The following is a 57,671-nucleotide window of genomic DNA, read 5'->3' on the forward strand; positions in this document are numbered from 1 at the left end:
CGATATTGCGTTTCGTTCGACCAGCCAGCGCATCGTGCTGTTCGGCCCGTCGGGCGCAGGCAAAAGCCTGACGCTGCAAACCATCGCGGGCCTGATCACGCCGGACGAGGGCGAGATTATGCTGAATGGAACCACGCTGCTGGATACAGCCACCGCTGTTGACCTGAGTCCGCAAGCACGCCGGATCGCGTACCTGTTCCAGGACTACGCTCTGTTCCCGCACCTGAACGTGCGCCAGAACATTGCCTTCGGCCTGAAGCGCGGCTGGTGGAATCCGTCGAGGCACGTTGCTCACGCCGATGTGGACTACTGGCTGAAGGCGTTCGATCTGACCCAGGTCGCGCGGCAATTTCCGGCGCAATTATCGGGTGGGCAAAAGCAACGGGTTGCGTTGGCGCGCGCGCTGGTTCCGCATCCGAAATTGCTGTTGCTCGACGAGCCTTTTTCAGCGCTCGACATGGCCCTGCGCCAGCGCATGCGCCAGGAACTGGCCGACCTTCAAAGCCGCCTGGACATTCCAATGGTGCTCATCACGCACGATCCCGACGACGTCGCCATGTTCGGCGATCAGGTCGTGAGTTTGCGAGAGGGCCTCGTGCAACCGGACGAGGCGCTCGACGCCCTTAGTCCGTCACGCCGAGAATCACGCTCGACGCCTTGAACGCCGCGATAGCCGCCTGACCCTCCACCAAGCCGAGCGTTGCGACGCTCTCGTTGGTAATGATGGCCGTCACGGTGGTGGCGTCGTCCAGCGCCAGCGATACCTCCGCGTTCACCGCGCCCGGCGTCACGCTGGACACCTTGCCGCGCAACTGGTTTCGCGCCGAGATCCGCACGGGTGCGGCGGACTCCTTGCCTTCGTCGACCATGAGCATCACCCACGACGCCTTCACGAGCGCGAACGCCTCGACGCCCTCCTTGAGACCGAGCGACCCGGTGCTTTCATGCGTGACCACGGCGACTATCGACTGACCGCCGGGCAACGCGAGTTCAACTTCGTCGTTGACGGAACCGCGCGTGATTTTGCTGACCGTGCCGAACAGCTGGTTGCGTGCGCTTGTCTTCACTCCGATTCGTCCAATAAGTCGCCAGTCCTGCGCGAAACCCTCAATAGCCGCGCCCGCCCGTTCGAGAAAGGCCTGGTGCTCCCGTTCGATAACCCGATAGGTATCGATCAGTCTCAGCGCCTTCGCCGTCAACGTGGTCCCGCCGCCGCCCTTGCCGCCCGTGGCACGCACGACGAGCGTGGTGCCGGCGAGGTTGTTCATGGTGTCGATAGCGTCCCAAGCCGCCTTGTAACTCATACCGACGGCCTTCGCCGCGCCCGTGATCGAACCGGTCTGCTGGATGGCCGCGAGCAACGCGATGCGCGCCGCGCCGCCGAGCGTAGCCTCCCCGCTGCGAAGCCAGACTGAACCGGCCACTTCGATGGTATCGTGCGGTGTACTACGGGATTCGTCGGTCATGGGGCGAGCGCGGAGCAGTGCGATAAGAGAGTGCGACGATTATATCGATGCATTCGCTCACTTGATCCGCGGCGGTTTTATCTTGCGCAGGATGCGCTCGCCTTCCACCGCGCTCATCCGTTGCGCGTTGACGGCAAAGCCCTTCGCCAAACCCTTCTGGAAATCACCGGCTTCGTCCAGATCGGCCAGGCGCTGAGCGGCGACGGCCGCGTCGTTGCCTTCACCCAGCACGCTTTGCAAATTTCCCAATGCCTCTTCCACTTCCTTATGGGTCTTCCTGGTGAGCAGCGAGGCGAAGAATTCGAGCGCGTAACGCAAGCGCTTGGCGTGAATCCGCACCTTGTGCCGCGTGGCCGCATCAAGCGTGGTGAGATCCGGTGCGCGCTCGATCTTCCGATAATGCTTCGTGATGCACTTCTGCGCATACGTGGCGAGCGTCTGGTCCGCCTGGTCCGGCGGCGCCTCCACCGTGCTGAACCACTCGACAAACGACAGTGCGAGCCGAGCGTAGCGCGGGGAATTCATCGCGTCCTGCAGACGCTGTCGGGCGGCGTCACGGTTGGTATCGGCGGCGCTTTGCGTCGGTGTCCACGCGTCCTTGTGCTGCGGGTCATCGGATGCCGCGTAGGCGGCAAGCGTGGTGTCGGTGAAGACGTCCCAGTCGCGGGCATCGCCCAGCAAGTCGCCGAACCATTTCAGGTCGGGCGCGATCCGGGTGGTCCAGGTGTCATCGACCCATTCAGGGAAAAGCTTGAGCGCCGTCTTCAAGCGGCGCTGGGCCACCCGCAACTGATGCACGTGTTCCACCTCGAGCCCGCCGCGCGACGCGGCGTCGTTGCCGAACCATTGCGCCGCAACGGACTTGCCGATCTCGACGAAGGCATCAGTCGGACTGGCGTCTTTCGGCAACTTCAGCTTGCGGGCCTTGACCGGCTCGCGCAGGATGTTGTCGAAAGCGATCGGCACAATCAGGAACGGCAGCGTCTCCACAATCTCATGCGCGGTCGCGAACAGCGCCTCGCGCGCATCGGGAACGGCCATCAGCGTCAGCATTGCCGGGCGACCCGTATCAAGCCGCAGCGTGGCACGCACGTGCACACCGGTATCCATCTCGCCGGGCGTATCCCACTCGACGATCGCCGTCTCGGTGGCCTCGCTCAAGTTGAAGCCGGCATCGTCGAGCAGGGTCTTCAGATCAGTCAGCGCTGCTTCCGACTTGATCCACGCATGCAGCGTGTCAAAAGGCCCTGCCTCGGTTTCAATCCGCTGGACCAGCGGCCAGTCACGCTGCAACGCGACGAAAACCCGATGGTCGTCGTGCACCTCGATCCTGACTTCCCACTCCGCCAGATTTATCCCGGCTTTTCGCGTTCGCTGCACGAAATCCGTCCGGCGCGCCGTGGCGAAACGGCTTAGTCGCGCCAGCGCCTCGTCCGGCAGACCATTCGGTGCATCAAGGGAAACCATCCTCAACTCGACGAGTTGCAACATAACCTCTCCATCATGAGCGGCGCCCCTGGCCTGGCAGCAAGCCGCAAACCACTACTTCAGTTCAGACAAATTTCAATCCTTTCAAATGTCATCAAAACGCCATAAAGCCTGTGCAAACATGGCCAACGCCGTAACCAGAAGCAACGCCTTGCCTGCGTCTCGTCTGTGTCTCGTCTGTGTCTATTTACGCCTGAATCCCCTTTCCGTACACGCGCAGCCTCTAGCTCAAAGGACGTTCCATGCCTGACTTGACTCTACCCGACAGTAACGACAGCAACGGACCCCCATCGCTCGGACGCCGGCTGAGCATGCCGATATTCCTGGTCGTGATTGGCATTGGCATTGTCTATTGCGTGACGCATCTGGTGCAGGACCTGGAGTCGGTCCGACAGTCTTCAATACTGCCTTACGTCCTGCTCGGCGTCGCATTGATGATCGCGCTTGGGTTCGAATTCGTAAATGGTTTCCACGATACGGCAAACGCCGTCGCCACCGTCATCTACACGCATTCGCTCGCGCCGAACCTCGCCGTCGTCTGGTCGGGCATATGGAATTTCGCCGGCGTGCTGGTATCGAGCGGCGCAGTGGCGTTCGGCATCCTGCAACTGCTGCCGGTCGAACTGATCCTTGGCGTGGGCACGTCGCAGGGTTTCGCAATGGTCTTCGCGCTGCTGATCGCCGCGATCATCTGGAATCTCGGCACCTGGGCTCTCGGCATTCCGTCATCGAGCTCCCATACGCTGATCGGCTCGGTGATCGGCGTCGGGTTGATGAACCAGATGATGCACGGTCCGTCGGGAACCTCGGGCGTCGACTGGGGCCAGGCGCTTGCGGTGGGCAAATCGCTGCTGTTCTCGCCGGTGGTCGGTTTCATCCTGGCGGGTTTGCTGCTGTACGTGATGAAGCTCGTGGTGCGCGTACCCGCGCTGTATAAAGAGCCGAAGAAAAACACGCCGCCGCCGTTCTGGATCCGCTGCCTGCTGATCCTGACCTGCACCGGCGTGTCGTTCGCGCACGGTTCCAACGACGGCCAGAAAGGCATGGGCCTCATCATGCTGATCCTGATCGGCACGGTGCCGACCGCCTATGCGCTGAACAAGGCCGTCACACCCGCCGAGACGCAGACCTTCCTGTCGGTCGGCCATCACGCGTCCGAAGTGCTCGGCAAGTACACCAACGGCGCCGCGCCCGTTGCCGACCCGCGTGCAATCGTGCAGCGCTACGTGCAGACCAAGACAGTCGAGCCGGACACCGTGGTCGCGCTCAAGCAGCTCACCGATATCATCGACACACAGGTCGGGCCTTCGTCGTCGATGGCGACCGTGCCGCAAAACATCGTGAACAACGTGCGCAACAACATGTACGTGGCCTCTGAAGCGCTGCGCCTGATGGGCAAGCAAAAGGCGCCCGCTTTCGCCGCCGACGACGCCGCCGTGCTCAAGAACTTCGAGGGCCAGCTCGACCATTCGACCAAGTTCATTCCGACCTGGGTGAAAGTGGCGGTGGCCGTGGCGCTTGGCCTTGGCACGATGGTGGGCTGGAAGCGGATCGTGGTGACGGTTGGCGAACGTATCGGCAAGACCCATTTGACGTATGGACAAGGGGCGTCGGCGGAACTGGTTGCGATGCTGACCATTGGCGCCGCGGACGTCTACGGCCTGCCGGTCAGTACGACCCACGTGCTGTCCTCGGGCGTGGCGGGGACCATGGCGGCGAACGGTTCAGGGCTCCAATGGCGTACCGTGCGCAGCCTCGCGCTTGCATGGATCCTCACATTGCCGGTTTCGATCGCACTCGCTGCGGGCTTGTTCTGGGTGTTCCGCGGGCTCTTCTAAGCGAGTCCTGAACAGCACTATGGGCGGGCTTTGCCAAACGCGGTTATAAGCCCGTTGCACGTCAGCACGTGAGCGGTTTTTTCAAACCGCTCACGCACTCGCAGAATTTACCGACTGGTGAGCTGACCCAGTCGGCTTTTTGTTATTCCCTCGGCCACCTTCCCCGCCCCACATGCTTTGCCGCGATAGGCACAGCGCTTGCTAAACGAAAGCGGTAATCGCGAGGGTATTGGCACTGCGGACATGAAAGGAAGCAAACGCCGATACTCACGCCGCACCGCACGCGGCATCGCCATTCACTCGTCAGCAGACTTTAATAAATCAGGGGGACTGAAATGATCGGAACAATCTTGCTTGTCGTGTTGATCCTGCTGCTACTCGGCGCTTTTCCTTCATGGCCGCACAGCCGTAGCTGGGGGTATGGCCCAAGCGGGATCCTGGGCGTGGTGGTAATCATTGTGATCGTGCTGGTGCTCATGGGGCGACTGTAGAGTCATAAGTCGATCAGGGGTACGTCAGCCGCCTGCCGGAAGGAGAGCATCCCTTGTGGCAGGCGGTTTTCATTGGCTGCTGGCAGCTCACCAATATCCGCTAATCAAGGAGTACGCATTTCATGGATCTCCACCTGGAAGGCAAACTCGCGCTCGTCTCGGGATCGACCAAAGGCATTGGTCTTGCCATTGCCACCGGACTGGCGCGTGAAGGTGCGCGCGTGATCGTGAACGGGCGCAAGCAGGCATCCGTCGATGAGGCCCTTGCGAAGGTTCGCACCGACGTGCCCGGCGCGAACGTGGAAGGCTTCGCCGGCGATCTCTCTGACGCCAGCCAGATTGACGCGCTGGTTGCGCGCTATCCGGCCGTCGATGTACTGGTGAATAACCTCGGCATCTTCGATCTAAAGCCGTTCGAGGAAATTCCGGACGACGAATGGCTGCGTTTCTTCAATACCAACGTGATGTCGGGCGTGCGGCTGACACGCGCGTATCTGCCGAAGATGAAAGCGAAGAACCGGGGCCGCGTGGTGTTCATCAGCAGCGAGAGCGGTATCCAGATTCCCGTCGAGATGATTCACTACGGCGTGACGAAGACGGCGCAACTGGGGTTGTCGCGCGGACTTGCTGAACACTGCGCGGGCACGGGCGTGACGGTGAACGCGGTATTGCCTGGGCCGACGCATTCCGACGGTCTCGACGAAATGGCCGCGAAGGGCCTGGGCGGCAAGTCGTTCGCGGAGTTCGAGAAAGGCTTCTTCGAAACGGCGCGGCCGAGTTCGCTGCTCAAGCGTTTTGCCACGACGGAAGAAGTGGCAAATATGGTGGTGTATGTGTGCTCGGAAGCGGCGTCGGCCACGAATGGCGCTGCGCTGCGAGTGGACGGTGGGGTCGTGCGGGCGGCTTTCTAGAATGATGGCCGCTGTGCAGGCAATATCAACGCACTAGACTCGCGGAATCACACGCGCAAGACACGTCCGTCCGGTCCGATCAGCGGTGGCAGGCGCGGCGTTGAGTCCGTCCCTCTGGGCGCCGTTTTCGCGTGTCCCGGATTCGCCGGAGCAGGCGTGAGCGCCGGTGGCGCGATGTTGGTTTTATCGGCGACCTGCTTGACGGCCGGGCCGCTCTTGCGCTTTTTCTTTACCTGCGCAGACTGCACACCGCGCGGTTTCACCTTCGATTTATGCATCTGCGCTTCGGGCGGATTCCAGACTTCGACGTATCGCTCTGCCGCCGCAGCCGCAAACGAGCTCAAACCCATGAATCCGGCCAGAACCGCCAGCACGATGTTCGAAGAGAGTGTGGATAAAACAGGTCTCACAGCAAGTGCTCCAGATTGTTCAGTGCCCACCAGCGCGCGAAAGTATAGCGTCCAGTGAACGCTGCGATGTGTCGAGTTCAAGCAGCGCGCTATCCAGCCGTTGCAGCGCCAACGCGACTGTGCGGCCGTCCGCGTCCAGTTCCGGTTCGTGGCGCGTGGCGTCAAATGCGGCCGAAACCGCGCGGGTGGCCTGCACGTAACGCGCGAGCGCGGCCGCTTCAGCAGAAGAATGACTGTTCATGTTTCGTGTCCATGCAAAAGCACTCACCTGTATGAATATACAGTAATGCCACGCGACGGAAAAGCATTCGTGCGGCAATGTCCAGTGTGCACGTAAACCCGTCTGGTTTTAAGTTGCACTTAATTGTCTGAGGGCACATTACAAACGCGAGCTTTTATCGCCGCCGCCAATGGCGGCTTTTAGTCAGGGCTTTCACCGCGAGGACACGTCATGGCCGCCAGCGCATCGTTTCAGAACATCAAGTCCACGATGAAAACCGAACACGCCCTGCCACTGCATGAATGCCGGCTATCCGAGGCAGTGGAAAGACCGTGGGGCAAACCGTATCGAATGGTTGAATGGGCGCGCAAAAGCGATCCATGCAGTCAATTGAGCGTCGTGCCGGCAGAGTTCACTACATCCGAGATTGCGGAAGTATTGCGCGCTCACGTGTCGGGACGTCGTTACGGCCCTACGGATTCCGACGCGACCGTGCAGGAATGACGCTTCCCGGAGCGAATTAAATACCGGCCGCGGCAGTTTTCAACTCCGCCCCCAAGCAGGCACAGACGCAAGCACGGACACATCGCCGAGTCTCGATTAAAACTTGATATAGTCCACAAATGGACTAATATATGAATCAAGTTCTTAACGAGACTTTTCGTATGTCACGTGTTCAACGCGTCCCGCGCTCCATCCCTACGCCACAGCCTTCCATCGCTGACATGTCCGCGGCGGGCTTGCGGGCGTTTTTCAATATCGCGCGCGACTGGGCGCTGTCAGCCGATGAGCAGATCATCCTGCTCGGTTCCCCCGGGCGGTCCACGTTCTTCAAGTGGAAAGCCACGCCGCAAACAGCGCGTCTCGGGCGAGACACGCTCGAGCGGCTTTCACTGATTCTCGGCATTTACAAGGCGTTGCAGATCCTGTTGCCGCAAGCCGAAGCCGCGGATGGCTGGATCAAACGCACGAATACCGCGCCGCCATTTGGCGGACGGCGCGCGCTTGACCGCATGCTCGCGGGCAACGTGAGCGATCTCGTGGCGGTTCGCCAATATCTTGATGCGATGCGAGGCGGTTGGGCGTGAGCGATCTATCCAATCTGCCGCAAGCTGAAAACGACTGGCACGCCGACTGGCCACACGCCGCCCTCAATTGGTCGCCGGCTTACCGGGTGATTCCCACGCGTTTTCCCGCCGTCAATCTGTTCGACCGGGTTGCGTCGCCCCAGGATTTCGATGCTCTTTACGCGCTCGAGGCCATGACAAATGACCGCTTGCGCACGGAAGTGGGTGACCTGGATCTGGTGCCGGTCGCCGAGCGTCAGTTCGGCGCCGGTTACGGGCCGATCATGGCAGCCTTCACCCATCTGAACCCGAACGGCAGCCGTTTCTCCGATGGCAGCTACGGCGTGTTTTATTGCGCGCGCGACCGGCGCACCGCGATTGAGGAAACGCGGTATCACTCGGCGCTGTTTCTGGCGGACACCAAACAAGCGCCGCTGCGTCAGCAGATGCGGCTCTACACGGTGGTGGCGCAAGGTGATGTCGTCGATCTATGCAAGGGTCGGCTGGAACAAGCCGCGCTCGATCCGGCGATTCTTTCACCATCCAGTTACGTCGCGGGCCAAGCGTTGGGGCGGGCTGCGCGGGAAGCGGGCGCACCGGGGATCGCGTATCCGTCGGTGCGGGATGACGGCGGCGAATGCCTCGCCGCTTTCCGCACCACCCTGTTGCGCGATTGCCATCACGCCGCGTATCTGGAATACGAGTGGAATGGCGAGGCGGTGACCAACGTCTTCGAGATGAGCAAGGTCGGCTAGCCACACTAGCCGATAGCCACCGCCGTCGCTGACCGCACGCGCGCGATCCTCTTGGTCGCGGGGCGTGCGGCTGTCGATGCTGCTGTCGATGCGTTTTTCGCTGCAGCGCCCTTCGATACCGCCGCCAGCGCCTCCATCCCGACGTCCTCCGACGAGTTCTTGAGCGCCGCCGTTTTCGCCTTTTGACTGGACCTGGCGAGCAACCGGGCGAGCCGAGGATCGGCCCCGTTCGCTTGTCCCTTACGGCTGCGCGCTGCTTCCCGAGCGCGGCGCTTCGCGTCTTTCTGCAGAAAAATGGCAAGCATCGCTTCGTCGGACTTCAGGCCGGAGCGGCGCGACGACGGCATTGCATCGGCGAGTTCACCCGCCTCGAACGCTTCGATCACCGCTGGATGGACATAGCATTTGCGGCACACGGCAGGCGTGTTGCGCAATATCTTCGATACTTCCTTGATCGTGCCGACCACATGCTTGCGCGCTTCCGTCACGGTTTCCCACGCCAGCTTGCGCAGCGCAGCCAGCGCGAACACGCTGCCAGCCCAGGTCCGGTAGTCCTTCGCGGTGAAGTCGGCGCCGGTGATGTCGTGGAGGTAGTCGTTGATATCCGAGGAATTGATGCTGTGGCGTTCGCCGTTTGCATCGAGGTACTGGAACAGGTCGTGACCGGGCAGGTCCATGCAGCGCTTCACGATCCTGGCAACGCGCGGGTCGCTCACCGAGACATCGTGTTCAATCCCGCTTTTGCCGCGGAACTGAAAACGCAGCGTGCCGGATTTGACGCTCAGGTGTTTCTTGCGCAGGGTGGTGAGTCCGTACGATTTATTGTCGCGCGCGTATTCTTCGCTGCCAACGCGAATCAGCGTGGTGTCCAGAAGCCTGACCACGGTGGCCAGGACCTTGTCGCGAGGCATGCCTTCAAGTTCGAGGTCGCGGGCAACGCGTGCGCGTAATTTCGGCAATACAGCGCTGAACGCCAGCATCCGTTCATATTTGGTCGCGTCGCGGGTTTCGCGCCAGTGCGGGTGATATCGATATTGCTTGCGGCCACGGGCATCGCGGCCGGTGGCTTGCAGGTGGCCACGTGAGTCAGGGCAGATCCAGACGTTGGTGTAAGCGGGCGGAATGGCGAGTGCGTTGATGCGCTTGACGTCGGCGTCATCGCAGAGAGGATTGCCCTGGGTGTTGAAATAGACGAAGGCGCCGTTTTTCCACTCGCGCGTGTAGCCGGGGCGGGAGTCATCGACGTAGCGAAGACCTGGCGGCAGGTCTTCGGGGCAGCCCTTGATATCGCTCTGCGGTTGTTGGTCCTGGGATGCTGTCACTGCGCGCCTCGCTTGAGATCTCGCTCGATTCGAGGGGATCCCAGCAAAGCCCATTCCTACGGCAATGCCAACTCCCGCGCGCCCTCGGCACTTGCCCAACCCTGCTTGACCGACCAGCGCCGCTCCGTGCCGGCCTCGACAATGGTGAGCCGCCCGTCGTCGGTATAAGCGCCCGTGTCGATAAAAATCTGCGACCCGATCTGCTTGATCGCCTTCATGGGCGTGTGGCCGCAATAAGTGGGCGATAACCCCCGCTGCCACGCAGCCTTCCCCGTCCCGAGCGCAAGCGACCTGCCCCACAACATCTGCTGGCGGACATCGTCGGGGAAATACGCCACTTCCAGATCGGCGTCGCTGCCGAAAAACTCCGCGTGCAGCACGTTGAACCGCGTCGGACCATCGCCGACAATTCGCACCAACGGAACACTCGCCAGCTTCGCGGCGATTGCCTTCAGTTGTTCATCGGGCAGGTTCGCCGCCCACGCCCCGCCAATCGAGTACCACATGTGGCGTTGCATCTTGCCTGCAGCAACCGCGCACAGCGCATCTTCGTGATTGCCAAGCACGGGGTAAAACCACGGTTTATCGAGCAGATCAATTGCTGCCAGCGAATCGCTGCCGCGATCGACCAGATCACCCACGGAGAAAAGGCGATCACGCGAACCATCGAAAGCAATTTCGCTAAGCAGATAACGCAGCGCGTCGACACAGCCGTGCAAATCGCCAACCACGAGGTCACGGCCAACTTTGTTCGCCGGATGCCAGCAAACGACGGGGGAAGTAGAAGCAGTCATGGCAGCAATCTTAATCTTACGAAACGCACAGTTATGCGCGCCAACTCGCTTTCCAACAGATTATCCACCCACATTCTGGAACGGCCACTGCCGATGCGCAACACGATCAGCCTGGCACGGCAATAATTGCCGTGCCAGCCGTGCCAGGCTCGATCACACTGTATTTATTGCGGTGTTGAGCGGAGTTTGGCGACCTGATCGGCGGAGGTCGTCGACTGCGGATTGCCAAACGTCTTCGTCACATAATTGCTGATGGCGGCAATCTGCTCATCACTGAGTTCATTCGCGAACGCGGGCATGAACACATTGGCGTCCTTCGTCTGACGGCTCACGCCGTGCAGCATGACCATGGTCAGGTTATTAGCTGCCGATGCCCCGACCACGCTGTTATGAATCAGCGACGGATACGCGCCCGGCGCATTGCCGCCTCGCCCCTCGCCCGTCCAGCTATGACACGTTGCACAGTTGGCGATAAACAATTGCGCGCCATTCACGCCGCTGATCGCCGTGCCACGCATCGCGGTGATGTCGGCATTGGTGGGCTTGCCGAAGGAATCGCGCGGACGGATGTCGCCGCCGCTCTGCGCCGGCACTGAACGCAGGTACACCACCATTGAACGCAAATCCTCAGGCGTCATGTATTGCGTGCTGTTCTGCACCACATCCGCCATCGGGCCGGCCGCATTCGCCCGGCCATGGGCCACCCCGGTCGCGAGATATTGCGTCAGCTGCTCGTCAGTCCATCCGCCAATGCCCGCGTTCTTGTCCGGCGTGATGTTGAACGCGTGCCAGCCGGATAGTTCGGCGCCGCTGAAGCGCTCGCTGGTCTTCAGGCCCTGTGTCAGGTTGCGCGGCGTATGGCATTCCTCGCAATGCGCCAGCCCCCCAACCAGATAAGCACCGCGATTCCATTCCGCACTCTGCTGCGGGTCGGGCACAAAGCGGCCTTCCTTGAAATTGAACATGTTCCAGAACACCATCAGCCAGCGCTGGTTGAACGGAAACGACAGCTCGTTGCGCGGCGGTGTGTAGCGGATCGGCGTAAGCGTATTCAGATAAGCACGGATCGCGAGCACGTCAGAGTCCGTGACCTTCGTGTATTCGGCGTAGGGGAAAGCCGGATACAAACGCTCACCGCCCTTGCCAATACCCTCATGCATCGCGCGCAGGAAGTCGGCGTCGCTCCAGCGGCCAATGCCGGTATCCGGATCGCTGGTGATATTCGGCGTATAGATGGTCCCGAACGGCGTGCTGATCGGCAGACCGCCCGCGAACGGACGGCCTTTGTCGGCGGTATGGCACGCCACGCAGTCGCCCGCGCGCGCAAGGTATTCGCCCCGCTTGATCAGCTCCGCGCCGGCCAGCGTGTCGCGCTGCACGACCATGGGCTCAGTCGCGGCAGTCTGCGCGTGCGCCGACTGAACCAGCGTGTTGAAACTCACGCCCGTCATGGCGAGCGCAAGAGCGGCGAGCGCGCCGCCCAGGCGCTTGTCAAGCTTGTTAAGTTTCTTAAGGGTCTTCGCGTCGTGAGGTTTGGGGTTCTTCATCGTGGATCTCCGTCGGCGCGCAATCAAAGTTCTTTCTTCAGCTTGTCGGCAAGACGCAGCGACAACGCAGACAGCGTCAGCGTGCAATTCACCGACGCCGCCGTCGGCATCACCGCACTGCCCGCAATGAAGAGGTTCGCGTGGTCGTGCGTGCGGCATTCGGAATCGACGACGGAATCCTTCGGGTCCGCGCCCATGATGGTCGTCCCCATGATGTGGTTGTTCGGCGCGAATGTGTCGTCGAAGCTGATCTCCGTGCCGCCGAACAATTCCGCAATCCGCGCGTACTGCGCATGCGTGTCCACCGCGCTTTTCTTCACGTAGTCGTTGATCGAGTAATAGATCTCGGGCTGCGGAATGCCGAGCGAATCCTTGTGATCCGACGATGGAATCACGCGGTTCTGCGGTTCGGCCAGATGCTCGTGGAAGCTGTTGATGTTCATCGTGCGCGCCGCGCGGTCGCGGATCTGCCGGTCGAGTTCCGCCCCGGTCACACCCTTGGCGATCAGGTCCGCCGTGACCGACATGGTGGGCACGCCATTCGACAAATGCAGCTTCTTCGCCGCGTATTCGGAGCGGAACGCACCGTCGCGGAAGTTCACCACGGAGGTCATTTCCATCGGCCCTCGCCCGGGCCAGATGGGCTCGTTGGCGAGGAAGGTCACGCCGGTGCCGGGGTGATCCATCAGGTTGCGGCCGACCTGGTCCGAACTGTTGCCTATGCCGCTCTTGAACTTGTCGGAGACCGACTGGAGCATCAGCTTGGGTGTTTCGATACCGTTGGCTGCAAGCACGAAAAGCTTGCCCGTGACACGCGTGCTGTTGCCGTTCGGGTCCTTGTAATGGACGGCGGTGATCAGGCCTTTGTCGTCGCTTTCGATCTTGTAGACGACCGCTTGCGCGATCAGCTTCGCACCTGCACGCTCGCCTTTCTCCGCGTGCGTGATGCCGTTGTACATGGCCGCGATCGGACAGATCGGCATGCAGTTGTTGTTGCCGCAGCAAGTCGGGCGGCCATCGTACGGACGGCTGTTGCGCGCGACCGGTTCCGGCACGACGTGGAAGGACTGGGCGTTCAGGACATCGGAGAAACGCTGGTCCATGTAGGACAGCGGCAGCATGTCCATGGGGTACGGCTTGGAGCGCGGCGAACCGAGATCGACGTTGCTCCCCGGACCCGACACACCAAGCTGAACCTCTGCAGCGAAGTACCAGGGCTCGAGGGTTTCATAGGGAATCGGCCAGTCGCGACCTACGCCGTAAAGCGTCTTCAGCTTGAAATCGGCAGGCAGCAAGCGCCATGCGGCAGCGGCCCAGTGCCAGGTGGTCCCGCCTACCAGCCGCAAGTATTGCGACGCGTACGGGTACTCGCCTTTCTGGACCAGATAGTGATTCTCGGGCGAATACTCGGGATGCGGGGCGTAAGGCGTTGACGGATACGGTGTAGCGAAATCGGATTTCGCCGGCGAGTTGCGAAAGTTTTCGACGATCTGCCAGCGCGGAATACGCGGCCCGGCTTCGAGCAGGATCACGGATGCACCCGCGGTCGCGAGCTGATGCGCGACGAGTCCGCCCGCAACCCCCGATCCGACAACCACCACATCGGCCGAATTCGAATTTGCCATTTGTTGTCCTGTGAGGGTAGGTTTTTATTTGCTTCGGTCGCGCTGTCAATCTTGCTTCAATCGAGCTTTCAGGCAGCGCGCCGGCTTGATGCTGTTCCTGCTGCTGCAATCTCGATGCGTTGATTCAAGCCGCGCCAGGCGGCTTCTGCGTCCAGTAGAACGGCACGTCGCGGCAATACGACGGAATGGTCAGCACGTCGTTGACGGGATCGAACATCAGCGCGCGCTCGTAAGCAACCACGCTCACGCTTGGGGCATCGCCGACAAGGCCGAGGTACCACGCCCGCATGATCGCGGTGACCGTGACGGCGAGCTTGGGCGTATCCGCCTTGAGCGCCTGCGTCACCGTATCCGAGGGCACGCCGCCATGCGCCGCGAGCCATGCGTTCAGGGCGCTCACGTTGCCCGCAAAGTCGCTGTCCGACTTCGACAGCGCGTCATACACGCGCTGCGCCAGCGCAGGATCGAAGGTTGTTCGGCCAGTCAGTTTGCGTGAGAGCAACAGGAAGCCGTCGAGACCCGCAGGCGGGGTATCGGCGAAAGCCTGGGTGAATAATGTTGGGAAACCGAAACCCGCGGAAGCAAACGCGAGCGCGACTGCTGATGCACACGCGCCAAGAACAAAGCGCCGGCGGGTAGCCGACTGTGCGCGCGCCATGGGGTGGTCGAGTGGTGTCATGTGGTGAGATCCCAATTCGCGTTGTTCAGAGAGGCAATGATTGATTGCACCTGTCGATATCCCCCGAATAGGGTTAAGGCGCACCTTGAGGCGGCCGAAGCATGCACGATGAAGCCGTCAATGACCAGTCCTTGGCCTGCTGGCAATTGAACGGCACACGGGCAATAATCGCGGCACCTGAAGCACCTGAAGCACGTGAGGCACCCGAAGCACCTGAGACACCAGCATCTTGCGATGGCTTGCACGATACCGTGCCGCGCCAGCTTAACGCCATAACCAGAGCGCTATAAAAATGAATCTCCTTCCCCAAGTACTTCGCTATCGCCCGCGGGCAGTCATTGCCCTCGTGGTTGGTGTAATCGTGACACTTTTGGTTCCACATGACCACACGCCGATCGTGCGCGGCCTCATAGGATGGGACAGTACCGTATGGCTGTATCTTGTGCTTATATGGATTCAGATGGCGCGGGCGCATCAGGACAAAGTCCAGAAGCTTGCCGAACGCGAGGACGAGAACGCGGGCATGGTGTTGCTCATCATCAGCCTGGCCGCCATAGCAAGCCTCATCGCCATTGTGTTCGAGCTGGCCGCGGCGAAGAACCTCGGCTTGCGCGGTCAGTTGCTCCACTATCTGCTGACCGGGTTCACCATGCTGGGCGCATGGTTCCTCATCCCGACCATCTTCACGCTGCACTACGCGCGTCATTACTATCAGTCCGAGGGCGACGAGACATCGCTGAGATTTCCCGATGCACACCTCAAGCCGGACTATTGGGACTTCCTCTATTTCTCGTTCACGATCGCGGTCGCATCGCAGACGTCGGATGTCGTGCTCTGCTCCAATGAAGTCCGGCGAGCCGCGCTCGCGCAATCCGTCCTGTCATTCTTCTTTAATGCCGCGGTGATCGGTTTATGTGTCAACACGGCGGCCAGTTTGCTTGGACCTTGAGCAGACTTGCGAAGCAAATATTGCCGCCATGGCTGACCAGCTTCGGGCGTAATTGCCGCATCGAATGAAGTCATCGAATAAATTAGTCTGGATGGCTGACAATTTCTTTGCGTTGATGCGTTAGCGCATTGGCAGTCCCGTCTTTCGTATAACGATTCCTGGATAACCCGTGTAAAAACGCCGCCGGCAACGCGTGCTTTTTTACACGGCTCCCCATAGCCGTCCGACGTCAATCCCGGCGCTTGTCAGGGCTCCTCGCCTTCCTTCGATTTCTGCAGATTCCTAAGAACTTGGCACACGCCTTGCTCTAGCTATCCGGCATCCCTTCTTCCTTCCGATAAAAGCACCGGGTGTATGCGCACCGACCCTTCCGGTCCGAGCGCATCCCATCGCTTTTCATCCATCAAACGTCAGGAGTCACCCTTGTCCTTGAACGTCTTGCTTGTCGCTTCCGAGGCGGTACCGCTAGCAAAAACCGGCGGACTGGGTGACATGGTCAGCGCATACGCCGCTGCCTTGCGTGAAGCCGGAGTCGACGCCGTGATCCTCATTCCGGCTTATCCGAAAGCGCTGCAGATGGTGGAGGGATTGCAGAAGGTTGCTTCAGTGACGGGGCTTCCCGGCGGAGACGGCGCGCTGTATCGCGGCCGCATGCCGGACACAGGCGTGCCCGTGATCCTGCTGCGCATGGATCGTTTGTATGCACGCGAAGGCCTATATCAGGACGCGAAAGGACGCGACTACGAAGACAATGCGATTCGTTTCGCGTCGTTATCGGCGGCGGCGGTGAAGATCGCCGAAGGCGTTCGAGGGTTCAAGAAGCCGGACATCGTGCACGCGCACGACTGGCATTCAGGACTCACGCCGCTCTTGATGAAGCAGGCCGGCGTGCACGCAAAAAGCGTTTTCACGATCCATAATCTGGCGTTCCAGGGCAACTATTCGCTCTCGCTTGGTGCAGCGCTCGGCGTGCCTGCCAAATGGCTCGTGCCGGCGTTGACCGAACCGGCGAGCATCGAGTTTTATGGTGCATTGAGTCTGATGAAAGCGGGCATTGTCCACGCCGACCACGTCGCGACCGTCAGCGAAACGTATGCTCGCGAAATCCTCACGCCGCGCTTCGGCCACCTGATGGAAGGCCTGCTGCAAAGTTGCGCCGGCAAGCTGTCGGGAATCATCAATGGTATCGATGTGGATACCTGGGACCCGAAGACGGATCCAATGATCGCCCGCCGTTTTTGTTTCGACGATATGCGCGGCAAGCACGCCTGCAAGCGCGAGCTGCAGCAGATATTCGGCCTGCCGCCCGCTCCCTTCGCGCCGGTGATTGCGCTCGGCAGCCGGATGACATCGCAGAAAATGGCCGATGTCGCCGTGGAAGCCATCCCCGCGCTGCTGAAACGCTATCCGCGTTTGCAGATTGCAGTGCTCGGCAAAGGCGAAGCGCATATAGAAGCCGCGTTCCAGCGGCTGGCGCAGACCTGGCCGGATCGGGTGGGCGTCTATATAGGTTACGACGAGCGCCGCGCGCACGTGCTGCATGCCGGCGCGGACATCCTGCTGCACGGCAGCCGTTTCGAGCCTTGCGGTCTCACGCAAATCTACGCCATGCGTTATGGCACGTTGCCGGTGGCGTCGCGCGTGGGCGGCCTGGCGGATACGATCGTGGACGCGGCCGAAGCAGTTGACACTTCGGGGCGTCACAAGGCTTTCCAGGCATCGCCCGTCGGCGGCTTCGAGGGCGCAACGTCCTCGCGCCCGGCGACCGGCTTCCTCTTCGACGGCGACCGTGTCCACGACATGACCACCGCGGCCACGCGCGCCATCGACGCCTTCATGCGTCCGCAACAATGGCGCACGCTTCAACGCAACGCAATGGCGCGCGACTACGGATGGAACCATGCGATAGCGAAATATGTCCAGCTATACGCGGGTCTCACCGATGCACGTCCTGCCAAAGCACCGTTGCGCACGCGCCGCTTGCCGGTCAAGGTTCGGGCCGTACCGGTCATGGCGGTGGCCGGGGCCGAGCGCCGCGAAGCGGAACACGCGCAATTCGTCGCACGCAGCGCCTGACGTTCCACACTGCCCCGTTCGATGGTACGGTTACACGGTTGGCCGCTAACGGTGCACTGGATTGCAGTGCACCGTTAGCGGATGTCGTCTGACCTGAACCCGCATGCGGGTCGCGAACCACTAGCTACGCTCAGGCTTCGACATGCGCCGGGAACCGTGAAGAGGTGCGGCACGCTACGTGCTGTGTCCCTTGAGCGACCCTGGCGCCGCACCGAACGGCGTATCGTCTGATGACTCGAGGTCTGATGTCGTCTGATGCCGATACCTACCGCATTCGTCACCCCGGAACTGGTGCTTTGAAGACTGTCTGAGGCTCGTCTGCCGTAGCCGTTCTTGCGGTTTGGTTTATTGCCTGGTTGAGCGCGATCGCGTTTTCCCGCATCCACGCCATAGCAGGACGAACTGGAAAAGACGACCGATGGAACACCATCAGATGCTTCAAGCGTATGCCCCAAGAATCTATTTCATCGACCCGCTTCTCGTCGGACCGTTGCCTGAGTGGTCCGCACAATTCGAACATGCCGCCGCGCTGGGCTTCGATCATGTCCTGATCGGATCACCGTTCCAGCCTGGCAGCAATGGCCACCGACAGGCCATAGCCGACCATCACAAACTTAACGCGGTATTTGAATCGGACGCCTCCGCGAGTGAGGGGTTGCGCCTGCTGGCCAGCCAGGCGAACCGGCACGGCCTGAGCGTGCTGGTGGACATCACGCTCGACCAAGTCAGCGCCGAAGGCGGTTTGTTCCGTGACAACCGCCATTGGTTTCATCCGTTCGAAGCGGCTGAAGCCCGGCTCGACCCGCGTCACGCGCCGCATGAAGAAAGCGTGGCGCACGCGAATTTCGGCGATGGCGAAGCGGCCCGGGCGCTCACCGAATGGTGGGCGCGCGAATTGATGCTGCTCGCCGATGCCGGTATTGGCGGCTTTCGCTTCGAGGCGCCGCACAAGGTGCCGGCGCACGTATGGCGCAGGCTGGGTGCGGCCGTCCGCGAACGTCATCCGCAGACAAAATGGCTCGCATGGACCGTCGGTATCAGCCGCCAGGACCTCGCCGCTCTCGCCGATGCCGGTTTCGACTCGGTGTTTTCATCGTCGCGATGGTGGGATTTCCAGAGCAACTGGCTCTTCGATGAACACGCCGCGCTGTTTCGCATCGCGCCGCCCATTGCATTCCCCGAAGAGCCCTACGGTTCGCGCCTGCTGCACGATCTGCCTGACACCAGCGACTCGTCGCTGGTCGAACGCGCCTACCGGCGCGCGTTGTACACGGCGGCGGGCATAGGCACCGGCCTGCTCGTGCCCATGGGGTTCGAATACGGCTTCACGCAGCCGCTCACCTACAACCACGGCAGCGCGGAAGAATTCCGGCGCGCGAGGGAAGGAGCACGCTTCAATGTGTCGACGGAAGTGGCGCATGCCAACGCGTTGCAACGCAACTCAGCGGCGCTGGCGAGCACCGGCGAACTGCGCGCGCTGACTGGCGCGGGCACGCCTTACGCGGCCATCCTGCGCGGCAGCGGGCCGGACCTGCGGATCGCGGCCGAAGCGGCGCTGATCGTGCTCAACCCGGATCTCACCACGCCGGTTTATGTCGATACACGCCATCTGCTGGACGGCGCGCCGGGCAACTTCACGCGCTTCCGGCCAATTGACGAGGACACGGCGGAAACGCCGCTGCCGCTCGCGCCGTTCCTGCTGCAAGCGGGCGAAGTGCGCCTGCTGCGCGGCGCGGCCGAGCCGCCCATCCTGCTCGCGCAACCGCAGGTCAAGCGCGGCTCGAAAGCGGCCGACAAGAAGTCGGTGAACGACGCGCTGCTCGCGCCGCGGGTGGCGATCGAAAGCGTGACGCCATCGGTCGATCACGGGCGCTTTCCGGCGAAGCGGATCGTGGGCGAAGCGGCTGAAATCACCGCCGCGATTTTTGGCGAAGGCCACGACAAGATCGCGGCCGCCGTGCAATGGCGCGGCGCCGATGAAACCGACTGGCACGAAGTGCCCATGGTCCCTGTCATTCCGCTGGGCAACGACCTGTGGACCACGCACATTCCGCTCGATCGTCTAGGCCGCCATGAATTTACGGTGATCGCGTGGCGCGACGACTTCGCTTCGCTGATCGATCACATGCAGAAGAAGCTGAAGGCCGGGCAAACGGTTGAACTCGAACTCGAGGAAGCGCGGCATTTGTTCGCGCTGATCCTGGCCGAGGTAAAAACCACGGAAAGCGCGCAGACGGAGCCGCTGGAAGGGATCGTCAAGCAGTTCGCCAAAGCCGATGCGGACACGCGCCTCGCGTTGGTGCTCGCACCGGAAACGGCGCAGGCGATCGAGGCGGCGCGGCACCGGCCGTTCCTTTCACGCGATCCGGTGACGTATCGCATCGACGCTGAACGCGCCGCCGCGCGCTTTGCAAGCTGGTACGAAATCTTCCCGCGCTCGATGAGCGACGACGAAAACCGCCACGGCACTTTTGTCGATGTAATCAGCAAAATGCCGCGCATCCGCCAGATGGGTTTCGACGTGCTTTACTTCCCGCCGATCAACCCCATTGGCGTGGCGAACCGCAAGGGCAAGAACAATACGCTGACGGCTCTACCCGGCGATGTGGGCAGCCCGTACGCTATTGGCGGCAAGGAAGGGGGCCACGACGCCCTGCACCCGGAACTCGGCAACCTGGACGACTTCAAGCAGATGCTGGAAGCCGCGCGTGCGCACGGCCTGGAAATCGCACTCGATTTCGCCGTGCAGTGCTCGCCGGATCATCCCTGGCTGAAGGAGCATCCCACGTGGTTCGCGTGGCGCCCCGACGGCACGCTGCGTTATGCGGAAAATCCGCCGAAGAAGTATCAGGACATCGTGAATCCCGATTTCTACGCGCAGGACGCGAAGCCGGAACTCTGGCTCGCATTGCGCGACGTATTCCTGTTCTGGATCGCGGCGGGTGTGAAGATTTTCCGCGTCGACAATCCGCACACGAAACCCATGCCGTTCTGGGAATGGGTGATTGGCGACGTACGCTCGCGTCATCCCGACGCCATGTTCCTGGCTGAAGCGTTCACGCGTCCGCGCGTGATGAACCGCCTCGCCAAGCTTGGATTCTCGCAGTCGTACACGTACTTCACCTGGCGCGAGTCGAAGCGCGATTTCCTGGAATACATGCACGACCTGACGCAGACGGACGCGAGGGATTATTTCCGCCCGAACTTCTTCGTCAATACACCCGATATCAACCCCCGCTTCCTGCAACGCTCGGGCCGCGCCGGTTTTGTAATCCGCGCCGCGCTCGCGGCCACATTGTCAGGACTATGGGGGGTGTATAGCGGCTTCGAACTCTGCGAAGCTGCCGCGCTGCCGAACAGCGAAGAATATCTCGATTCGGAGAAGTATCAGATCCGGGCCTGGGACTGGAACCGGCCGGGAAATATCGTCGGGGAAATTACCGCGCTGAACCGGATCAGGAAGGCAAACCCGGCGCTGCATTCGCATCTCGGCGTCAACTTCCTTCCTGCTCATAATGACAACATCCTGTTCTTCGAGAAGGCAAATGCGGCGCGCGACAACGTCGTGCTGGTCGCGATCAATCTCGATCCGTTCAACGAACAAGGCGCGGACGTGGAACTGCCCTGGCAGACGTTGAATAATTGGGGCGTGCAGGAATGGGACGCGCTGGCCGTGGAGGACCAGATGACCGGAGAACGTTTCGAGTGGCGCGGCAGACGGCAGCATATTCGCCTCGACCCGAACACGCGACCGTTCGCGATCTGGCGAATCGCGCCGACGTGGGGACTGCCGCGAGCGCAGACGACCCTCTGAGCACCACATGGGCGTCACCTGAAAGTCATTATCACGACGGCACTCGCCGACGTGGCACAGAACAACTCATACAGCCGGGACAAGACACCGTCGCGGCTCAAGGAGCGACACGTGAAGCGTAACAAGAACTCGACTCTCAGCGACGATCCGCTCTGGTACAAAGACGCGATCATCTACCAGATCCACATCAAGTCATTCTTCGATGCGAACAACGACGGCATCGGCGATTTCCCCGGCCTGCTCGCGAAGCTCGATTACATCTCCGAACTCGGCGTGGACACGATCTGGCTGTTGCCGTTCTATCCATCGCCACGGCGTGACGACGGTTACGACATTGCCGATTACCGCAACGTGCACCCGGATTACGGCACGCTCGCCGATGTGAAGCGGTTTATCCAGGAAGCGCACGCGCGCGGCATTCGCGTGATCACCGAACTGGTCATCAACCACACGTCCGACCAGCACCCGTGGTTCCAGCGCGCGCGTTTAGCCAAGCCCGGCTCGAATCATCGCAACTACTACGTCTGGTCGGATACCGACAAGAAGTATGAAGACACGCGGATTATTTTCATCGATTCGGAGCCGTCCAACTGGACGCATGATCCGGTCGCGGGACAGTACTACTGGCACCGGTTCTTCAACCACCAGCCTGACCTGAACTTCGATAACCCCGCCGTGCTGAAGGAAGTGCTGCAGGTGATGCGCTTCTGGCTGGACATGGGCATTGACGGGTTGCGGCTGGACGCGGTGCCGTACCTGGTCGAACGCGAAGGCACGAACAACGAGAACCTGCCGGAGACGCACGAGATTCTCAAGAAGATTCGCGCGACGATCGACGCGGAATATCCGAACCGCATGTTGCTGGCCGAAGCGAACCAATGGCCGGAAGACGTGAAGGAGTATTTCGGCGACGAAGACGAATGCCACATGGCTTTCCACTTCCCGCTGATGCCGCGCATCTACATGTCGATTGCTAGCGAGGACCGCTTCCCGATCACGGACATCATGCGGCAAACGCCGGACCTCGCGCCGACCAACCAGTGGGCCATTTTCCTGCGCAATCACGACGAACTCACGCTGGAAATGGTCACGGATTCCGAGCGCGATTATTTGTGGAACACGTACGCGAGCGATCGTCGCGCACGGCTGAATCTTGGCATTCGCCGGCGTCTCGCGCCGCTGATGGAACGGGACCGCCGCCGGATCGAACTGATCAATTCGCTGCTGCTTTCCATGCCCGGCACGCCCGTGATTTATTACGGCGATGAACTCGGCATGGGCGACAACATCCACTTGGGCGACCGTGACGGCGTGCGTACGCCGATGCAGTGGTCATCGGATAGAAACGGCGGGTTTTCGCGCGCCGATCCGGAGCAGCTCGTGCTGCCGCCCGTCATGGGTTCGCTCTACGGGTATGACGCCGTGAACGTGGAATCGCAAAGCCGCGATCCGCACTCATTGCTCAACTGGACGCGCAAGATGCTCACGGTGCGTCGCGGGAAGCAGGCGTTCGGTCGGGGCGCGATACGTTTTCTGCGCCCGAACAACCGCAAGATCCTTGCGTATCTGCGTGAAGTCGAAGGTGAACCGCCAATCTTGTGCGTCGCCAATTTGTCGCGGGCGCCGCAGGCCGTGGAACTCGACCTGTCCGAATACGCCGGCTCGGTGCCGCTGGAAATGACCGCCGATTCCGCGTTCCCGCCGATCGGCCAGCTCACTTATTTGCTGACCTTTCCGCCGTACGGTTTCCTATGGTTCCAGCTGTGTCCGGGCAATCAGCGTCCGGCATGGAGCCAGGCGCCGTCCGAGCAATTGCCCGAATTCGTGACCATGGTGATCCGCGCCGGCCAGACCGGGCCGACACCGGAAAACGTGCGCTTGCTGGAGTCGGAAGTGCTGCCGTCTTATTTGAGCAAGCGGCGCTGGTTTGCATCGAAGGACAAGAAGCTGATCGGCGTGCGTCTCGCGGCATTGACGACCATTCCGGAAGCGGGTTTTGCGTTTACGGAGATCGAAGCCGATGTCGGCGATCACGTCGAACGCTACGTGCTGCCGCTCACGATTGCATGGGGCACTGAAACGACTTCGCCGCTCTATATGCAGCTCGCGCTCGCCCGTGTGCGCCAGGTTCGTAATATCGGCCATATCACCGACGCCTTCGCCGTCCCGAACTTCACCTACGGCGTGCTGAAGAAGCTCTTGCAGCGGGCGGTCATTCCCACAGTGCAGAAAAGTGAGATCCGCTTTATTCCCACCGAACGGCTCGACGCGCTTGCCGCCAATTTCAGGCCTGGTGAACCGCCGCCGGAAATTCGCTGGCTGGCGGCGGAGCAAAGCAATAGCTCGCTCGTGATCGGCGATCAGATCGTGCTGAAACTGGTGCGTCGCCTGGTTGGCGGGATTCATCCGGAAGCCGAAATGAGCCGGCACCTGACGAAGCTCGGTTACCAGAATACGGCGCCGCTGTTCGGCGAAGTGGTGCGGGTGGACCCGGAAGGCGTGCCGCACATGCTGTGCATCTTGCAAGGATTCATCGACAACCAGGGCGATGCGTGGAACTACGCGCTCGATTACCTGCGCCGCACCGTGGATGAACTTGCGCTGGCCGTGGATACCGACGACCACTCCATGGACCGCGAGAAGGAAATGCTCGGAATCGAGGGCTACAGGAAGGTCACGGGGATCATCGGGCAGCGGCTGGGCGAACTGCACGTCGCGCTCGCCCTACCTTCGGACGACCCGGCGTTTACGCCTGAAAAGGCATCGAAGAAGGACGTGCGCGGCTGGAACGACGGCACCCACGCGCTGCTCGTCACGGCGCTCGACATCCTCGCGGCCAAGCTGCTGGAGTTCGGCGAGCATGACCGGGCCATGGCGCAGAGCTTGCTTGATCGCCGCGACCTGCTGCTTGCCGCGGTGCAAAAGCTCGTACCGGAAAACGCCAATGCACTGCGCATCCGTATTCACGGCGACTTCCACCTCGGTCAGGTGCTGATGGCACAGGGCGACGCATTCCTGATCGACTTCGAAGGTGAACCGGCGCGGCCGCTGGACGAGCGGCGCAAGAAATCGAGCCCATTGCGGGACGTGGCCGGCTTATTGCGTTCCTTGTCGTATGCCAGCGCGGCCGCGCAGCCGACGACCGGAAACGCACCGCAGGCAACCGCCGATCGCAAGCGCGCGTTGTTCGAGCGCCTGCGCGGTCATGGGGAGGAAGCGTTCCTGCTGGAATACCGCGCGGCGGTGGCAGCTTCTGCGCAACCCATTGCCGGCGATGAAGCCACGCAAGCCGCTCTGCTCGATCTTTTCATGATCGAGAAGGCAGCCTACGAAATCCGCTATGAAGCGGCCAACCGTCCGGCGTGGATTGGTTTGCCGTTGCGTGGCCTCGCGTCGCTGGCGAGCCGCCTGCTTGGCGATACGGGCGCCCCGCCCGCTCCCGGCTCGCGACCCGTGGACGCATTCAAGGACACCTCTGATGGAAACGAACATGAATAAGCGCACAGACGACAGGCTGCTGACCGAAGGTCTGCATCCGCTCGATATCGACGCGCTCGTCGAAGCCCGCCATCCCGATCCGTTTTCGAAGCTCGGGCTGCATCAGACCGACGCCGGCCCTGTGATTCGCGTGCTGTTGCCGGGTGCCGCCGGGGTGCAGGTGCTCGCGCGCGACAGCAGCAAGCCGCTTGGCGCGCTGACGCAGGTTCATCCGGCGGGGTTGTTTATCGGGTTTATCGACGAGATGCAGGCGTACCGGCTGAATATCGATTGGCACGGCACGCCGCAGGAAGTTGCCGATACCTATTCGTTCGGCCCCGTATTAAGCGATGAAGCGTTGAACCGCGTGTCTGGCGGCGATCCTTATGCGGTGATGGAGTGTCTCGGCTCGCGGCCGATCGTGCATGGTGGCGTAGCCGGCGTACGGTTTGCGGTATGGGCGCCGAATGCGCGACGTGTTTCCGTGGTGGGCGATTTCAACTCGTGGGACGGCCGCCGTCATCCCATGCGGTTGCGCCACAACGCTGGCGTGTGGGAACTGTTCGTGCCGGGCGTTGGCGCGGGCACGCGCTACAAATACGAGATTGTGACGCGGCAGGGCCACACGTTGCCGTTGAAGGCTGATCCGTGCGCGATGCAGAGCGAGCGGCCGCCGTCGACGGCTTCGGTCGTGGCGGATGCTGAGGCTATCGATGGATACGCCTGGACCGACGCCGAGTGGATGAGTACGCGCGGACCGAGGCAGACCGTGGACGCACCGATCTCCGTGTATGAGGTTCATGCGGAGTCGTGGCTGCGAGTGCCGGAGGAAGGCAACCGCGGCATGAACTGGCATGAGCTTGCCGAGCGCCTGATTCCGTATGCGAAGAGCATGGGGTTCACGCATCTGGAGTTCATGCCGATTGCGGAGCATCCGTTTGGCGGCTCGTGGGGTTATCAGCCGTTGGGGCAATTTGCGCCATCGGCGCGATTTGGGACGCCTGAGCAATTTGCCGAGTTCGTGAACCGCGCGCATGAAGCGGAGTTGGGGATCATTCTCGACTGGGTTCCGGCGCATTTTCCTAACGATACCCATGGTCTTGTCGAGTTTGACGGCACGCCGCTTTACGAGCATGCGGACCCGCGGGAGGGGTATCACCAGGACTGGAACACGATGATCTACAACCTTGGACGTAACGAGGTCAGTGCGTTCCTCGTGGCGTCGGGGCTGGCCTGGTTAAAGCGTTATCACGTTGATGGATTGCGTGTGGACGCGGTGGCTTCCATGTTGTACCGCGACTATTCGCGCAAGGAGGGCGAGTGGGTGCCGAACATGTATGGGGGCCGTGAGAATCTGGAATCGATAGCATTCCTCAAGCGGCTGAATCATGAGGTGCGTCAGATCCCTGGTGCGATTACGATTGCTGAGGAGTCGACTGCGTGGCCGGGTGTGACGGCTTCGCTTGAGCACGGTGGGCTTGGTTTTGATTTCAAGTGGAACATGGGCTGGATGCATGACACGTTGCACTACATGGAAGAGGATCCGGTCAATCGGAAGTATCACCACAACATGTTCACGTTCGGGATGGTGTACGCGTATTCCGAGCGATTTATTTTGCCGCTTTCACATGATGAGGTGGTTCATGGGAAGGGTTCGTTGATTGGGAAGATGCCGGGGGATCACTGGCAGAAGTTTGCGAATTTGCGGGCGTATCTGGGTTTTATGTGGACGCATCCGGGCAAGAAGTTGTTGTTCATGGGCGGTGAGTTTGGTCAGTTTGGCGAGTTTGATCACGATGCATCGCCGCATTGGCATTTGCTTGACGATGTGTTTCATGGTGGTTTGCAGAAGCTGGTTCGCGATTTGAACCGGGTGTATGGGGAGGAGCCGGCGCTGTACAAGCTTGATAGTGATCCTCGGGGGTTTGACTGGCTGATTGGCGATGACACGGCCAATAGTGTTTTTGCGTTCCGTCGCTCGGATGGTGAGGGGCGTGAGTGCGTGGTGATTTCGAATATGACGCCGGTGCCGCGGCTGGGATATCGGGTGGGGTTACCGCGCGGTGGGCGCTGGAGCGAGATCGTGAATTCGGATGCGTCGGTGTATGGCGGATCGAATATGGGGAATGGGGGCGTGATCCACGCCGAGAATATTTCGAGTCATGGGCGGGAGTGGTCGGCCGTGCTGACTTTACCGCCGTTGGCGACGATTGTGCTGAGGGCCGATTAATCAGGGGGTTTTCGTTCGCACTCGGTTATTTTTCGTTCGCACTCGGGGGTTGGGGTTTGGTCGGGTGGTTGGTCGTTCGGGTCGGGGTGAGGGGGTCGGGGTGGTGGTCGGGGGTCAGTGCCGGGTTGCCAGGTTCCATGGTTAGCGGTCGGGGTTGCTGCCGGGTTGCTGCTGCTTAGCTTAGCGGTCTGCTTGAGTGAGCTGTTTTCTTTATCACTGTTAGCCACTGTGCGTGGCGGCACGTCATTTCTTGGTCCTTAGCGACAAAGAAACGAAGCAAAGAAAACGCTTTTAACCGCACTACCCTAAGTGTCCACAGCGTGCAGTTTCTATTCATAGGTGCCCCAAAAGCACAGTGCTCGCCAGAGCAGAGGATGTTTGAACCCCTCCCTCTCGCGAATCCTGACATGAACACGCTTCGCCACCAGTGCTCTCGGGCAAGCACCAGCACCCCACGGTCAGCACGGCCTCACGCGTTTTTGCAACCTCATTTCCTGGTGGGTTGGCGATATGGTTCGTGGTCCGTACAAATTTGATGGATGGTTTTACGCGGATAGCGCGGGGTGTTCCTTGGGCAGGTTCAATCACTGGTGGCGAAGCGTGTGGGTATCCGTGTTCGGAGAAAGAGGGGTTCACACATCCGTGGCTCTGGCGAGCACCGTGCTTTTGGGGCCCCTATGAATAGAAACTGCACGCTGTGGACACTTAGGGTAGCGCGTTTTGAAAGCGTTTTCTTTGCTTCGTTTCTTTGTCGCTTTGGACAAAGAAATGACGCGCCGCCACGCGCAGTGGCTAATAGTGATAAAGAAAATAGCTCACTCAGGCAGACCGCTAACACTGAAAGCAGCAACCCGGCACTGACTCAGACCGCTAACCCTGGAACCTGGCACCCCGGCACTAACCCTGACCGCTAACCCCAAAACCAGCCCCACCCTCAAGCAACCAAAACCCCAAAAACCGAGTGCGAACGGAAACCCCATGGCTAATTCATTTCCCGACAAGTTACTCCCGGGCGCGGCTTACCCGCTCGGAGCCAACTGGGACGGTTTAGGCGTCAACTTTGCAGTGTTCTCAGCGAACGCACAAAAAATCGAAGTCTGTCTCTTCGATACCACCGGCCGCAAGGAGCTCGCCCGCTTCGAACTGCCGGAATGCACCGATGAAATCTGGCACGGCTACCTCCCCGGCGCACACCCCGGCACGGTCTACGGCCTGCGCGCCCACGGCCCCTATCAGCCGCACCACGGACATCGCTTCAATCCCCACAAACTGCTCCTCGACCCCTACGCGAAAAAACTCGTCGGCCAATGGCGCTGGTCCGACGCACTGTTCGGCTATCGCGTACATTCAAACCGCCTCGACCTGTCAATGGACCGGCGCGATTCAGCCCCCGCCACCCCCAAATGCGTCGTCACCGACGACGCATTCGACTGGTCCCGCGACACCCGCCCGAATGTCCCCTGGGGCGAAACCGTCATCTACGAAACCCACGTACGCGGCACCTCCATGCTCCGCAACGACATCCGCCAGCACGAACGTGGATCGTTCGCAGCACTGTCGTCCCCATGGTTCATCGAACACCTGCAGAAACTGGGTATCACCGCCGTCGAATTCCTGCCCGTGCACGCGTTCCTCAACGACCGCTTCCTCGTCGAACGCGGTCTCCGGAATTACTGGGGCTACAACACCGCAGCGTTCTTCGCACCAGAACCGTCGTACCTGTCGACCAACCGGCTCAACGAGATGCGCATCGCCGTACGCCGGCTCCACGCAGCGGGTATTGAAGTGATTCTCGACGTGGTCTACAACCACACCTGCGAAGGCAACGAGCTCGGGCCGACCGTGTCATGGCGCGGCCTCGACAACGCCAGCTACTACCGCCTGATCCCCGGCGACGAACGCAGCTATATCAACGAAACCGGTTGCGGCAATACCGTGAACCTGTCGCATCCACGCGTGCTGCAAATGGTCATGGACTCCCTGCGCTACTGGGCCACGGCCTTCAACATAGATGGCTTCCGGTTCGATCTCGGCGTCACGCTAGGCCGCGAAGGCCACGGTTTCGATCCCGGTTCCGGTTTCTTCGACGCCATCCGCCAGGACCCGATCCTCAACACCCGCAAGATGATTTCCGAACCCTGGGATATCGGCCCGGACGGTTATCAGGTCGGCAACCACCCGCCGGGATTCGCCGAATGGAACGATAAATTCCGCGACGGCGTACGCCGCTTCTGGCGCGGCGACGCCGGCGTGCGGCCGGATCTCGCCGCGCGGCTGACCGGCTCCGCCGAGTTGTTTCACCGGCGCATGCGCAAGCCCTGGGCATCGGTTAATTTTGTCGCCTCGCACGACGGTTTCACCCTCGCGGACGTGACGTCCTACGAGCACAAACACAACGAGGTAAACCAGGAAGGCAACAATGACGGCCACAACGAAAACTGCAGCGCCAACTGGGGCGTGGAAGGCCCGACCGACGACCCCGCCATCCTCGAAACCCGTGGCCGCGTGGCACGCGCGCTGATCGCGACGAACCTGCTGTCGCTCGGCACGCCCATGTTGCTCGGCGGCGATGAATTCGGACGCACGCAACACGGCAACAACAACGCGTATTGCCAGGACAACGAGATTTCGTGGATGGACTGGGCGCAAGCAGAGTCGCCCGAAGGCCGCACGATGACCGACTTCGTCGCCCACGTGATCGCGCTGCGCAAAAACTACCCGCTGTTGCGGGAAATGCGCTTTCTTCACGGCGATCGCGAAGTGCTGCCGGGTCTCTACGACATCAGCTGGTTCGACGAACGCGGCGCGGCGCTGACTATCGACGCGTGGCAGGACCCCGAAGGACGCGCGCTGACACTGCGCCGCGCAGGGCTCGGCGTGAACGGGGAAGTCGATGTCATCCTGATCATGATGAACGGGTCGGCGCAAGCGCTGAGCTTCTGCCCGCCAGCCCCGCACTTGGAATGGAATGTGCTCATGGATAGCGCTGTGCCCGACGCGCTGCAGTACCCGCTGATCGGCGCGGAACTGGACGTGCAGGCGCACAGCGTGGTCGTGCTGCTGGCCCAGCCCACGGGGGACGCCGACTGGCAGGCCGTCTGGATGGCCGGCGCCCACGAGGGACCGCGGCTCCTGACAGCGCTGCCGCCGGACCCGGGCACGATCGGACCGCGACGGACAGCGGAACCCTGGAAAGTGCCCGAGGCCACACCGCGCCCAAAGGAGGAAAATTGAACGGCTCAAGGACGGTTTGAAGACGTCACGCAAGAACGCCGGGCAGGCTCACGAAAAGTATCTGACAAGCGCACTGAAGGCACACACATCATGTCCGAAACCCCGATCGATCCGCACAAGCATCACCACGCCTATTGCCTGCCCTTCGGCGCCCATGTCACCGATGCCGGCCACGCGCGTTATCGCTTCTGGGCGCCTTCGCAGAAGACGGTGCAACTGGAGCTTTACCCCAATGGAGCGCACGCGGCCGCAACCCTCATCGACATGACCCCGAGCGGTGACGGCTGGTTCGAAGTGCTCGCCGAAGGCGGCGCAGGCACGCGCTACCGGTACCGGATCAGTGCGGATCTCGCGGTGCCCGATCCGGCCTCCCGTTTCCAGCCCGACGACGTCCACGCCCCGAGCGAAGTGATCGACCCGCGTGCGTATCGCTGGGAAAACACGAACTGGCATGGCCGGCCGTGGGAAGAGACCGTGCTTTACGAAGTGCACGTCGGCGCAATGGGCGGTTATGCCGGCGTGACGCGCCGCCTGAAGGAATTCGCGCACCTCGGCGTGACGGCTATCGAACTGATGCCGCTCAATGACTTCAGCGGCAGCAGGAACTGGGGTTACGACGGCGTGCTGCCCTACGCACCCGACTCGGCATACGGCACGCCCGGCGAACTGAAGGAGCTCATCGATACCGCGCATGGGCTCGGCCTCATGGTCTTCCTCGATGTGGTCTATAACCACTTCGGGCCGGACGGCAACTATCTGAACGCTTACGCCAAGCCGTTCTTCCGCGAAGGCGTGAATACGCCGTGGGGCCCGGCGATCGATTTCGAACGTCCGCAAGTGCGCGACTTCTTCTTCGACAACGCGCTGTACTGGCTGATGGAATATCGCTTCGATGGCCTGCGCCTCGACGCCGTCCACGCGATCAACGACGACCCGTGGCTGCGCGAACTGTCGGATCGCGTGCGTTCGTCGGTGGAAGCGGGCCGGCATGTGCATCTGGTGCTGGAGAACGAGCACAACACATCGAATCTGCTTGAATCGCATTTCAACGCGCAATGGAGCGACGACTCGCACAACACGCTGCACGTCCTGCTGACTGGAGAGGACGAGAGTTATTACAGCGCCTACAGCGACCAGCCGATCCAGAAGCTGGCGCGCGTGCTCGGCGAGGGTTTTGTGTACCAAGGCGAACCCTCGCCCATCCACGATGGCAAACCACGCGGCGAACCAAGCGCGCACTTGCCGCCCACCGCTTTCGTGATGTTTTTACAGAACCACGATCAGGTCGGCAACCGGGCAATGGGCGAACGCCTGCGCTCGCTGTGCAGCGAAGATGCGCTCTACGCCGCAACGGGTCTGATGCTCCTCACGCCGCAGATCCCGATGCTGTTCATGGAAGAGCAGTACGGTTCCACGCAGCCGTTCCTGTTCTTCACCGACTATCACGACGAACTCGCCGACGCCGTGCGCGAAGGCCGTCGCAAGGAATTTGCAAAGTTCTCCGCGTTCACCGACGAGAAACGCCGCGCGCAGATTCCCGATCCCAACGCCGTCGAGACGTTCAGGATGTCGTCGCCCGATGAAAGCAGGCGAACCACCGATCACAACGACTGGCTGCACTTCTATCGCTCGGCGCTGGCTGTGCGCACGAAGCTCGTGATGCCGCATCTGAGGGGCGCGAAGGCGCTCGGCGCCAAGGTCATCGGAGAGAAAGCGGTGCTGGCAAACTGGCGGCTCGGCGACGGCAGCACCTATTCCGTTGCGCTCAATCTGGGCAAGCAAGCCGTTGCGCTCACCGGTCATCCGCCGGGCAAGGTTGTATTCGAAACGCCCGCCCGTGCCCGTGATCCAGCGGATCGCGGCGAGCTGGGCGCCGAGACTTTTATCGCGTGGCTGACAGGCGATTTCGCCGACGCCGCGTTCAATCATGACGCCCACCGCGTCAAAGCGTCGGGGAAAACCTCGTGAGCACGACCATCAACACCCCGGCTACGCCGGATAAAACCCCCAGCGCCATCGAGGCGCTCGCTGCCAAGGCCGGTTTCGAGGTCGAGTGGCAGGACGCGCACAAGCAGATCCGGCGCGTGCCGGAAGAGACGCTGAAAGTGCTGCTGGAACGCCTCGGCCTGCCCTGCGGCAATGCCACGCAACTCAGGCAGAGCGCGGCGACGCTCGACGCCGAATTGTCCGGGCGCAAGCTGCCGCCGCTGATGACCGCGGAAATCGATCGTGGGATTTCCCTGCCGATGGCAGCCGTGAAAACAGGTGCTCGATACCGCATCGAACTGGAAAGCGGCGCGGTGATCGACGGGCGGTTCACCTCGCCGAAAGGAGCAACCGCGTTGCTCTCGCCGATCTCCGAGCCGGGTTATCACACGCTCGTGATCAACGAACAGCACACGACGCTCGCGGTGGCGCCGGCGCGCTGCTACACCATCGACGACGCCTGGCGCGAGCTCGAACCCGGCGGTGGTGCGACCCCGCCGATGTGGGGCGTGGCCGCGCAGGTGTACGGCCTGCGGCGCGTAGGCGACGGCGGTGCGGGCGACTTCTCCGCGCTCGCGACGCTGGCCGCCGAGAGCGCCCAGCGCGGCGGCCACGCAATCGCGATCAGCCCGATGCACGCCATGTTCAGCGCCGAGCCGCATAAATTCAGCCCGTATTCGCCTTCGTCGCGCTTGTTCCTGAACATCGCGCACATCGATCCCGCGGCGGTGCTGGGCGTGGAAGCGGCGCAAGCGGCCATAAAAACAGCCGGTGTCGCCGATGAATTCGCCCAACTCGAAGCACTTCAGCTAATCGACTGGCCACGCGTGATGACGGCGAAACTGGCCGTGCTGCGCGCGTTGTTCGCGCAGTTCAACGAGCAACATAGCGATACGTTGCACAAGGACTTCGCCCGTTTCGTGAAGCGCGGCGGACGCGCGCTGGAAGATCACGCTCGCTTCGAGGCGCTGCAGGCAGCGCAATTGAAAGAAGCCAACGAAGGCCACTGGCGCAACTGGGCCGGAGAACTGCGCGATCCGCGCAGCGCGGCCGTCGCGGAATTCGCCGCTGCGCACCAGGACGAAGTCCAGTTTTTCCTGTTTGCACAATGGCTCGCGGCCAAGGGTTTGTCACATGCCCAGCACGTCGCACGCGACTCTGGCATGGCGATAGGCCTGATTGCAGATTTGGCCGTGGGTTGCGACAGCGCAGGCAGCCACGCGTGGTCGTATCGCGACGAAATGCTGCAGGGTGTGTCGGTCGGTGCGCCGCCTGATCTCTTCAACCAGGCCGGACAGTCGTGGGGTCTCACGACCTTCTCCCCTCGCGCGATGCGCACGCAGGGTTTTTCGGCGTTTATCGATATGCTGCGTGCCGCGTTCACGCTCGCGGGCGGTATCCGTATTGATCACATCCTCGGCTTGCGGCGTCTCTGGCTCGTACCCGACGGCGAAAGCGCGAAGAACGGCGCGTACCTGCGTTATCCGCTCGACGACCTGCTGCGGCTGATCGCGCTCGAGTCGTGGCGGCATAAAGCCATCGTGATCGGCGAGGACCTGGGCACGGTTCCGCCGGGCTTTCGCGAACGCTTGCAGGAACACGGCCTGCTCGGCATCCGCGTGCTCTGGTTCGAACGCGCGGAAAAAGGCCCGGGCTTCAAGGCGCCGGCCGACTGGGATCACGACGTGGCCGCGACCACCACCACGCACGACCTGCCGACGGTCACCGGCTGGTGGATTGGCGAGGACATTGTGTGGCGCTCGAAGATCGGCCAGACAGCCGCGCGGGCGGACGGACAGGATCCTGTCGAATTGGCCCAGACAGAGCGTGGCGAGGACCGTAAATTGCTATGGTCTGCCTTTCAGGAAGCGGGTGTCGCCGCGCCCGATGTCTCCGTGCCCGCCGATATCTCCCCGCAGAACGCACCGGTAGACGAAGCGCTCGCGTTCGTGGCCTCCACGCCCGCGCCGCTCGCGATCTACCCGCTGGAAGATTTGCTCGCGCTCGCCGAGATGCCGAACCTGCCCGGTTCCATCGACGAGCATCCGAACTGGCGCCGGCGGCTGGCGGTACCCGTATCCGAACTCTTCGACGACGATTCGTTCGTCGACCGCCTGCTTGCTGTCGACCAGGCCCGGCAGAAATCCGCCCGGACGAAGGCGGCCACGAGGCATAACGTTTCACCCACCGACTGACACCATGACCGTTCCACGCTCCACGCTCCGGCTGCAGCTACACAAGGATTTCACCTTCGACGACGCAGCGCGGCAGGTCGACTACATGGCCGCGCTCGGGATCAGTCACGCGTATTTATCGCCGATCACGACAGCGACCAGCGGCTCGACGCATGGCTACGACACCGTGGACTACAACCGCGTCAATCCGGAACTTGGCGGTGAAGAAGGCCTGAGGCGCCTGGTCGAGAAACTGCGTGCGTACCAGATGGGTCTGATCGTGGACGTGGTGCCGAATCACATGGGCGTGGGCGGATCGGAAAACCTCTGGTGGATGGACATCCTCGAATGGGGGCGGCACGCGGCCCATGCGCGCTATTTCGACATCGACTGGCATTCGCCCGATCCCGCGTTACGCGGCAAAGTGCTCGCCCCGTTCCTGGGTGCCGCGTATGGCGAGGAATTGCAGGGCGGCAAGATCAAGCTCGTATTCGACGCCGACGCAGGCCGCTTCAAGATCGAGTGCTACACGCATACGTTTCCGGTGAGTCCGCTCGACTACACGTCGGTGTTGCAGGACCACGCGCCCGACATGGCGCAGCGCTTCACAGGGCTGTCCACGCAACCCGGCGACCAGCCACGCGCAGACGAAGCGCGGGCCGCTTTGAAGGAATACGCGGCCGCGGCCGAAGGCAAGCAAGCCATTGACGCCGCCGTGCAGGCGCATTCCGGCGATAACCCCGTCGGCCGCGACCGCTTGCATCGGTTGCTGGAACGGCAGCACTACCGGCTCGCCTGGTGGCGCACCGCCGCGGATGAAGTGAACTGGCGCCGTTTCTTCGACGTCAGCACGCTCGGCGGCATGCGCGTCGAGCGCCCTGAAGTGTTCGAGGCATCGCATGCGCTGATTTTCAAGCTGTTCACCGAAGGGCTGATCGACGGCGTGAGAATCGATCACGTCGATGGCCTCGCCGAACCGCGTGAATATTGCCAGCGTTTGCGTGGCCGGCTTGAAGAGCTCGCAGAGCATCGGCCGGAGAATCTCAAGGAGGGCCGCACGTATTTCGTCGTCGAAAAAATCCTGGCGCGCGGCGAACCCGTGCGTGACGACTGGCGCATCGACGGCACCACCGGCTACGACTTCATGAACGACGTCGGCGCGTTGCTGCACGATCCGCGCGGCGCCGAACCGCTGGCAAAAAGCTGGGCCGAATTGTCTGGACGCCCGGCGGACTTTGCCGTCGAAGCGGAAGCTGCGCGGCGCAAGATCCTGTCCGAGAACTTGTCCGCCGAACTCGACCGCGCCGCCCGGGCGCTGCATCGGATCGCGCGTGATACGCCCGTTACGCGCGACTTCGCGTATTCATCGCTGCGCCGGGTTGTGGCTGAACTCGTGGTGCACTTTCCGGTGTACCGGATCTACCCCGTGGGCGGTCAGCGCAGCGAAGACGATGAACGCTTTTTCTCGCAAGCTTATAAAAGCGCGAAGGCCGCGCTGTCACTCGCCGATCTGGTCATCCTTGATCAAGTCGCACAGTGGCTCGGCGGACCGGGCGGCGACGAAGCCGTCGAAGAGAAACCGCGTGAACGCGAGCGCCTGCTCGATCGCGGACGGGATCGGGATCGCGATCGTCAGTCCGCTGGCGTCCCTAACCAGAATTTGCAAGCGAACAGCGCAGGCTCGAATTCGAGCGGTTCACATCGACGCAACGCACAAACTCTGTTCTCCCAACTAACTTCGCCGGTCGCAGCCAAGGCGATTGAAGACACCGCGTGTTACCGATACGGCCGGCTGATCTCGCGCAACGAAGTGGGCGCCGATCCGGGCGAGTTCTCGCTGTCGGTCGATGCGTTCCACGCGGGTAATCTTGAACGCGCCAAACGCTTCCCGAACGCGATGCTCAACACCGCGACGCACGATCACAAACGCGGCGAAGACGTGCGCGCGCGGATCGCGGGTTTGAGCCAGATTCCCGATGAGTGGGCTGCAACGTTGCGAAGCTGGTCGACGTTGAACGCGCCGCATCGGCGTGTGTTGAACGGCGATAAAAACGACTGGGCGCCGGGTGCTGCAGCCGAAGCCATGCTGTACCAGACGCTGGTCGGCTGCTGGCCGCCGACGCTCTCCCCCGACAACCAGGCGGGCGTGAAAGAATTCGCCGACCGCGTGAGCGCGTGGCAGTTGAAGGCGCTGCGTGAAGCCAAGTTACGCACGAGCTGGTTCGCGCCCGATGAAGCGTACGAAAATGCATGCCGCGATTTTCTCTTCGATATCCTCGCGCCACAGCGTCGCGATGGTTTCCTGGGCGAATTGCCGGCGTTCGTGGAACGTGTCGCGCGGACCGGCGCGATCAATAGTTTCCAGCAGACGTTGTTGCGGCTGACATCGCCCGGTGTGCCGGATCTTTATCAGGGAACCGAACTATGGGACTTCAGTCTCGTCGATCCCGATAACCGGCGGCCGGTCGACTTCGATCAGCGGCGAGCATGGTTGAGTGAAGGGGAGGCGGAGGGTGCGCCATCGGAGCAATTAAAAAACTGGCGCGATGGCCGGGTGAAGCTGGGTATTGTGCGGCGAGCACTGGCGTTGCGCACGCACGCGCACTCGCTATTCGAACAGGGTGCTTATATCCCGCTGAAGGTGGAAGGCGCACATGCGGACAGCGTGATTGCATTTGCACGGCATGCAGGCAGCGCGTACGCGGTGGTGATCGCGACACGGCTGGCCGATTCGTTGCTGGCTGGAAGCAATACCGGCCTGCCGTTGGTGGATGCCGCTCATTGGGGCGATACGGCAGTCCTTTTGCCGGAGGCGCTGGCGTCAAGAGCGTTGTTCGACTGGCTGAGCCCGAACGCGCCGACGTCGGATGGCCAGCGCTTGTTCATGCGCGACGCGCTGGCGTCGATGCCGGTCGCGTTGCTGATGGAGGAAGGGGTACCGCGAGTATGAATGGGCTCAGGGCTCCCAAGCGGGGTGAAAATCACTCCGCTTCCTGCGCCACCTCTTCATGCGGGTACACGCGTACCAGCACGATGCGCGGTCCGTTCATCTTCTTCACCACGATATCGAAACGATCAAAACCGACCCTTTGCCCTTCGCTCGGCAGGTCGCCCAGCGCATTGATCACGAGTCCGCCGACCGACTCCGCCTGGCCCTCGTCAATGTCAATCCCCAACGCCCGTTCAAGAGACACCACCGGCAAGCTGCCCTTGCCCATCAGCGTGCCGTCGTCCATGCGCGACCAGTCTGCGTCGCCTTGACGGAACTCGTCGTGAATCTGGCCGACCAGCGCGCCCAGCAGGTTATCGAGCGTCAGGAAGCCGATCGGCTTTTGCCCCTTGCGGCCGACCAGCGCAAAGTGCGGCGCGCCCTTGCGAAAGCGGCGGAACAATTCAAGCGCCGACAGATTGCCCGCCACGTATTGCACCGGCCGCACATGCTGGGCCAGCGCGTCCGGCTTCGTGTCCTGGCGGTTCAGGCCCAGCAGGCCGCGCCCGGCGCCATTGCGTGCAAGCAGCAGGTCTTTCAGGTGAATCATGCCGAGGACATGCTCACCGGAGGCATCGGCGAACAGGGGATAGCGGCTGAAGCGGTGGCGCGCAATCACCTGCATGTTGTCGCGCATGGGCACGTCGTTGCGCAGGCCGACCATTTCGTGATTCGGGCGCATCAGGTCTGAGACCGTCATGCGGCTGAAATCGAGCGAATGGGCGATGGTGTTCCATTCATCAGCGTTATAGGCAGACCCGGCAGACCCGGCTAAACCCGCCATGCCGGTTGCGTCCGGCAAGGGAGCGGTCGACGCCCCGCTCAAGCGACGGCCGCGCAGGATCAGCTTGAGTTCATCGGTGGAATAGTGAGCGTCGCCGCCATGTTCCCCTCCGAGCCCGAACAACCGCAACACGAAATTCGCGCTCGAATTCAGCACCCAGATGAACGGGTACATTGCCCAGTAAAAACCGTAGAGCGGCATGGCGACCCACAGGCCGACCTGTTCCGCGCGCCGGATCGCCCACGATTTCGGCGCGAGTTCACCCACCACGATGTGCAGGAACGAAATACAGGAGAACGCGAAGAACAGCGAGACGGCGTCGATCAGCTTGGCCGATTCGATACCCGCGAGCGCGAACAACGGATGCAGCAATTGAGCGAACGCCGGTTCGCCCAGCCAGCCAAGCCCGAGCGACGCCAGCGTGATGCCAAGCTGACACGCGGACAGGTACGCGTCGAGCTTGCCATGGACCTTGGCCAGCAAACGGCCAGGCAAACCGTTCGACCGTGCGATTGCCTGAACGCGCGTGGCGCGCAATTTGACGAGTCCGAACTCGGCCGCGACGAAAAAACCGTTCAACGCGACGAGCAACAAGGCACCAATTAGCGCGACAACCTGATTCAAAGCAACTTGCTCCGCAAAATGAAAGCACCAGTATAGAGGCGCAAGTTGATCGAAAGTTAAATCAGGCGGCGCTCAACGGCACGCGAAACCTGAGCGCAACGGGGGCGCCATCGGTGAAATCGTCGTGTTCGAACGTACCGCCGTGCGCTTCCGCCACGCGTTTGCACAGCGCGAGCACCCACGCAATTCGCGCGGCTTCCCGAGGCAACATTGCCTGGGTGCGCGCAAATGTCTCAAGCACATGGGGGAGTTCGGGATCCAAAAGTGCTTTCTGCGATACGGTGAACGTGACGACCGCGCTGAACGCACCGCCGTCCGCGAGGCCGCTCAACATCACCTTCGAATCCGCCGCGCTCGCCTCGGTGGCGAACGCAAGCATCAGCCAGAGCGCCTGGGCGAGACGTTCGCCGTCGGCGCTGATTTGCTCTTCCACCAACGCTGATTCGACATGCAGCATGACATGCCGCGCGCTCGCCAGACTCGCGCGAGCTTGGCGAACGCTCTCTTCCATCAGGCGCCGCAGCGCGAGCGGCGCGCGGTCGAGCGGGAGCGTCCTGGTCTCGGCGCGGGTGGTATCGATAAGTTGCTCGATCAGCTTCACTTGCTGTTCCACGCCCGAGCGAATGCCGCCGAGCGCGCGTTGGGCGGCGGTGTCGGTGGTATCGACTTTGCGCTCCAGCACGTAACCCCAGCTATGGATCGCGTTCAGCGGACCGCGCAGATCATGCGATACAACGCCGAGCACATGATCACGCATGAACAGCGCCGCTTCCGCGCGCAGATGCGCAGTGCGGTCATCGGCTTGCGCCGCCTGGCCTTCCGCCGAAGCCGATGCCAATCCTGCAGGGCTATACGGCGAGACGATCAGCGACACGGTGTCGGCCCCGCCGGTGCCGCCAGGCAACGCGAGGATGGTGAACGAACGCGATCTCGACCGCGCACCTTCGCCCTCGTCAATGGATACCCGCGCGCGACGCACGCTGCCGGCGGCAATGGCGGCGTCGGCGGCTTCGGCGAGCACGGCGATCAGGGGTTTGGGTAAGGCGGTATCGGCGAGAGCACGGCCTTGCAACGCATTAGCGTCGAGATCGAACAAATGCGCGAGAACGGTATCGGCTGACAGACAGCGTTGCGCGAGATCCAGCACGAGCACGCCGTCCGTGCCCGCTACCGGCGCTTCAGGACGGGGAACGCACCCCGTTTCGACCGTGCCGGAAAAAGACGTTGTCACGATAGGAGGTCCTTGAGCGTTGATGAGTGCGAGTATCTTGCCCGGTGTTATCGAGATGACTGGCCATTATAGAAGATGGCTTCCGGGCTTTCTGCCTGGGGCTGGCCGGTCCTTCCTCCCCATTTTGGAGATATGGCCAGAGCGAGCAGCAAACCGCGTGCACGCTTCGCCGGGTGTAACGATGCCACCCGAAAGCCCTACAATACCGGTTTTAGATCCAGCCGGCGGTGCCGGCTTTCACAAGGAGTGTTACATGGCGATCGTGACGACCGACTCAGGGCTCAAGTATGAAGATTTGACGGTGGGCGAAGGTGCTGAAGCCGTTGCCGGCAAGTCGGTGAGCGTGCATTACACGGGCTGGCTCACGGACGGCCAGAAGTTCGACTCCAGTCACGACCGTAATGATCCGTTCGCTTTTGTGCTCGGCGGCGGCATGGTCATCAAGGGCTGGGACGAAGGTGTGCAGGGTATGAAGGTAGGCGGCAAGCGCAAGCTGACCATTCCGCCGCAACTCGGTTATGGCGTGCGCGGCGCCGGTGGCGTGATTCCGCCGAATGCGACGCTGGTGTTTGAAGTGGAATTGCTGGAAGTTTAAGGTTCGTTCGCGCCGACGGGTTTTGAATGGACCGTCGGTGCGACTGGGCGGGAGTGCCGGGTTGGGTGTTCGCTAAGCCCAAACCCGGTCCCCGCCCCGCGCAACCGGAATTACCCGTTCAATCCCCGCTCCAGATCCCCGCGAATATCTCCGGCATTTTCCAGTCCCACCGCCAGCCGGATCAACCCTTCGCGAATCCCCGACGCTTCCCGCACCTCAGGCGTCAACCGTCCGTGCGTTGTCGTCGACGGATGGGTGATGGTCGTACGCGTATCTCCAAGATTGCCGGTGATCGAACAAATTTTCGTTGCATCTATCACGCGCCACGCATTCGCGCGCTGCTCTTCACGCGTCTGACCCTTCAACTCGAACGACACGATCGCCCCGCCCGCCTTCTGCTGCTTCTTCGCAATCGCGTATTGCGGATGTGACTCGAGCCCTGGATAAAACACGCGTTCAATTGCCGGATGCGTTTCCAGCCATCGCGCGATTTCCAGCGCATTCGCCGACTGCTTTTCCACCCGCAACGACAGCGTTTCCATCCCCTTCAACAACACCCACGCGTTGAACGCAGACAACGTCGGTCCCGCACTGCGCACGAACGGAAACACCTTTTCCATGATGAACTGCTTCGACCCGACCAACGCGCCGCCCAGCACGCGTCCCTGACCGTCGAGGAACTTGGTGGCCGAGTGCATCACGACATCCGCACCAAGCTTCAGCGGCTGCTGCAAAGCCGGGCTACAGAAGCAGTTATCGACGACAAACAACGCGCCCACTTCCTTCGAAATCTTCCCGATCGCCTCAATATCCGCAATCTCGGTCAGCGGATTCGACGGCGTCTCCAGAAAAAACATCTTCGTCTCGGGACGCACGGCGGCTCGCCATTCATCCAGATTGGTAGGATCGACGAACGTGGTCGTGATGCCGAACTTCGTGAAGATCTGCGAGAACATGCCCACCGTCGACCCGAACAAGCTCTTCGAGCTGACCAGGTGGTCGCCCTGCTGCATGGAGCACATCACCACCGACATGATCGCGGCCATGCCCGACGCCGTCGCCATACACGCCTCCCCGCCTTCAAGAGCCGCCAGGCGGTTCTGGAACATCGCGACCGTCGGGTTCGTAAAGCGCGAGTACGTGTAAGCCTCTTCGGCGTTCTTGAAGCTCTCCGCGGCATGCGCGGCGCTCTCGAACACAAAGCTCGATGTCAGGAAAATCGCTTCCGAGTGCTCGTTGAAGTCACTGCGCAGCGTTCCGGCGCGAACGGCGAGCGTATCGAAGTTGAGGTTTTCGTCCATGTTCGTGTTTTCCATTCCCATCTATTCATTAGCCCGGCCAGAAAACCGGGACGCAAAAAAGCCCGCTTCTGCGTCAGCATGAGCGGGCTCGGTGCGGAAAAGCCTGTAGCGTCGCCGGTGCGTGGTCCTGATTCGCCACCGGTTCGCTTTAGCTGTTTCGGGTTCCGACTCAGGCTAAACAACTAGCCCGTTCATCAAAACCCGCGTCCGCAAGCTGATCTCAAATCGACGCAAACACAATCCTATCACGCGTTTCCTTGCCCGGTCACTCCACCGACAACTGCAAGTGCAGCTGCGAACGCGATACACCACCTTCCATTGCCTCACTCGCGGCGTCGCGATCCGACTGCGCTTGCGGTGCAAGACGCGACGTTTCCAGACGATCCAGATAAGCCGAGTCGATGTCGCCGGTGATGTAGTTGCCATCGAAACACGATGCATCGAATTCACGCAGCGCCGGATTGATGTCGCGAATGGCCTGCTTCAGATCGGCCACATCCTGATACACCAGATGATCCGCGCCGATCATGCGCGCCACTTCCTCGTCCGACCGGCCATGCGCGACCAGTTCACCGCGCGTGGGCATGTCGATGCCATACACGTTCGGGAACTTCACCGGCGGCGCCGCGGACGCGAAGATCACCTTGGCAGCGCCTGCATCGCGCGCCATCTGCACGATTTCATGCGATGTCGTGCCGCGCACGATGGAGTCATCGACGATCAGCACGTTCTTGCCCTTGAACTCGATCGCCATCGCATTCAGTTTCTGGCGCACCGACTTCTTGCGCACAGCCTGGCCCGGCATGATGAAGGTGCGGCCAACATAGCGATTCTTGAAGAAACCTTCGCGATACTCCACGCCCAGTTTCGCGGCCACTTGCATGGCGGCGGGACGCGATGAATCCGGAATCGGCATGACCACGTCAATAGGCACGTCCGGCAGAACGCGCTTGATCTTCTCGGCGAGGTAATCGCCCATGCGCAGGCGCGCGTTGTAGACCGGCACGCCGTCGAGGCACGAATCCGGACGCGCGAGATACACGAGTTCGAAGATGCAGGGGTTAAGGCTCGGGTTCTTGGCGCATTGCTGGCTGTGCAGATTGCCGTCGTTATCGATGAAAATGGCTTCGCCCGGCTCCACGTCACGCACGAACTCGAAGCCGATACCTTCAACGGCCACCGATTCCGACGCCACCATCCACTCCACGCCCGTCGCGGTTTCCTGCTTGCCGAGGACCAGCGGACGGATGCCGAACGGATCGCGGAAAGCGACGAGGCCGTAACCCGCGATCAGCGAGACGATGGCGTACGAACCCTTCACTCGCCGATGCACACCGCTCACCGCCTTGAACAGCGCAGCCGGATCGAGTTCCAGGCCGGAGCTGGACAACTGCAGTTCGTGGGCGAATACGTTGAGCAGGACTTCCGTGTCCGACGCGGTGTTGATGTGCCGGCGATCGATCCGGAACATCTCTTCCTTCAATTGCGGCCAGTTCGTCAGGTTGCCGTTGTGGGCGAGGATGATGCCGAACGGCGCGTTCACGTAGAACGGCTGCGCTTCTTCCTCGCTCGATGCATTTCCGGCCGTCGGATAACGCACCTGGCCAATGCCGACATTGCCCGGCAGGCTGCGCATGTTGCGCGTGCGGAACACGTCGCGCACCATGCCGTTGGCCTTATGCATGTGGAAGTTATTGCCGTCAGCCGTTGCAATGCCAGCCGCGTCCTGCCCGCGATGCTGCAGGAGCAGCAAGCTGTCATAAATCAACTGGTTAACGGGAGTCTGGGAAACTACGCCTACGATGCCGCACATGGCATGGTCCTTCAAAGAGTCGAAACGGGTCCAAAAGGCGTATCGGTGCAACGAATGCAGGACGCCCCTGACGGGGTGATCAGACTGCAAGGGTGTTGCGCCGAGCCGTCGCGGGATTCTCGGGTAGCGGGCCAGGACGTCATTGCGCAGGGGTGGCGGGCGGATCTTGCGGACCGTCCGGCGGTGTGCGCAGGTACGCGGCGAGCGTATCGGGAAGCAGCGGTTTCAGTTCTCGCACGCCTTGTTCAGCCGCAGGCCGGAACAACGCGTTACGCCAGAAATCGTGTTGCGGCAGCTCGGTCAAGCCCGCGAGGGCGACCAGGATCACTACCAGGATGGCCCCTCTCACGAGGCCGAACAACAGTCCAAGCGACCGGTCAATGCCGCGCAGCCCGACCACTTCGGTCACGCGCGTCAACAACGCGCCAGCCACGCTCGACACCACCAGCACACCCGCGAGAATCAGCAAAAATGCAATCAGCCATTGGGTCAGCGCCCCGCCCGGCCAGTGCGCCGGAATGTAAGGCACGACCAGACCGACAAACCGGCCTGCAATCAGCAGTGCCGCGATCCAGCCGATCAGGCCGAACACTTCGGCCAGCAGGCCGCGCCACATGCCGCGCAGCGCGGAGAGGCCGATCACGGCCATCACCGCGTAGTCGAAACTCGTAAACATCTACAACTAGTTCGCCGACGCGTTATTGCTGCTGCCGCCGCCGAGTCCGGCTTGCCGCACCTTGACCAGCGCCGCCGATGCAGCCGCCCGGTCAGCAAACGGTCCGGCACGCAACAGCGTGCGAGTGCTTCCGTCAGCCTGTTTCCGATGTTCGATATATGCGGGCACTCCCGCCGCCTTCAACTTGGTCACCCAGCCCTGGGCCGCAGCGTCTTCATCGAAGGTACCGATCTGGACCACAAAACGGCTGCCCGCCGGGGAGGACGGCGTGTTCGGTTTCGGAGTGGCTGCAGTAGCCTGCTGCGCTGGTGCTTCCACCGGCGGCTTGGCGGCTGTTGCCGCGGGCGGCGGGGCCACCGGCTTCGCTTCAGGTTGCGGCGCGGCGGCCTTGGCTTGTGCTTGCGCTTGTACGGGTTTAGAAGCTTGCTTCGAATTGACCGCAGAGGCGGACTTTGAAGTCGCCGCCGCTGCATTGTCCGGAGCCGCTGTTGCGGGACCATCCGGCGCTACCCCGGCTTGCGTATCCGCTGACGAATCAATTGCACCGGCATCCGTCGAGTTGTTGTGACTCGTCTTGGGCAAAGGCGCCGCCGGGCGTGCCGGGATATCGATCGAGATGTCGTCGGTGACGGGCTTCGGATGCGAATCCAGCACCATTGGCAGGACAATCACCGCCGCCGCGACCAGCGCGAGCGCGCCGACCAGACGCCGCCGCGCACGCTGCTTTTCGGGCAGGGTGGGGTCGAGCATCATTGCGTCGGTTTCAGGACGGTCGCTGCGGCGCGTCCGGCGTTCGGTACGCACGGTCTGACGCGAGCCGCGCGGGGAGTCGGAGTATGCTTCGCGACCCGAGGGCGCGTCGTCTTTCTTGCCGAACGAGAAAAAGGACATGGTTGGCTTGTGCGAGAGGCTGGCCGGCCGTCCGTTCAATGATGCTGCGATTTACGGTAAGCCATTACGCCGGCCACCGTATGGAAACTGCCGAAAACCAAAATTCTATCATTTTCGGACGCTCGCTTTAACGCATCTTGGAAAGCGTCGGCCGGATTGTTGAATTGTGTAACGCTGCTGTCACTACTGTCGTTGACGCCGGCATTGCGTAAAACGCTTTCCAGCATGGCTGAAGACGCGGCGCGCGGGGTCGGCAAGGCAGTCACGTTCCAGTGGTCGATCTCGCCCTTCAGATGCTCGACGACACCGGCAATGTCCTTGTCGCCCATCGCGCCGAAGACTGCGTAGGTGTACGGGAAAAAGCCCATGTTGCCCAGATTCTGAGCCAAAACGGCGGCGGCGTGGGGGTTGTGAGCGACATCGAGGATCACTTGCGGCTTGCCCGGCACGACCTGGAAACGCCCCGGCAACTCGACGTTCGCTAGTCCCAGGCGAATGTCCTGCGCGGACACCGGAATGCGCTCACGCAGCGCTTCAAGCGCGGCCAGCGCCGCCGACGTATTGATCAGTTGGTTCGCGCCCCGCAAAGCCGGGTAAGCGAGCGCCGAGCGCCGCTGGGTCCGGCCGATGTAACTCCACTGCTGGCGCTCATTGCCGCTTTGCGCTTCGTAGCGGAAATCGCGGCCGACCAGCCACAGATCCGCGCCAATCGCCTTTGCATGGTCGATCAACGACTGCGGCGGCGAAGGATCGCCGCAAATGGCGGGCGTATCCGGGCGGAAAATGCCCGCTTTCTCGAAGCCGATTTTCTCGCGCGTGTCGCCCAGATATTCCGTATGGTCAATATCGATACTGGTGACGATCGCGCAATCGGTATCGATGATATTGACGGCGTCCAGACGTCCGCCCAACCCTACTTCGAGAATCACGGCGTCCAGGTCACGCGTTGCGAACAGCCGCATGATCGCCAGCGTGGTGAATTCGAAGTACGTCAGCGTGACCGGCTCGGCCAGGCTCACGCGCGCCTGCTCGACGGCTTCGAAATGCTCGAGCAACTCGTCGTCCGTGGCGTCGACGCCGTTTAGCCGCGCGCGCTCATTGAAGTCGAGCAAGTGCGGCGACGTATGACAGCCCACGCGATACCCCGCACGCACCAGGATGGTTTCGATGATCGCGCAGGTCGAACCCTTGCCGTTCGTCCCGCCGACCGTAATCACGGGGCACGTGAACTTCAGCCCAAGCGCGTCGCGCACTTTGCTGATGCGCGTCAAACCCATGTCGATGCCGACCGGATGCGCCGATTCCAGGTGGGTAAGCCACGCGTCCAGGGTGGGGAAAGTGAACGATGAGGAGGTCGATGAAGTCGCCATGAAGTGATCGTGCTCGCCGGCCAAAGCCCGCAAAATAGTGAAAGAAGCGAAGCGCCCAAACAAAAACGCCGCGCACGACCCTGGGCGGGTTCGCGCGCGGCGCCTGGGCCGTCATCGTTTAACGCCTGCGGCTCGACGCGCTCTCAGCGGTCGACGCGCAACAGGCGCTTGAAAACCGTGCCTCAGGCGACCGCATCGGCCGGTTGCAGCGTCAGCAATGCAATCAGGCGCGCAATTTCTTCGCGCATCTTGCGGCGATCCACAATCATGTCGATCGCGCCCTTCTGGATCAGGAATTCCGAACGCTGGAACCCTTCCGGCAGCTTCTCGCGCACCGTTTGTTCGATCACGCGCGGCCCCGCAAAGCCAATCAGCGCCTTCGGTTCAGCAATCACCACGTCGCCCAGGAACGCGAAACTGGCGGACACGCCGCCCATGGTCGGATCGGTGAGAACGGAGATGAACGGCAGCTTGGCTTCAGCCAGCTTCGTGAGCATGGCCGTGGTCTTGGCCATCTGCATCAGCGACAGCAGGCTTTCCTGCATCCGCGCGCCGCCCGACGCCGTGAAGCAGATGAACGGTGTGCGCTGCTCCAGCGCGTTACGCGCGCCGCGGGCAAAACGTTCGCCGACTACCGAACCCATCGAGCCGCCCATGAACGAGAACTCGAAGCATGCGGTCACGACGGGAATAGTGTGGATCGCGCCGCCCATGACAACCATGGCGTCGGTTTCGTCCGTATCTTCCATCGCCTCTTTCAGGCGGTCCGGGTACTTGCGGCTGTCCTTGAACTTGAGGGCATCGACCGGCAGGATTTCCTGGCCGATTTCGTAACGGCCTTCCGGGTCGAGCAACCCGTCTAGCCGTTCGCGCGCGCCGATCCGCATGTGATGGCTGCATTTCGGGCAGACATGCAGATTCGCCTCGACGTCATTGCGGTACAGCACCGCTTCGCACGAGGGGCACTTGATCCACAGCCCTTCCGGAATCCCCTTGCGGCTTTTCGGATCGGTTTGCTTGATCTTCGGCGGTAACAGTTTGTCGAGCCAGCTCATCGTATGTCCTTCCTGTTTTCGCGTGTTTTGCGGCCCGTTTGCCGAGGTTTGAACCCTCCGGGCCGCAATAACGGGTTATTTTGCAGAATCGAGCGCAGAGCGAATGTCGGCGATAAAGCTCGTCAGCATCTGCGCCGCCTTCTCCGGCGGCGCTTCTTCGAGCAATTGCACGAGACGGCTGCCAATCACCACGGCATCCGACACATCGGCCACCAGCTTGGCCGACGCGGCGTCGCGGATACCGAAACCCACCCCCACCGGCAACGCGACATGCGCCTTGATGGCCGGGATTTTACTCGCGATGCTGGCCACGTCCAGATTTGCCGAACCGGTCACGCCTTTCAGCGACACGTAATAGACATACCCGCTCGCCACTTTGCCGACCGCCGCAATGCGTTCATCGGTCGAGGTTGGGGCGAGCAGGAAGATCGGGTCGATGCCTGCGGTGCGCATTGATTCGCTGAATTCGACCGACTCTTCCGGCGGGTAATCGACGACCAGGACGCCATCCACGCCCGCGTCCTTCGCCGCTTTGGCGAAGATTTCGGTGCCCATCCGTTCGATCGGATTCGCATAGCCCATCAGGACCACCGGCGTGGTGGTGTTAGTCTCGCGGAAGCGCTTTACGTCGGCGAGCACGTGTTTCAGCGAGACGCCCTTCGTCAGCGCGCGCTCGGACGAGCGCTGGATCACGGGACCATCGGCCATTGGGTCGGAAAACGGCACGCCCAGTTCGATGACGTCCGCTCCGCCCTTGGCGAGCGCGTGCATGAATTCAACGGTTTGTTCGGGGTTCGGATCGCCGGCCGTGATGAACGGGATCAGACCTTTCTTGCCCTGCTCGGCCAACGCCGCAAATGTGCTTTTGATTCGGGACATGAGTTAATCTCTTTGCGCGAAATCCGCGCCTTTTAGCGTTTTTTAGCAGCGACTTGGCAGATTTTTAAGCGGCGTTCGCCTGATCAACGGCAGCGTCCGTGGTTTCGGCCTTTGGTTCGACCCGGACCCCGACGGAGCGGGTCTCCGCGACCCGCTTTTCGGCAATCGCGTGATAGTCGGCGTTGATCTCGTAGCCAATGAACTCGCGCCCATGACGCGCACAGGCAACCGCGGTCGTGCCGCTGCCCATGAACGGATCAAGCACGCGCCCACCGCGCGGACAACTCGCCAGCACCATGCGCTCGACAATCTCAAGCGGCTTTTGCGTCGGATGGTCGACACGCTCGGCGTGTTGCCTGTGCAGCCGCGACACCGACCATACGTCTTTCGGGTTGTAACCCAGCTCCAGCCACTTGCTGCCTTCGAACAATTTGCGCGAACGCGCTTTCTTCGTCACTGCGTCGTAGGGAATGCGGATGGGATCGAGATCGAAGAAATAATCCTTCGATACCGCGAAATAACCGATGTTGTCGTGCACTGACGTATATCTGCGTACCGTCCCCCCCATGCTCGGCACGCGCCGGTCCCACACGATCTCGTTGACCATGGTGAGGCGGCGCTTGAGGAACACGAAGATCTCCGGCGCATATTGCCACGTGCAAAAAATGTAAAGCGAACCGCTTGGCTTGAGCTTCGGAATGGCCAGTTCAAGCCAGCCGTAGGTCCAGTCGAGGAAGGCATCGCCCGAACGCATGTCCGAGTCGTTGCCGTAATCCTTGCCCAGGCCGTACGGCGGATCGGCCACGATCAAATCGATCGAGCCGTCCGGGAGGTTCGCTGCATCGGTCAAGAAATCGCGGTGATGCAAGTGGATGCCGCGCTCTACGTCGCCGTGGACATCTCCAGCGGCGGCGCCGTGCGCACTTGCATGATCGATTTCATCGCGCATCGGTTGCGGGCTCAGAGCGTGATGCCGGTGCGCTCGGCGACCGTATGCATGTCCTTGTCGCCACGGCCCGACAGATTGACCAGCAGCAGCTTGTCCTTGGGCAATGTGGGCGCGAGCTTCGCGGCGTACGCGAGTGCGTGGCTCGATTCCAGCGCGGGAATGATCCCTTCGATCCGGCAGCAATCGTGGAAACCCTTCAGCGCTTCTTCGTCGGTGATACCCACGTACTCGGCACGGCCCGCATCCTTCAGCCACGCGTGTTCCGGGCCGACGCCGGGATAATCCAGCCCGGCCGACACCGAATGCGTCTCGATGATCTGGCCGTTTTCGTCTTGCAGCAGATACGTACGGTTGCCATGCAGAACACCCGGGCTTCCGCCGATCAGCGACGCCGCGTGACGCCCGGTGCTGATGCCATCGCCGGCCGCTTCCACGCCGATCAGCTTCACATCCTTATTTTCGATATACGGATAAAAGATGCCCATCGCATTCGATCCGCCGCCCACGCACGCAATCACTGCATCCGGCTGACGCCCGGTCATTTCGGGCATCTGGACCTTGCATTCATCGCCGATCACGCGCTGGAAGTCGCGAACCATCATGGGATAAGGATGCGGCCCCGCCACCGTGCCGATGATGTAGAACGTGTTCTCCACGTTCGTCACCCAGTCGCGCATGGCTTCGTTGAGCGCGTCTTTCAGCGTCTTGGAGCCGGATTCGACCGGCACGACGGTCGCGCCGAGCAGCTTCATGCGGTACACGTTCGCCGCCTGGCGCCGCACGTCTTCCGAGCCCATGTAGACCACGCATTCCATGCCGAAACGCGCGGCAATGGTCGCCGTGGCAACGCCGTGCTGTCCCGCGCCGGTTTCCGCGATCACGCGCGGCTTGCCCATCCTGCGCGCGAGCAGTGCCTGGCCAATCACGTTATTAACTTTGTGCGCGCCGGTATGGTTCAGGTCTTCGCGCTTGAGGAAGATTTGCGCGCCGCCGAGCATGTCGCTCCAGCGCTTTGCGTGATAGATCGGCGACGGACGGCCGACGTAGTGCTTCAGCTCGTATTCATATTCCGCGATAAACGCCGGATCCTTGCTGCATTCCGCGTAGGCGTCGCGGAGTTCATCGAGTGCGTGAATGAGCGTTTCAGATACGAATGTGCCGCCATATGGGCCGAAATGACCCCGATCGTCTGGTAAGTTGTACATGTGTCACTCTCTCGATACGTGGAAGCGTTGCGCTTGCCCACGTTAATCATCCAGCGTCTGCTTCGCGCACCGCGCGTACAAACGCCGCCATTCGGGCGTGATCTTTCACGCCCTTCGCCCCCGCTACTTCGATGCCGCTGGAGACATCGACTGCGTAAGGGCGCACGCGCCGGATGGCGTCAAGGACGTTTTGCGCGTTCAACCCACCACTCAAAACGGCCCGATGCCCGAGATCTGCTGGGATAAGTGACCAATCGAATACCTTTCCACCGCCACCGTAGCCGTCGACGAGGGTGTCGAGGAGCAAACCGCTGGCTGCTGAATAATTAAGAGATGATTCTACCAAATCGCGTGCAGTGGCATCAGGCCCTACCCGCACAGCGCGCCACCACGGCAAGCCGGCCACTTCAGCGAGCGCCGCGCACTGCGCCGGGGTTTCATCGCCGTGGAATTGCAGCAGGGACAAGCGCACGTTCGACGTCACCTCGCGAATCCATTCCGGCGTGGCGTTGACGAACAAACCGACCGCCGAGACGAGCGGCGGCACGTGCTCCGCCAGCTCAACTGCCTGCCCCACGCTGACCGAACGGGGACTTGGCGGATAGAACACAAAACCCACGGCGTCCGCGCCGAGTGCAACAGCAGTATCGACATCTTCCGTCTTCGACAAACCGCACAGCTTGATTCTCGTCCGGCGCAAATCGCTGTTCATACCGTCACTCATGCCTTGTCTCGTTTTTGTTGTCCTTCCAGACCGCGCTCCAGGGGTAGCTCCCCAATCGCGGCGCGGGAACTGCAAAGTCCTCAGGATAGCCGACCTCAGCCAAATACAGGCCGTCGGGCATGAACGTGGGCGCCGCGCGTTTGCGGTCGCGCGCTTCCAGTAATTCCGCCATCCACGACGCAGGATGCTTGCCGCGGCCAATCGCGACGAAACACCCCATCAGGTTGCGCACCATGTGGTGCAAAAACGCGTTCGCCCGGAAGCGAAAGTGGATGAAATCGCCCTGTTCGACAATATCGATCTGATGCAGGTATTTCACCGGCGTCTTCGCCTGGCATTCGGACGAGCGGAACGCGGTGAAATCGTGCTTGCCGATCAGGCAGGCAGCGGCTTCGCGCATTGCATTGGCATCGAGCGGCGCGTAGCACCAGCCGGCGTGGCCGGTGATCATCGGCGAGCGGACCGGGTGGACGTACAGCGCGTAGTAATAGGTGCGCTCATAAGCGCCGAAACGGGCATGGAAGTCGTCGGGCATCGAACGCGCCCACTGGACCGCGACGCTCTGCGGCAAGAATGCGTTCGTGCCGCGCACCCAGGCGAAGTCGGTGCGCTCGAGTTCGGTATCGAAATGCACGACCTGGCCGAGCGCATGCACGCCGGTGTCCGTACGCCCTGCCACAACCGTCTGCACGCGCGTCTGCGTGAATTTCCCCAACGCGCGTTCGAGGACGTCCTGCACCGTCGGCACGTCCGATTGAGTCTGCCAGCCGCTGAACGCCGAACCGTCGTACTGGATGCCTAATGCAATGCGTTTCACAGGCATCTCAGGACAGCGGCGCCAATGTCGATAACAGCGCGGCGGCGGATTGGCGCGTGGCCGGATCGTTCGATTCGATCACTTCCTGCAGCAACGTGCGCGCGCCGGATAAATCGCCGAGTTCAATGTATTCGACGGCCAGTTCGAGCTTGTTGCGGGCTATGGTCGAGATCTGCTCGGGCGTGAAGGCCGGCAGCGGCGCGGTCTGGCTCGCGGGCGAGTTGTAGTCGAAGTCGAGGCTCAAGGGACCGAAACGCGATGCGCCAAGGCCTGCCACCGATGCCGCGCCCGCCGTGCCGGATTCAATTTCCTCGCTCGCGGATGGCGGGGGTGCAGTCGGTTCGGGGTGGCTGCGCTGCTCGTTCTGGCGATCGAAGACGGCCGGGTCGGCAATCGGTTGCGGCGTGGCGGGCGCGGGGGCCAGGGGAGCTTCGTTTTGCGCGGCGGTTACAGCCGGGGCAACGGGAGCCAGCGGCTGGACGTGGGCTTCGGACGCTATGTGAGGCGCTTCCTGACGCGGCGGCAGGCCGAAATCGAGCGCGCTCAAGGCTTCGATAGCCTCTTGCGGGAATTTGGGCTGTGGGAAACGGGAAGCTGGCGACGGTTCGTCGTCGTAGGCGGACGACTCTTCCGTGTCGTTTTGCTGGTTGACCGCTGATTCGTCGGTAACCGACTCGGTCGATGCAGCTTGCTCTCCGCTTTCGTGCGCGCTGGCGGCGTGCGCCGCTGCTTCTCGGGCTTCTGCTTCTCGAGCTTCTGCTTCCCGGGCTTCTGCTTCACGAGCTTCTGCTTCACGAGCTTCTGCTTCACGAGCTTCTGCTTCACGAGCTTCTGCTTCACGAGCTTCCGCCTCGCGCGCTTCCGCTTCACGCGCAGCAACCTCTTGCGCCTCAAGCTCACGCGCCGCGGCTTCCTGCGCCACGGCCTCGCGCGTCGCTTGTTCCAACGCCGCCGCCTCACGAAGCTCGTGTTCCCGAGCTTCCATTTCTATGCGCAACGCCTCGGCGCGACCCGCCGCAGCCCGCTCCGCCGCCAATGCCGCCTCGATCGCACCCGGACGCGGCGGCGTGAAATCGCGATGAAGCGCTGCGGGCGCATCGGGCATGAACGGCGCGCGTTTGGCGCCCGCGTCACGGAGGACCGGACCAGCCGCGTCCTGCGCACGATTCTCGCCCAGCGTGACTCGCGCGCCGTCGGCATCATCGTCTATTGGATTGCTCTTGGCCGGAGGAAACGGCTTGTCTTCGGTCGGGGTATCGAACGACTGCGCAGCATCGTAGTTTTCCATGCTCGCGGCCACCACGTTCAGCTCGCTTTGACCCCGCTGAACCGATGCACCGTCGAGATCGGCAGCGCCCGTGGGCGCTTGCGCCTGGTTCGCCGATTCATCGTGAGGAGGTACAACGGCTGTCTCAGGCTGCTTTGATGCCGTCGGCGGTTCTTGCTGCACTCGTTCGTCGGTGGTCACCACAGCCGCGGCGCTTGCGGCGCGGCGTCTCTTGCCACTGCGCATTACCAGCAGCAGCAAGCCGATCACCACGACAGCCCCGACGAGCCAGCCAATCGGCCCATTCAGAGACATGGCCGTAGAACCCGTCGCTGACGGCGCGCTTACCGGTGCGACAGTTGCCGCAGGTGCGCTCAACGCGGGCGCTGCTGCCGATGCGGGCACCACTTCGCTCGCGCTTACAGCCTCGCTCGCACTCGCTGCAGGCTGAGCTTCCGATGTCGGCAACGCCTCGCTCGATGCGTTCGGCGCAACCGTAGCAACCGCGCCACTCGTCGCCGTCGCGGCTGCGCTCGCCGCACCTACAGCATTCGATGCCCCCTCGGCCGGCGCCGCCGCCCCCACGGAACCGCTAGCTTCGACCGCCGGCGACGATGCCGCCACAGGCGCAGAAGTCCCGGACGCAGCACCAGCCACCCCCAGGCCCTCGACCACCGGTACGTTCAAAACCGATCCGAGTTTCAAGCGGCTTGGGTCATGACCCATGAACGCGTTGGGATTCGCGTCGAAGAGCGCGCGCGCCATCTTTTCGCGCGTGGCGCGGTCATTCGAGCCGGTTATCTGGGAGGCGATGTCGCTGAGTGATTGCCCCGGTTTCACGCTGTACTGCGTAACGGTGGTGGCCGCCGCCGACGCGGCCGCCGGCGCCGAGGCCTCCGAAGCGACTGAAGCGGCTGACGCGCTGCTGGCCTGGGCGATGGCCTCGGAGGAAACGAACGTCCCGAGCAACACACTCGCGACGCTTGCCGCGACCAGCGCTGCGTGCCGCGAGCGGCTGAGGAAGCGAGGCTGTGAATGAAGCGGCCGACTCGGACGAACGATCATTGATACTCCAGGCGAGTGGACAGCGAACAAGAAACCAACAAAACGGGGTGACATCGAAAACGGGCCGCAAAACGACAAAGCGCCGCGCAAGCGCGACGCTTCGTTGAACTACTGCGCGTCGTGGCGCGTAGTTTACTTTACTTGTCCAGCAGGATGCGCAGCATCCGGCGCAGCGGTTCTGCCGCGCCCCACAGCAACTGGTCGCCGACCGTGAATGCCGAGAGGTATCCGCCGCCCATGGCCAGCTTGCGCAAGCGGCCGACCGGCACCGTCAGCGAACCCGTGACCACTGCCGGCGACAAATCGCGCATTGACGCTTCGCGTTCGTTCGGGACAACCTTCACCCAATCATTCGCCGACGCCAGGATGCCGTGCAATTCGTCCAGCGGCACGTCCTTCCTGAGCTTGATGGTCAGCGCCTGCGAGTGGCAGCGCATTGCGCCAATCCGCACGCACAGACCGTCCACAGGAACCGAACCCGGTTCGCCCATGGCGGGCAATCCGAGAATCTTGTTGGTTTCCGCGCCGCCCTTCCACTCTTCCTTCGACATGCCGTTGCCGAGATCCTTGTCGATCCACGGAATCAGCGAGCCGGCCAGCGGCACGCCGAAGTTATCGACCGGCATACGCTCGCCGGACAGGGCCGCCTGCACGCGCTTGTCGATATCCAGAATAGCCGACGACGGGTCCGCCAGATCTTCCTTGGCCGCGCCGTAGAGCACGCCCATTTGCTGCAGCAGTTCGCGCATGTTCTGCGCGCCCGCGCCGGAAGCCGCCTGATACGTCATGGCAGTCGTCCATTCGACCAGGTTCTGGTTGAACAAGCCGCCCAGCGCCATCAGCATCAGGCTGACCGTGCAGTTCCCGCCGATGAAATTCCGGCCGCCCTTGACCAGCGAGTCCTTGATGACGTTCAGGTTCACCGGGTCGAGGATGATGACTGCGTCGTCCTTCATGCGCAGCGAGGAAGCCGCATCAATCCAGTAACCCTTCCAGCCGGCCGCGCGCAGTTTCGGGAACACCTCGTTGGTGTAATCGCCACCCTGGCACGTAATGATGACGTCGCACTTTTTCAGGTCGTCGATGCTTGTCGCATCCTTGAGTTTCGTCTCGTTTTTCGCGAACGACGGCGCATTGCCGCCCGCATTGCTGGTGCTGAAAAACACCGGTTCGATCAGGTCGAAATCGCCTTCCTGCTGCATGCGTTGCATCAGGACGCTGCCGACCATGCCGCGCCAACCAACGAGACCTACGTTCATGACTAACCTTTTTTGTGGACACTTCCCCGCTTGGGCCAGACCCTCCGCCGGCGTGACCGCGCGGGGAAGATGGGCGGGCACGACAGGCGATCAGCGGAACGTGATCGTTTTGAGGGAAATGGTTTTCGTAATGCGTTTGGACAGCGCAACCGTACCGGCAAGCGTGTTCAAAAGCGTAATGGCGAGACGAGCCGTGCGGGCGCCTGAGCTAAAACCGCCGCATGAAATCGAGTCCAGAGAGATTGAAGAGATCTTCGCCATAACAAAAGAGTCTACACGATAACCCGCATATTCGTCCCTGCGCGTGAGTGTTTCGCGCCGTTTTGACGTGGTTCGTGCGGTAAAAGCGACGAATCGAGATGAAATATCGCGATCGGCGGCATCCGGCAAAGACGTCCGCCGCGAGAGGCTTTTCCACCGGAATTTTTCGCCGGCACGTGCGACCGACTCGTCCGATGAAAAAGCCCGTTGCCGGATTTAAAGCGCCGCGATCACCGCGTCGCCCATTTCCTTCGTGCCGACGGTACGGCCGTCCGGCGTCGCGATATCGCCAGTACGCAGGCCCTGCGCGAGCACCTTCTTCACCGCCGTTTCGATCCGGTCGGCCTGGTCGGCCTTGCCGAGCGAATATCGCAGCATCATGGCGGCCGAGAGGATCGTCGCCAGCGGATTCGCCACGCCCTTGCCCGCGATATCCGGCGCCGAACCATGCGACGGCTCGTACAGACCCTTGTTGTTTTTATCGAGCGAGGCGGACGGCAACATGCCGATGGAACCCGTCAGCATGGCGGCTTCGTCGGAGAGAATGTCGCCGAACATGTTGCCGGTCACCACCACGTCGAACGCCTTCGGCGCCTTCACCAATTGCATGGCCGCGTTGTCCACGTACATGTGCGACAACTCGACGTCCGGATATTCCTTCGATACATCGATCATCACGTCGCGCCAGAATTGCGATGTCTCCAGCACGTTGGCTTTATCGACGCTCGTCAGCTTCTTCGCGCGCTTTTGCGCAGCCTGAAACGCCACGTGCGCAATCCGGCGCACTTCCGGCTCCGAATAACGCATGGTGTCGAAGCCTTCCTTCGCGCCTTCGAACAAGCCATCCGGCGATGAACGCACGCCGCGCGGCTGGCCGAAATAGATATCGCCGTTCAGTTCACGAATGATCAGGATATCCAGCCCCGCCACAATCTCCGGCTTCAGCGACGAAGCTGCCGTCAGTTGCGGATAACAAATGGCCGGACGGAAGTTCGCAAACAATTGCAGGTGCTTGCGCAGACCCAGGATGGCCTGCTCCGGACGCAGCGCACGTTCGAGCGAATCGTATTTCCAGTCGCCCACGGCGCCGAACAGGATTGCATCCGATGCTTTCGCTAGTGCGAGCGTCGCTTCCGGCAGCGGATATCCGCTCGCCTCGTAGCCCGCGCCGCCGACCGGCGCTTCTTCGAGCTCGAACTTTTCGTCGAGCGCGTTCAGGACCTTGACGGCTTCCTTGATGATCTCCGGACCGATTCCATCGCCGGGCAGCACTGCAATCTTCATGGTGTTTCCTTCCTTTTCTTGTTAATCCGAGCCTGTTCGTACTTACACGTACTTCTTCGCATTTAGCCGACGAGGCGGT

Annotated in this window: 44 protein-coding genes (2 of these 44 running past the window's edge); 17 read left to right on the forward strand and 27 right to left on the reverse strand. The window is 61.8% G+C overall.

The features are described 5' to 3' along the window. Positions 1–661 carry the 3' portion of an ABC transporter ATP-binding protein gene (locus AWB69_RS15770; RefSeq protein ID WP_062086250.1) on the forward strand. It extends 62 nt beyond the left edge of the window, so only the last 661 of its 723 coding nucleotides appear in the window; its start codon lies beyond the left edge, outside the window; its stop codon occupies positions 659–661. Here the strand turns inward: AWB69_RS15770 and AWB69_RS15775 are convergent. Next, positions 624–1,466, reverse strand: coding sequence for a TOBE domain-containing protein (locus AWB69_RS15775; RefSeq protein WP_062086252.1), 843 nt, complete (start codon positions 1,464–1,466; stop codon positions 624–626). The genes AWB69_RS15770 and AWB69_RS15775 overlap by 38 nt on opposite strands. Before the next feature lie 57 nt (positions 1,467–1,523). After that, the gene (locus tag AWB69_RS15780; protein ID WP_062086254.1) at positions 1,524–2,957 is read right to left on the reverse strand and encodes a CHAD domain-containing protein; all 1,434 of its coding nucleotides are present in this window, start codon (positions 2,955–2,957) and stop codon (positions 1,524–1,526) included. A gap of 239 nt (positions 2,958–3,196) precedes the next feature. On the opposite strand from AWB69_RS15780, the gene AWB69_RS15785 reads away from it, so the two are divergent. From AWB69_RS15785 to AWB69_RS15790, 3 genes are all read left to right on the forward strand, one after another. Then, complete coding sequence (locus AWB69_RS15785; protein ID WP_062086256.1) at positions 3,197–4,792, forward strand: inorganic phosphate transporter; 1,596 nt, start codon at positions 3,197–3,199, stop codon at positions 4,790–4,792. A gap of 335 nt (positions 4,793–5,127) precedes the next feature. Continuing rightward, entirely contained in the window at positions 5,128–5,283 is a 156-nt protein-coding gene (locus tag AWB69_RS45465) for a DUF3309 family protein (protein WP_064505236.1), read from the forward strand. A gap of 122 nt (positions 5,284–5,405) precedes the next feature. Beyond that, positions 5,406–6,194 (forward strand): SDR family NAD(P)-dependent oxidoreductase, encoded by a 789-nt coding sequence (locus tag AWB69_RS15790; protein WP_062086258.1) that lies wholly within the window; start codon positions 5,406–5,408, stop codon positions 6,192–6,194. Between the two features lie 47 nt (positions 6,195–6,241). Here the strand turns inward: AWB69_RS15790 and AWB69_RS15795 are convergent, their stop codons facing one another. Both AWB69_RS15795 and AWB69_RS15800 read right to left on the reverse strand, forming a co-directional pair. Then, entirely contained in the window at positions 6,242–6,604 is a 363-nt protein-coding gene (locus AWB69_RS15795) for a hypothetical protein (protein WP_231937123.1), read from the reverse strand. Positions 6,605–6,623: 19 nt separating this feature from the next. Beyond that, entirely contained in the window at positions 6,624–6,845 is a 222-nt protein-coding gene (locus tag AWB69_RS15800; protein WP_062086262.1) for a hypothetical protein, read from the reverse strand. A 210-nt stretch (positions 6,846–7,055) separates the two neighbouring features. Here AWB69_RS15800 and AWB69_RS15805 point away from each other — a divergent pair, with 210 nt between their 5' ends. The 3 genes from AWB69_RS15805 (at position 7,056) to AWB69_RS15815 (ending at position 8,646) form a co-directional block, all read left to right on the forward strand. Further along, the gene (locus tag AWB69_RS15805) at positions 7,056–7,328 is read left to right on the forward strand and encodes a DUF2866 domain-containing protein (RefSeq protein WP_062086264.1); all 273 of its coding nucleotides are present in this window, start codon (positions 7,056–7,058) and stop codon (positions 7,326–7,328) included. A 161-nt stretch (positions 7,329–7,489) separates the two neighbouring features. Further along, the gene (locus AWB69_RS15810) at positions 7,490–7,912 is read left to right on the forward strand and encodes an MbcA/ParS/Xre antitoxin family protein (protein WP_062086265.1); all 423 of its coding nucleotides are present in this window, start codon (positions 7,490–7,492) and stop codon (positions 7,910–7,912) included. After that, positions 7,909–8,646: an RES family NAD+ phosphorylase gene (locus tag AWB69_RS15815; RefSeq protein WP_407923041.1), complete on the forward strand. Its 738-nt coding sequence runs from the start codon at positions 7,909–7,911 to the stop codon at positions 8,644–8,646. The genes AWB69_RS15810 and AWB69_RS15815 overlap by 4 nt, the downstream gene beginning before the upstream one ends. 5 nt (positions 8,647–8,651) lie before the next feature. Here AWB69_RS15815 and AWB69_RS15820 read toward each other — a convergent pair whose 3' ends face one another. The 5 genes from AWB69_RS15820 to AWB69_RS15840 all read right to left on the reverse strand — a co-directional run bounded on the left by AWB69_RS15820 (position 8,652) and on the right by AWB69_RS15840 (position 14,613). Continuing rightward, complete coding sequence (locus AWB69_RS15820; RefSeq protein ID WP_062086266.1) at positions 8,652–9,968, reverse strand: DNA topoisomerase IB; 1,317 nt, start codon at positions 9,966–9,968, stop codon at positions 8,652–8,654. 56 nt (positions 9,969–10,024) lie between these two features. Beyond that, positions 10,025–10,762 carry a metallophosphoesterase gene (locus AWB69_RS15825; protein ID WP_062086268.1) on the reverse strand — a complete coding sequence of 246 codons (738 nt, stop codon included), beginning with the start codon at positions 10,760–10,762 and terminating at the stop codon, positions 10,025–10,027. A 164-nt stretch (positions 10,763–10,926) separates the two neighbouring features. After that, positions 10,927–12,147, reverse strand: a complete 1,221-nt coding sequence (locus AWB69_RS15830) for a c-type cytochrome (RefSeq protein WP_407923042.1) — start codon at positions 12,145–12,147, stop codon at positions 10,927–10,929. Between the two features lie 185 nt (positions 12,148–12,332). Further along, positions 12,333–13,934: a GMC family oxidoreductase gene (locus AWB69_RS15835; RefSeq protein ID WP_062086273.1), complete on the reverse strand. Its 1,602-nt coding sequence runs from the start codon at positions 13,932–13,934 to the stop codon at positions 12,333–12,335. Between the two features lie 124 nt (positions 13,935–14,058). Continuing rightward, complete coding sequence (locus AWB69_RS15840; RefSeq protein ID WP_062086275.1) at positions 14,059–14,613, reverse strand: sugar dehydrogenase complex small subunit; 555 nt, start codon at positions 14,611–14,613, stop codon at positions 14,059–14,061. Between the two features lie 292 nt (positions 14,614–14,905). Between AWB69_RS15840 and AWB69_RS15845 the strand changes: the two genes are divergently transcribed. The 9 genes from AWB69_RS15845 to treY all read left to right on the forward strand — a co-directional run bounded on the left by AWB69_RS15845 (position 14,906) and on the right by treY (position 37,503). After that, positions 14,906–15,562 (forward strand): DUF1345 domain-containing protein, encoded by a 657-nt coding sequence (locus AWB69_RS15845; protein WP_062086277.1) that lies wholly within the window; start codon positions 14,906–14,908, stop codon positions 15,560–15,562. 423 nt (positions 15,563–15,985) lie between these two features. Then, positions 15,986–17,638 carry a glycogen synthase GlgA gene (gene glgA, locus AWB69_RS15850; protein ID WP_062086279.1) on the forward strand — a complete coding sequence of 551 codons (1,653 nt, stop codon included), beginning with the start codon at positions 15,986–15,988 and terminating at the stop codon, positions 17,636–17,638. A gap of 418 nt (positions 17,639–18,056) precedes the next feature. Continuing rightward, positions 18,057–21,452, forward strand: coding sequence for a maltotransferase domain-containing protein (locus AWB69_RS15855; protein WP_063977821.1), 3,396 nt, complete (start codon positions 18,057–18,059; stop codon positions 21,450–21,452). Between the two features lie 111 nt (positions 21,453–21,563). Then, positions 21,564–24,950, forward strand: a complete 3,387-nt coding sequence (gene treS, locus AWB69_RS15860; protein ID WP_231937124.1) for a maltose alpha-D-glucosyltransferase — start codon at positions 21,564–21,566, stop codon at positions 24,948–24,950. Continuing rightward, a complete protein-coding gene (glgB, locus tag AWB69_RS15865) occupies positions 24,943–27,159 on the forward strand; it encodes a 1,4-alpha-glucan branching protein GlgB (protein ID WP_062086283.1) in 2,217 nt (738 codons plus the stop codon). The genes treS and glgB overlap by 8 nt, the downstream gene beginning before the upstream one ends. A 978-nt stretch (positions 27,160–28,137) precedes the next feature. Next, positions 28,138–30,393 (forward strand): glycogen debranching protein GlgX, encoded by a 2,256-nt coding sequence (glgX, locus tag AWB69_RS15870; RefSeq protein ID WP_062086285.1) that lies wholly within the window; start codon positions 28,138–28,140, stop codon positions 30,391–30,393. A 90-nt stretch (positions 30,394–30,483) separates the two neighbouring features. Continuing rightward, positions 30,484–32,361, forward strand: coding sequence for a malto-oligosyltrehalose trehalohydrolase (gene treZ, locus AWB69_RS15875; protein ID WP_062086287.1), 1,878 nt, complete (start codon positions 30,484–30,486; stop codon positions 32,359–32,361). Further along, complete coding sequence (gene malQ / locus AWB69_RS15880; protein WP_231937125.1) at positions 32,358–34,574, forward strand: 4-alpha-glucanotransferase; 2,217 nt, start codon at positions 32,358–32,360, stop codon at positions 34,572–34,574. Before treZ ends, malQ begins: the two co-directional genes overlap by 4 nt. Positions 34,575–34,578: 4 nt before the next feature. Continuing rightward, entirely contained in the window at positions 34,579–37,503 is a 2,925-nt protein-coding gene (gene treY / locus AWB69_RS15885; protein ID WP_062086289.1) for a malto-oligosyltrehalose synthase, read from the forward strand. Positions 37,504–37,534: 31 nt separating this feature from the next. Here treY and AWB69_RS15890 read toward each other — a convergent pair whose 3' ends face one another. Together AWB69_RS15890 and AWB69_RS15895 are read right to left on the reverse strand one after the other, a co-directional pair. Further along, positions 37,535–38,950: a hemolysin family protein gene (locus tag AWB69_RS15890; RefSeq protein ID WP_062086291.1), complete on the reverse strand. Its 1,416-nt coding sequence runs from the start codon at positions 38,948–38,950 to the stop codon at positions 37,535–37,537. A 61-nt stretch (positions 38,951–39,011) separates the two neighbouring features. Continuing rightward, positions 39,012–40,181, reverse strand: a complete 1,170-nt coding sequence (locus AWB69_RS15895; RefSeq protein ID WP_331712676.1) for a sensor histidine kinase — start codon at positions 40,179–40,181, stop codon at positions 39,012–39,014. Positions 40,182–40,434: 253 nt separating this feature from the next. Here AWB69_RS15895 and AWB69_RS15900 point away from each other — a divergent pair, with 253 nt between their 5' ends. After that, entirely contained in the window at positions 40,435–40,776 is a 342-nt protein-coding gene (locus tag AWB69_RS15900) for an FKBP-type peptidyl-prolyl cis-trans isomerase (RefSeq protein WP_062086293.1), read from the forward strand. Positions 40,777–40,886: 110 nt separating this feature from the next. On the opposite strand, the gene AWB69_RS15905 is transcribed toward AWB69_RS15900, so the two are convergent. The 16 genes from AWB69_RS15905 to leuD all read right to left on the reverse strand — a co-directional run. Further along, on the reverse strand, positions 40,887–42,077 hold the full coding sequence (locus tag AWB69_RS15905; RefSeq protein ID WP_062086368.1) for an O-succinylhomoserine sulfhydrylase: 1,191 nt from the start codon (positions 42,075–42,077) through the stop codon (positions 40,887–40,889). A 265-nt stretch (positions 42,078–42,342) separates the two neighbouring features. Then, positions 42,343–43,890: an amidophosphoribosyltransferase gene (gene purF / locus AWB69_RS15910; RefSeq protein ID WP_062086295.1), complete on the reverse strand. Its 1,548-nt coding sequence runs from the start codon at positions 43,888–43,890 to the stop codon at positions 42,343–42,345. 139 nt (positions 43,891–44,029) lie between these two features. Continuing rightward, positions 44,030–44,566 carry a CvpA family protein gene (locus AWB69_RS15915; protein WP_062086297.1) on the reverse strand — a complete coding sequence of 179 codons (537 nt, stop codon included), beginning with the start codon at positions 44,564–44,566 and terminating at the stop codon, positions 44,030–44,032. A gap of 6 nt (positions 44,567–44,572) precedes the next feature. Continuing rightward, a complete protein-coding gene (locus AWB69_RS15920; RefSeq protein WP_062086299.1) occupies positions 44,573–45,457 on the reverse strand; it encodes an SPOR domain-containing protein in 885 nt (294 codons plus the stop codon). A gap of 35 nt (positions 45,458–45,492) precedes the next feature. After that, on the reverse strand, positions 45,493–46,827 hold the full coding sequence (gene folC / locus AWB69_RS15925) for a bifunctional tetrahydrofolate synthase/dihydrofolate synthase (protein ID WP_062086301.1): 1,335 nt from the start codon (positions 46,825–46,827) through the stop codon (positions 45,493–45,495). A gap of 182 nt (positions 46,828–47,009) precedes the next feature. Continuing rightward, complete coding sequence (accD, locus tag AWB69_RS15930) at positions 47,010–47,882, reverse strand: acetyl-CoA carboxylase, carboxyltransferase subunit beta (protein ID WP_062086303.1); 873 nt, start codon at positions 47,880–47,882, stop codon at positions 47,010–47,012. 75 nt (positions 47,883–47,957) lie between these two features. Continuing rightward, entirely contained in the window at positions 47,958–48,761 is an 804-nt protein-coding gene (gene trpA / locus AWB69_RS15935; RefSeq protein WP_062086305.1) for a tryptophan synthase subunit alpha, read from the reverse strand. A 64-nt stretch (positions 48,762–48,825) separates the two neighbouring features. Next, positions 48,826–49,710, reverse strand: coding sequence for a DNA-methyltransferase (locus tag AWB69_RS15940; protein ID WP_062086307.1), 885 nt, complete (start codon positions 49,708–49,710; stop codon positions 48,826–48,828). Positions 49,711–49,721: 11 nt separating this feature from the next. Further along, complete coding sequence (gene trpB, locus AWB69_RS15945; RefSeq protein WP_062086309.1) at positions 49,722–50,915, reverse strand: tryptophan synthase subunit beta; 1,194 nt, start codon at positions 50,913–50,915, stop codon at positions 49,722–49,724. Between the two features lie 46 nt (positions 50,916–50,961). Next, positions 50,962–51,639: a phosphoribosylanthranilate isomerase gene (locus AWB69_RS15950; protein WP_062086311.1), complete on the reverse strand. Its 678-nt coding sequence runs from the start codon at positions 51,637–51,639 to the stop codon at positions 50,962–50,964. Further along, the gene (gene truA / locus AWB69_RS15955) at positions 51,632–52,456 is read right to left on the reverse strand and encodes a tRNA pseudouridine(38-40) synthase TruA (RefSeq protein WP_231937126.1); all 825 of its coding nucleotides are present in this window, start codon (positions 52,454–52,456) and stop codon (positions 51,632–51,634) included. Before truA ends, AWB69_RS15950 begins: the two co-directional genes overlap by 8 nt. A 7-nt stretch (positions 52,457–52,463) precedes the next feature. Further along, entirely contained in the window at positions 52,464–54,788 is a 2,325-nt protein-coding gene (locus AWB69_RS15960) for a FimV/HubP family polar landmark protein (protein ID WP_062086315.1), read from the reverse strand. A 137-nt stretch (positions 54,789–54,925) separates the two neighbouring features. Then, a complete protein-coding gene (asd, locus tag AWB69_RS15965; protein WP_062086317.1) occupies positions 54,926–56,047 on the reverse strand; it encodes an aspartate-semialdehyde dehydrogenase in 1,122 nt (373 codons plus the stop codon). 90 nt (positions 56,048–56,137) lie between these two features. Further along, positions 56,138–56,437 (reverse strand): hypothetical protein, encoded by a 300-nt coding sequence (locus tag AWB69_RS47720; RefSeq protein ID WP_156528864.1) that lies wholly within the window; start codon positions 56,435–56,437, stop codon positions 56,138–56,140. An 87-nt stretch (positions 56,438–56,524) separates the two neighbouring features. Continuing rightward, on the reverse strand, positions 56,525–57,592 hold the full coding sequence (gene leuB / locus AWB69_RS15975) for a 3-isopropylmalate dehydrogenase (RefSeq protein WP_062086321.1): 1,068 nt from the start codon (positions 57,590–57,592) through the stop codon (positions 56,525–56,527). Positions 57,593–57,654: 62 nt separating this feature from the next. Then, a protein-coding gene (gene leuD, locus AWB69_RS15980) for a 3-isopropylmalate dehydratase small subunit (RefSeq protein ID WP_062086323.1) crosses the window boundary here: on the reverse strand, positions 57,655–57,671 show its end. Its footprint extends 634 nt past the window's final position; 17 of the gene's 651 nt are visible here — the last part of the coding sequence; the start codon falls outside the window, past its right edge — the gene reads right to left on this strand; it ends in the stop codon at positions 57,655–57,657.

It is taken from the genome of Caballeronia udeis, from assembly GCF_001544555.2.
In the GTDB taxonomy this organism is placed as follows: domain Bacteria; phylum Pseudomonadota; class Gammaproteobacteria; order Burkholderiales; family Burkholderiaceae; genus Caballeronia; species Caballeronia udeis.

Bases quoted from the DNA above. Each gene is read 5' to 3' on its own strand.
- AWB69_RS15775 (WP_062086252.1), bottom strand. From the start codon at position 1,466: ATGACCGACGAATCCCGTAGTACACCGCACGATACCATCGAAGTGGCC.
- AWB69_RS15780 (WP_062086254.1), bottom strand. From the start codon at position 2,957: ATGTTGCAACTCGTCGAGTTGAGGATGGTTTCCCTTGATGCACCGAAT.
- AWB69_RS15785 (WP_062086256.1), top strand. From the start codon at position 3,197: ATGCCTGACTTGACTCTACCCGACAGTAACGACAGCAACGGACCCCCA.
- AWB69_RS45465 (WP_064505236.1), top strand. From the start codon at position 5,128: ATGATCGGAACAATCTTGCTTGTCGTGTTGATCCTGCTGCTACTCGGC.
- AWB69_RS15790 (WP_062086258.1), top strand. From the start codon at position 5,406: ATGGATCTCCACCTGGAAGGCAAACTCGCGCTCGTCTCGGGATCGACC.
- AWB69_RS15800 (WP_062086262.1), bottom strand. From the start codon at position 6,845: ATGAACAGTCATTCTTCTGCTGAAGCGGCCGCGCTCGCGCGTTACGTG.
- AWB69_RS15805 (WP_062086264.1), top strand. From the start codon at position 7,056: ATGGCCGCCAGCGCATCGTTTCAGAACATCAAGTCCACGATGAAAACC.
- AWB69_RS15810 (WP_062086265.1), top strand. From the start codon at position 7,490: ATGTCACGTGTTCAACGCGTCCCGCGCTCCATCCCTACGCCACAGCCT.
- AWB69_RS15825 (WP_062086268.1), bottom strand. From the start codon at position 10,762: ATGACTGCTTCTACTTCCCCCGTCGTTTGCTGGCATCCGGCGAACAAA.
- AWB69_RS15830 (WP_407923042.1), bottom strand. From the start codon at position 12,147: ATGGTCGTGCAGCGCGACACGCTGGCCGGCGCGGAGCTGATCAAGCGG.
- AWB69_RS15835 (WP_062086273.1), bottom strand. From the start codon at position 13,934: ATGGCAAATTCGAATTCGGCCGATGTGGTGGTTGTCGGATCGGGGGTT.
- AWB69_RS15840 (WP_062086275.1), bottom strand. From the start codon at position 14,613: ATGACACCACTCGACCACCCCATGGCGCGCGCACAGTCGGCTACCCGC.
- AWB69_RS15845 (WP_062086277.1), top strand. From the start codon at position 14,906: ATGAATCTCCTTCCCCAAGTACTTCGCTATCGCCCGCGGGCAGTCATT.
- AWB69_RS15855 (WP_063977821.1), top strand. From the start codon at position 18,057: ATGGAACACCATCAGATGCTTCAAGCGTATGCCCCAAGAATCTATTTC.
- glgB (WP_062086283.1), top strand. From the start codon at position 24,943: ATGAATAAGCGCACAGACGACAGGCTGCTGACCGAAGGTCTGCATCCG.
- glgX (WP_062086285.1), top strand. From the start codon at position 28,138: ATGGCTAATTCATTTCCCGACAAGTTACTCCCGGGCGCGGCTTACCCG.
- treZ (WP_062086287.1), top strand. From the start codon at position 30,484: ATGTCCGAAACCCCGATCGATCCGCACAAGCATCACCACGCCTATTGC.
- treY (WP_062086289.1), top strand. From the start codon at position 34,579: ATGACCGTTCCACGCTCCACGCTCCGGCTGCAGCTACACAAGGATTTC.
- AWB69_RS15900 (WP_062086293.1), top strand. From the start codon at position 40,435: ATGGCGATCGTGACGACCGACTCAGGGCTCAAGTATGAAGATTTGACG.
- AWB69_RS15905 (WP_062086368.1), bottom strand. From the start codon at position 42,077: ATGGACGAAAACCTCAACTTCGATACGCTCGCCGTTCGCGCCGGAACG.
- purF (WP_062086295.1), bottom strand. From the start codon at position 43,890: ATGTGCGGCATCGTAGGCGTAGTTTCCCAGACTCCCGTTAACCAGTTG.
- AWB69_RS15915 (WP_062086297.1), bottom strand. From the start codon at position 44,566: ATGTTTACGAGTTTCGACTACGCGGTGATGGCCGTGATCGGCCTCTCC.
- AWB69_RS15920 (WP_062086299.1), bottom strand. From the start codon at position 45,457: ATGTCCTTTTTCTCGTTCGGCAAGAAAGACGACGCGCCCTCGGGTCGC.
- folC (WP_062086301.1), bottom strand. From the start codon at position 46,827: ATGGCGACTTCATCGACCTCCTCATCGTTCACTTTCCCCACCCTGGAC.
- accD (WP_062086303.1), bottom strand. From the start codon at position 47,882: ATGAGCTGGCTCGACAAACTGTTACCGCCGAAGATCAAGCAAACCGAT.
- trpA (WP_062086305.1), bottom strand. From the start codon at position 48,761: ATGTCCCGAATCAAAAGCACATTTGCGGCGTTGGCCGAGCAGGGCAAG.
- AWB69_RS15940 (WP_062086307.1), bottom strand. From the start codon at position 49,710: ATGCGCGATGAAATCGATCATGCAAGTGCGCACGGCGCCGCCGCTGGA.
- trpB (WP_062086309.1), bottom strand. From the start codon at position 50,915: ATGTACAACTTACCAGACGATCGGGGTCATTTCGGCCCATATGGCGGC.
- AWB69_RS15950 (WP_062086311.1), bottom strand. From the start codon at position 51,639: ATGAGTGACGGTATGAACAGCGATTTGCGCCGGACGAGAATCAAGCTG.
- AWB69_RS15960 (WP_062086315.1), bottom strand. From the start codon at position 54,788: ATGATCGTTCGTCCGAGTCGGCCGCTTCATTCACAGCCTCGCTTCCTC.
- asd (WP_062086317.1), bottom strand. From the start codon at position 56,047: ATGAACGTAGGTCTCGTTGGTTGGCGCGGCATGGTCGGCAGCGTCCTG.
- leuB (WP_062086321.1), bottom strand. From the start codon at position 57,592: ATGAAGATTGCAGTGCTGCCCGGCGATGGAATCGGTCCGGAGATCATC.